This is a genomic window from Cellulophaga geojensis KL-A (assembly GCF_000568425.1).
Lineage (GTDB): Bacteria > Bacteroidota > Bacteroidia > Flavobacteriales > Flavobacteriaceae > Cellulophaga > Cellulophaga lytica.
This window is the reverse complement of sequence record NZ_ARZX01000011.1, coordinates 1-57,671: the sequence shown is the minus strand read 5'-3', so window position 1 is coordinate 57,671 and position 57,671 is coordinate 1. Positions and strand designations below refer to the sequence as shown.

Annotated in this window: 61 protein-coding genes, 1 tRNA gene and 1 pseudogene (1 of these 63 running past the window's edge); 45 read left to right on the top strand and 18 right to left on the bottom strand. The window is 31.2% G+C overall.

What is annotated here, in order from left to right; all coding sequences use genetic code 11:
- Together KLA_RS09745 and KLA_RS09740 are read left to right on the top strand one after the other, a co-directional pair.
- Positions 1-1,149 carry the end of a PIG-L family deacetylase gene (locus KLA_RS09745; RefSeq protein WP_034645432.1) on the top strand. The gene continues 1,350 nt to the left of window position 1, outside the view, so the window shows 1,149 of its 2,499 coding nt (coding positions 1,351-2,499); its start codon lies beyond the left edge, outside the window; its stop codon occupies positions 1,147-1,149.
- A gap of 109 nt (positions 1,150-1,258) precedes the next feature.
- Complete coding sequence (locus KLA_RS09740; protein WP_034645429.1) at positions 1,259-2,968, top strand: sodium:solute symporter; 1,710 nt, start codon at positions 1,259-1,261, stop codon at positions 2,966-2,968.
- Positions 2,969-3,035: 67 nt separating this feature from the next.
- Here KLA_RS09740 and KLA_RS09735 read toward each other — a convergent pair whose 3' ends face one another.
- Positions 3,036-3,881: a DUF2911 domain-containing protein gene (locus KLA_RS09735; RefSeq protein WP_034645427.1), complete on the bottom strand. Its 846-nt coding sequence runs from the start codon at positions 3,879-3,881 to the stop codon at positions 3,036-3,038.
- Between the two features lie 107 nt (positions 3,882-3,988).
- Positions 3,989-4,840 (bottom strand): hypothetical protein, encoded by an 852-nt coding sequence (locus KLA_RS09730; RefSeq protein ID WP_051456082.1) that lies wholly within the window; start codon positions 4,838-4,840, stop codon positions 3,989-3,991.
- A 188-nt stretch (positions 4,841-5,028) separates the two neighbouring features.
- Here KLA_RS09730 and KLA_RS09725 point away from each other — a divergent pair, with 188 nt between their 5' ends.
- The 13 genes from KLA_RS09725 (at position 5,029) to KLA_RS09665 (ending at position 13,267) form a co-directional block, all read left to right on the top strand.
- Complete coding sequence (locus KLA_RS09725) at positions 5,029-5,688, top strand: TetR family transcriptional regulator C-terminal domain-containing protein (RefSeq protein ID WP_034645423.1); 660 nt, start codon at positions 5,029-5,031, stop codon at positions 5,686-5,688.
- Between the two features lie 4 nt (positions 5,689-5,692).
- On the top strand, positions 5,693-7,003 hold the full coding sequence (locus KLA_RS09720) for an ABC1 kinase family protein (RefSeq protein ID WP_034645421.1): 1,311 nt from the start codon (positions 5,693-5,695) through the stop codon (positions 7,001-7,003).
- A gap of 5 nt (positions 7,004-7,008) precedes the next feature.
- Complete coding sequence (locus KLA_RS09715) at positions 7,009-7,623, top strand: flavin reductase family protein (RefSeq protein WP_034645420.1); 615 nt, start codon at positions 7,009-7,011, stop codon at positions 7,621-7,623.
- Positions 7,624-7,626: 3 nt separating this feature from the next.
- Complete coding sequence (locus tag KLA_RS09710; RefSeq protein ID WP_034645417.1) at positions 7,627-9,051, top strand: SDR family oxidoreductase; 1,425 nt, start codon at positions 7,627-7,629, stop codon at positions 9,049-9,051.
- The gene (locus KLA_RS09705; protein ID WP_013622725.1) at positions 9,048-9,323 is read left to right on the top strand and encodes a TIGR03643 family protein; all 276 of its coding nucleotides are present in this window, start codon (positions 9,048-9,050) and stop codon (positions 9,321-9,323) included. Before KLA_RS09710 ends, KLA_RS09705 begins: the two co-directional genes overlap by 4 nt.
- 57 nt (positions 9,324-9,380) lie before the next feature.
- A complete protein-coding gene (gene folE, locus KLA_RS09700; RefSeq protein WP_034645415.1) occupies positions 9,381-10,067 on the top strand; it encodes a GTP cyclohydrolase I FolE in 687 nt (228 codons plus the stop codon).
- Between the two features lie 4 nt (positions 10,068-10,071).
- Positions 10,072-10,293 carry a hypothetical protein gene (locus KLA_RS09695; protein WP_013622727.1) on the top strand — a complete coding sequence of 74 codons (222 nt, stop codon included), beginning with the start codon at positions 10,072-10,074 and terminating at the stop codon, positions 10,291-10,293.
- A gap of 96 nt (positions 10,294-10,389) precedes the next feature.
- Positions 10,390-11,073, top strand: coding sequence for an SDR family NAD(P)-dependent oxidoreductase (locus KLA_RS09690; RefSeq protein WP_013622728.1), 684 nt, complete (start codon positions 10,390-10,392; stop codon positions 11,071-11,073).
- A 16-nt stretch (positions 11,074-11,089) separates the two neighbouring features.
- A complete protein-coding gene (locus KLA_RS09685; RefSeq protein WP_051456081.1) occupies positions 11,090-11,623 on the top strand; it encodes a glutathione peroxidase in 534 nt (177 codons plus the stop codon).
- 2 nt (positions 11,624-11,625) lie between these two features.
- Entirely contained in the window at positions 11,626-11,811 is a 186-nt protein-coding gene (locus KLA_RS09680) for a Lacal_2735 family protein (RefSeq protein WP_013622730.1), read from the top strand.
- On the top strand, positions 11,792-12,259 hold the full coding sequence (locus tag KLA_RS09675) for a TspO/MBR family protein (RefSeq protein ID WP_370511815.1): 468 nt from the start codon (positions 11,792-11,794) through the stop codon (positions 12,257-12,259). Before KLA_RS09680 ends, KLA_RS09675 begins: the two co-directional genes overlap by 20 nt.
- Before the next feature lie 2 nt (positions 12,260-12,261).
- Entirely contained in the window at positions 12,262-12,726 is a 465-nt protein-coding gene (locus KLA_RS09670) for an SRPBCC family protein (RefSeq protein ID WP_013622732.1), read from the top strand.
- A gap of 58 nt (positions 12,727-12,784) precedes the next feature.
- Complete coding sequence (locus tag KLA_RS09665; protein ID WP_152536840.1) at positions 12,785-13,267, top strand: hypothetical protein; 483 nt, start codon at positions 12,785-12,787, stop codon at positions 13,265-13,267.
- On the opposite strand, the gene murA is transcribed toward KLA_RS09665, so the two are convergent.
- From murA to KLA_RS09650, 3 genes are all read right to left on the bottom strand, one after another.
- Positions 13,268-14,575: a UDP-N-acetylglucosamine 1-carboxyvinyltransferase gene (murA, locus tag KLA_RS09660; RefSeq protein ID WP_013622734.1), complete on the bottom strand. Its 1,308-nt coding sequence runs from the start codon at positions 14,573-14,575 to the stop codon at positions 13,268-13,270.
- A gap of 15 nt (positions 14,576-14,590) precedes the next feature.
- Positions 14,591-15,250 (bottom strand): DUF4290 domain-containing protein, encoded by a 660-nt coding sequence (locus tag KLA_RS09655; protein ID WP_034645409.1) that lies wholly within the window; start codon positions 15,248-15,250, stop codon positions 14,591-14,593.
- A 103-nt stretch (positions 15,251-15,353) separates the two neighbouring features.
- The gene (locus KLA_RS09650; protein WP_034645406.1) at positions 15,354-15,641 is read right to left on the bottom strand and encodes a DUF493 family protein; all 288 of its coding nucleotides are present in this window, start codon (positions 15,639-15,641) and stop codon (positions 15,354-15,356) included.
- Positions 15,642-15,736: 95 nt separating this feature from the next.
- On the opposite strand from KLA_RS09650, the gene KLA_RS09645 reads away from it, so the two are divergent.
- The 5 genes from KLA_RS09645 to KLA_RS09625 all read left to right on the top strand — a co-directional run bounded on the left by KLA_RS09645 (position 15,737) and on the right by KLA_RS09625 (position 20,250).
- Positions 15,737-16,279 (top strand): AAA family ATPase, encoded by a 543-nt coding sequence (locus KLA_RS09645; protein ID WP_013622737.1) that lies wholly within the window; start codon positions 15,737-15,739, stop codon positions 16,277-16,279.
- Positions 16,279-18,177: an ATP-dependent DNA helicase RecQ gene (locus tag KLA_RS09640; protein ID WP_034645403.1), complete on the top strand. Its 1,899-nt coding sequence runs from the start codon at positions 16,279-16,281 to the stop codon at positions 18,175-18,177. Before KLA_RS09645 ends, KLA_RS09640 begins: the two co-directional genes overlap by 1 nt.
- 1 nt (position 18,178) lies before the next feature.
- Positions 18,179-19,126 carry a methionyl-tRNA formyltransferase gene (fmt, locus tag KLA_RS09635; protein ID WP_034645401.1) on the top strand — a complete coding sequence of 316 codons (948 nt, stop codon included), beginning with the start codon at positions 18,179-18,181 and terminating at the stop codon, positions 19,124-19,126.
- Between the two features lie 176 nt (positions 19,127-19,302).
- Positions 19,303-19,575 carry an HU family DNA-binding protein gene (locus tag KLA_RS09630; protein WP_013622740.1) on the top strand — a complete coding sequence of 91 codons (273 nt, stop codon included), beginning with the start codon at positions 19,303-19,305 and terminating at the stop codon, positions 19,573-19,575.
- Positions 19,576-19,689: 114 nt separating this feature from the next.
- Positions 19,690-20,250, top strand: coding sequence for a YqgE/AlgH family protein (locus KLA_RS09625; protein WP_013622741.1), 561 nt, complete (start codon positions 19,690-19,692; stop codon positions 20,248-20,250).
- Here the strand turns inward: KLA_RS09625 and KLA_RS09620 are convergent.
- Both KLA_RS09620 and KLA_RS09615 read right to left on the bottom strand, forming a co-directional pair.
- The gene (locus tag KLA_RS09620) at positions 20,247-21,092 is read right to left on the bottom strand and encodes an aminotransferase class IV (RefSeq protein WP_013622742.1); all 846 of its coding nucleotides are present in this window, start codon (positions 21,090-21,092) and stop codon (positions 20,247-20,249) included. The two genes, KLA_RS09625 and KLA_RS09620, sit on opposite strands and share 4 nt — an antisense overlap.
- Positions 21,093-21,146: 54 nt before the next feature.
- Positions 21,147-21,530, bottom strand: coding sequence for an START-like domain-containing protein (locus KLA_RS09615; RefSeq protein WP_013622743.1), 384 nt, complete (start codon positions 21,528-21,530; stop codon positions 21,147-21,149).
- Positions 21,531-21,668: 138 nt separating this feature from the next.
- On the opposite strand from KLA_RS09615, the gene KLA_RS09610 reads away from it, so the two are divergent.
- From KLA_RS09610 to KLA_RS09580, 7 genes are all read left to right on the top strand, one after another.
- Positions 21,669-21,742 (top strand) — tRNA-Met (locus KLA_RS09610).
- A gap of 136 nt (positions 21,743-21,878) precedes the next feature.
- On the top strand, positions 21,879-22,175 hold the full coding sequence (gene trxA, locus KLA_RS09605) for a thioredoxin (RefSeq protein ID WP_013622747.1): 297 nt from the start codon (positions 21,879-21,881) through the stop codon (positions 22,173-22,175).
- Entirely contained in the window at positions 22,175-22,762 is a 588-nt protein-coding gene (locus KLA_RS09600; protein ID WP_034645399.1) for a methyltransferase domain-containing protein, read from the top strand. Before trxA ends, KLA_RS09600 begins: the two co-directional genes overlap by 1 nt.
- A gap of 144 nt (positions 22,763-22,906) precedes the next feature.
- Positions 22,907-24,238 (top strand): cytochrome ubiquinol oxidase subunit I, encoded by a 1,332-nt coding sequence (locus KLA_RS09595; RefSeq protein WP_034645397.1) that lies wholly within the window; start codon positions 22,907-22,909, stop codon positions 24,236-24,238.
- Between the two features lie 2 nt (positions 24,239-24,240).
- Complete coding sequence (gene cydB, locus KLA_RS09590) at positions 24,241-25,317, top strand: cytochrome d ubiquinol oxidase subunit II (RefSeq protein ID WP_034645394.1); 1,077 nt, start codon at positions 24,241-24,243, stop codon at positions 25,315-25,317.
- A 123-nt stretch (positions 25,318-25,440) separates the two neighbouring features.
- Positions 25,441-26,214: an XRE family transcriptional regulator gene (locus KLA_RS09585; protein ID WP_013622751.1), complete on the top strand. Its 774-nt coding sequence runs from the start codon at positions 25,441-25,443 to the stop codon at positions 26,212-26,214.
- Positions 26,211-27,554, top strand: a complete 1,344-nt coding sequence (locus KLA_RS09580) for an exonuclease domain-containing protein (RefSeq protein WP_034645391.1) — start codon at positions 26,211-26,213, stop codon at positions 27,552-27,554. Before KLA_RS09585 ends, KLA_RS09580 begins: the two co-directional genes overlap by 4 nt.
- A gap of 1 nt (position 27,555) precedes the next feature.
- On the opposite strand, the gene KLA_RS09575 is transcribed toward KLA_RS09580, so the two are convergent.
- Positions 27,556-27,942, bottom strand: coding sequence for a YchJ family protein (locus tag KLA_RS09575; protein ID WP_034645389.1), 387 nt, complete (start codon positions 27,940-27,942; stop codon positions 27,556-27,558).
- Positions 27,943-28,213: 271 nt separating this feature from the next.
- On the opposite strand from KLA_RS09575, the gene KLA_RS17585 reads away from it, so the two are divergent.
- Together KLA_RS17585 and KLA_RS09565 are read left to right on the top strand one after the other, a co-directional pair.
- A complete protein-coding gene (locus tag KLA_RS17585; protein WP_051456080.1) occupies positions 28,214-30,508 on the top strand; it encodes a PAS domain S-box protein in 2,295 nt (764 codons plus the stop codon).
- A 6-nt stretch (positions 30,509-30,514) separates the two neighbouring features.
- Positions 30,515-30,919 carry a response regulator gene (locus KLA_RS09565; protein WP_013622755.1) on the top strand — a complete coding sequence of 135 codons (405 nt, stop codon included), beginning with the start codon at positions 30,515-30,517 and terminating at the stop codon, positions 30,917-30,919.
- A 47-nt stretch (positions 30,920-30,966) separates the two neighbouring features.
- Here KLA_RS09565 and KLA_RS09560 read toward each other — a convergent pair whose 3' ends face one another.
- Both KLA_RS09560 and KLA_RS09555 read right to left on the bottom strand, forming a co-directional pair.
- Positions 30,967-31,917 (bottom strand): phosphoribosylaminoimidazolesuccinocarboxamide synthase, encoded by a 951-nt coding sequence (locus tag KLA_RS09560; RefSeq protein ID WP_034645384.1) that lies wholly within the window; start codon positions 31,915-31,917, stop codon positions 30,967-30,969.
- 9 nt (positions 31,918-31,926) lie between these two features.
- Positions 31,927-32,880, bottom strand: coding sequence for a PhoH family protein (locus KLA_RS09555; RefSeq protein ID WP_013622757.1), 954 nt, complete (start codon positions 32,878-32,880; stop codon positions 31,927-31,929).
- A 128-nt stretch (positions 32,881-33,008) separates the two neighbouring features.
- Here KLA_RS09555 and KLA_RS09550 point away from each other — a divergent pair, with 128 nt between their 5' ends.
- From KLA_RS09550 to dnaN, 5 genes are all read left to right on the top strand, one after another.
- Positions 33,009-33,839: an S-adenosyl-l-methionine hydroxide adenosyltransferase family protein gene (locus tag KLA_RS09550; protein WP_034645381.1), complete on the top strand. Its 831-nt coding sequence runs from the start codon at positions 33,009-33,011 to the stop codon at positions 33,837-33,839.
- Positions 33,840-34,136, top strand: coding sequence for a putative quinol monooxygenase (locus KLA_RS09545; protein WP_013622759.1), 297 nt, complete (start codon positions 33,840-33,842; stop codon positions 34,134-34,136).
- 4 nt (positions 34,137-34,140) lie between these two features.
- A complete protein-coding gene (gldF, locus tag KLA_RS09540) occupies positions 34,141-34,872 on the top strand; it encodes a gliding motility-associated ABC transporter permease subunit GldF (protein WP_013622760.1) in 732 nt (243 codons plus the stop codon).
- Positions 34,872-36,539: a gliding motility-associated ABC transporter substrate-binding protein GldG gene (gene gldG, locus KLA_RS09535; protein ID WP_034645378.1), complete on the top strand. Its 1,668-nt coding sequence runs from the start codon at positions 34,872-34,874 to the stop codon at positions 36,537-36,539. The genes gldF and gldG overlap by 1 nt, the downstream gene beginning before the upstream one ends.
- Before the next feature lie 129 nt (positions 36,540-36,668).
- Positions 36,669-37,790 (top strand): DNA polymerase III subunit beta, encoded by a 1,122-nt coding sequence (gene dnaN, locus KLA_RS09530; RefSeq protein WP_013622762.1) that lies wholly within the window; start codon positions 36,669-36,671, stop codon positions 37,788-37,790.
- An 82-nt stretch (positions 37,791-37,872) separates the two neighbouring features.
- Here dnaN and KLA_RS09525 read toward each other — a convergent pair whose 3' ends face one another.
- From KLA_RS09525 to KLA_RS09515, 3 genes are all read right to left on the bottom strand, one after another.
- Positions 37,873-38,361: a hypothetical protein gene (locus tag KLA_RS09525; RefSeq protein WP_013622763.1), complete on the bottom strand. Its 489-nt coding sequence runs from the start codon at positions 38,359-38,361 to the stop codon at positions 37,873-37,875.
- A 127-nt stretch (positions 38,362-38,488) separates the two neighbouring features.
- Positions 38,489-38,857 (bottom strand): DUF4870 domain-containing protein, encoded by a 369-nt coding sequence (locus KLA_RS09520; protein WP_034645375.1) that lies wholly within the window; start codon positions 38,855-38,857, stop codon positions 38,489-38,491.
- A gap of 173 nt (positions 38,858-39,030) precedes the next feature.
- Positions 39,031-41,556, bottom strand: a complete 2,526-nt coding sequence (locus KLA_RS09515) for a S9 family peptidase (protein ID WP_034645373.1) — start codon at positions 41,554-41,556, stop codon at positions 39,031-39,033.
- Between the two features lie 224 nt (positions 41,557-41,780).
- On the opposite strand from KLA_RS09515, the gene mnmE reads away from it, so the two are divergent.
- The 4 genes from mnmE to KLA_RS17575 all read left to right on the top strand — a co-directional run bounded on the left by mnmE (position 41,781) and on the right by KLA_RS17575 (position 44,521).
- Positions 41,781-43,169, top strand: a complete 1,389-nt coding sequence (gene mnmE / locus KLA_RS09510) for a tRNA uridine-5-carboxymethylaminomethyl(34) synthesis GTPase MnmE (RefSeq protein WP_034645492.1) — start codon at positions 41,781-41,783, stop codon at positions 43,167-43,169.
- A 273-nt stretch (positions 43,170-43,442) separates the two neighbouring features.
- Positions 43,443-43,799 (top strand): helix-turn-helix transcriptional regulator, encoded by a 357-nt coding sequence (locus tag KLA_RS09505; protein WP_013622786.1) that lies wholly within the window; start codon positions 43,443-43,445, stop codon positions 43,797-43,799.
- A gap of 25 nt (positions 43,800-43,824) precedes the next feature.
- Positions 43,825-44,145, top strand: a complete 321-nt coding sequence (locus KLA_RS17580; protein WP_161633461.1) for a hypothetical protein — start codon at positions 43,825-43,827, stop codon at positions 44,143-44,145.
- Positions 44,075-44,521, top strand: coding sequence for a phage integrase SAM-like domain-containing protein (locus KLA_RS17575; RefSeq protein ID WP_161633460.1), 447 nt, complete (start codon positions 44,075-44,077; stop codon positions 44,519-44,521). The genes KLA_RS17580 and KLA_RS17575 overlap by 71 nt, the downstream gene beginning before the upstream one ends.
- 153 nt (positions 44,522-44,674) lie before the next feature.
- Here KLA_RS17575 and KLA_RS18610 read toward each other — a convergent pair.
- The 3 genes and pseudogenes from KLA_RS18610 to KLA_RS09485 form a co-directional block, all read right to left on the bottom strand.
- Positions 44,675-45,373, bottom strand: a pseudogene (locus KLA_RS18610) (nucleotidyl transferase AbiEii/AbiGii toxin family protein).
- Positions 45,374-45,413: 40 nt separating this feature from the next.
- Entirely contained in the window at positions 45,414-46,205 is a 792-nt protein-coding gene (locus KLA_RS09490) for a type IV toxin-antitoxin system AbiEi family antitoxin (RefSeq protein ID WP_034645371.1), read from the bottom strand.
- Between the two features lie 86 nt (positions 46,206-46,291).
- Positions 46,292-47,137: an AraC family transcriptional regulator gene (locus KLA_RS09485; RefSeq protein WP_034645369.1), complete on the bottom strand. Its 846-nt coding sequence runs from the start codon at positions 47,135-47,137 to the stop codon at positions 46,292-46,294.
- A 146-nt stretch (positions 47,138-47,283) separates the two neighbouring features.
- Here KLA_RS09485 and KLA_RS09480 point away from each other — a divergent pair, with 146 nt between their 5' ends.
- From KLA_RS09480 to KLA_RS09465, 4 genes are all read left to right on the top strand, one after another.
- Positions 47,284-48,240 (top strand): dihydrodipicolinate synthase family protein, encoded by a 957-nt coding sequence (locus tag KLA_RS09480; RefSeq protein ID WP_034645366.1) that lies wholly within the window; start codon positions 47,284-47,286, stop codon positions 48,238-48,240.
- Positions 48,241-48,397: 157 nt separating this feature from the next.
- Positions 48,398-49,975, top strand: a complete 1,578-nt coding sequence (locus KLA_RS09475) for an aldehyde dehydrogenase (NADP(+)) (protein WP_034645364.1) — start codon at positions 48,398-48,400, stop codon at positions 49,973-49,975.
- 3 nt (positions 49,976-49,978) lie between these two features.
- Positions 49,979-50,989, top strand: coding sequence for a 4-hydroxyproline epimerase (locus KLA_RS09470; RefSeq protein ID WP_034645362.1), 1,011 nt, complete (start codon positions 49,979-49,981; stop codon positions 50,987-50,989).
- Between the two features lies 1 nt (position 50,990).
- Complete coding sequence (locus tag KLA_RS09465) at positions 50,991-52,238, top strand: NAD(P)/FAD-dependent oxidoreductase (RefSeq protein WP_034645360.1); 1,248 nt, start codon at positions 50,991-50,993, stop codon at positions 52,236-52,238.
- A 397-nt stretch (positions 52,239-52,635) separates the two neighbouring features.
- Here KLA_RS09465 and KLA_RS09460 read toward each other — a convergent pair whose 3' ends face one another.
- A complete protein-coding gene (locus KLA_RS09460; RefSeq protein WP_034645358.1) occupies positions 52,636-53,340 on the bottom strand; it encodes a LytR/AlgR family response regulator transcription factor in 705 nt (234 codons plus the stop codon).
- Positions 53,330-54,385 (bottom strand): sensor histidine kinase, encoded by a 1,056-nt coding sequence (locus KLA_RS09455; protein ID WP_235183531.1) that lies wholly within the window; start codon positions 54,383-54,385, stop codon positions 53,330-53,332. Before KLA_RS09455 ends, KLA_RS09460 begins: the two co-directional genes overlap by 11 nt.
- 294 nt (positions 54,386-54,679) lie before the next feature.
- On the opposite strand from KLA_RS09455, the gene KLA_RS09450 reads away from it, so the two are divergent.
- From KLA_RS09450 to KLA_RS09440, 3 genes are all read left to right on the top strand, one after another.
- A complete protein-coding gene (locus KLA_RS09450) occupies positions 54,680-55,432 on the top strand; it encodes a nitroreductase family protein (RefSeq protein ID WP_013622798.1) in 753 nt (250 codons plus the stop codon).
- Positions 55,433-55,576: 144 nt separating this feature from the next.
- Positions 55,577-56,914: a ferric reductase-like transmembrane domain-containing protein gene (locus tag KLA_RS09445; protein WP_034645355.1), complete on the top strand. Its 1,338-nt coding sequence runs from the start codon at positions 55,577-55,579 to the stop codon at positions 56,912-56,914.
- 452 nt (positions 56,915-57,366) lie between these two features.
- Positions 57,367-57,600: a hypothetical protein gene (locus KLA_RS09440; RefSeq protein ID WP_034645353.1), complete on the top strand. Its 234-nt coding sequence runs from the start codon at positions 57,367-57,369 to the stop codon at positions 57,598-57,600.
- The last annotated feature ends 71 nt before the right edge of the window (positions 57,601-57,671 follow it).

Below are 57,671 nucleotides of genomic sequence, written 5' to 3'. Positions count from 1 at the left end.
ATAGGCAAACCAGAGACACCAAGAGCTTTTAATGCAGATTTTGAACTTAGTATTAACAATTACACTTTAACTATTACCAAACCTGTTGTTTATCACTACTCTAAACCAGACAAAGGAGAATTGTACAGACCTTTTGAAGTTTTACCGGAAGCTAGTGTTGGCATAAAAGATAAAGTTATTATTTTTTCTGATGAATCTTCAAAACAAATACCAGTAACAGTTAAGGCTTTAGCAGATGATATTTCTGGTGAAATAGAATTAACTTTTTCTAAAGGATGGAAAGTAGTTAATGCAAAACAAAATTTTAATATTAAAAAACGTGGAGACTCAAAAACAATTACATTTACTGTTACGCCTCCAAATAGCGAATCTGAAGGTTCTATTTTACCAGTTGTAAAAATTAATGGCAAAGAACTTAATAAAGAGCTTGTAGTTATATCTTATGATCATATACCTACACAATCTGTTTTATTACCGTCTGAAGCTAAAGTAGTACGTTTAGACATTAAAAAAACAGGAAAAAACATTGGTTACATTACTGGTGCAGGAGATAAAATCCCTGAGAGTTTAGAGCAAATTGGCTACAATGTTTCTATCATAGACCCTAACAACATCAATACTGCTTCATTAAAAGGTTTTGATGCTATTGTGGTTGGTATTAGAGCTTATAATGTAGTAGACCAATTAAAATTTAAACAACACTTTTTATTAGACTATGTTAAAAACGGAGGTAATTTAGTAATACAATATAATACAGCTGGCCGCAGCAAACTAGGTGTAGATAACCTTGCCCCTTACCCATTAGAACTTTCTAGAGACAGAGTTACTAATGAGTTTGCAGAAGTTACCATTTTAGCAAAAGATCATCCTGTGGTAAACACTCCAAACAAAATTACTCCTAACGACTTTAATAATTGGGTACAAGAACGTGGTTTATACTTTCCTAACAAATGGGGTAAAGAATTTACTCCTATTTTAGCAATGGCAGATAAAGGAGAAGAGGCAAAAAAAGGTAGTATTTTAATTGCTGCTTATGGAAAAGGAAATTACGTATATACAGGAATTAGCTTTTTTAGAGAATTACCTGCTGGTGTACCAGGGGCATATAAATTATTTGCCAATTTATTATCACTTCCTAAAAAAAAATAAAACACTATGAAAGATAAATTTATTTGGAAAAAAGAATATTCTTGGGTGTTACTATTAAACTTAATGTATGCCATTGTTTTTTTTATAATAATGAAAATTTACAATTAGTATGGCAGAAATAGATTGGTATTTACTTATTGGAACGCTACTATTTATTGTTGGTTTTGGCGTGTACAAAACAAAAGGAAGTAAAAATGTAAACGATTATGTTTTAGGTGGCAACCAGTCTAAATGGTGGACAATTGGGTTGTCTGTAATGGCTACACAAGCTAGCGCAATTACATTTTTATCTACTCCAGGACAAGCCTATAACTCAGGAATGGGCTTTGTGCAATTTTACTTTGGTTTACCATTAGCTATGGTAGTAATATGTATGGTTTTTGTACCATTATATCACAAACTAAAGGTATACACTGCTTATGAGTTTTTAGAAAACAGGTTTGATGTTAAAACCAGAACACTTGCTGCGTTTTTATTTCTAATTCAGCGTGGCTTAGCTGCTGGTATAACCATTTACGCTCCTTCTATTATTTTATCTGCAGTACTAGGTTGGGATTTAAGAATTTTGAATATTTTAATTGGTATTCTGGTTATAATTTACACCGTATCTGGCGGTACAAAGGCAGTAAGCGTTACCCAAAAACAGCAAATGTTTATTATTATGCTGGGTATGTTTGTGGCTTTTTATTTTATTTTAGATTATTTACCAGACGATATTACATTTAGCAAAGCCTTAAAGGTTGCTAGTGCAAGTGATAAATTAAATATTTTAGACTTTAGTTTAGACACACAGAGTAGGTACACTGTTTGGAGCGGATTAACTGGTGGATTTTTCCTGTTTATGTCTTATTTTGGTACAGATCAAAGTCAGGTACAGCGTTATTTATCTGGTAAATCAGTAAGAGAGAGTCAGCTTGGTTTAATTTTTAATGGGATTTTAAAAATTCCAATGCAATTTTTTATTTTATTGGTTGGTGTAATGGTATTTGTGTTTTATCAATACAACGTATCTCCTTTAAACTTTAACCCTGCTGCTACTGCTAAAGTAGAAAACTCTATTCACGCAGAAGACTACAAACTTTTACAGGAAGAACACAAGTACATAACAGAGCAAAAAGTAGTTGCTCAAAATAAATTATCTGTAGCAATAGACCAAAACAATATTAGGGCGCAAAAGAAAGCTAAAAATGAAATTATAAGCCTAAATGAGCAAGAAAAGTTAGGTAGAGATGCAGGTAAAAATTTAATTAAGCAAGCAGATGATTCTGTAGAAACAAATGATACAGATTATGTTTTTATTCATTTTATATTAAACTACTTACCACAAGGAATTATAGGTCTTTTACTTGCCGTAATATTGTCTGCTGCTATGTCTTCAACAGCATCAGAACTTAATGCTTTGGGTACTATTAGCGCTTTAGATATCTATAAAAGGAGTATTAAACAAGGAGAAACAGAAGAACACTACGTTAAAGCATCTAAAGTACTAACACTAATTTGGGGTATTTTAGCCATATTAATTGCCTGTGTAGCTAGCTTGTTTGATAATTTAATACAATTGGTTAACATTATAGGTTCTATTTTTTACGGTAACGTGTTGGGCATATTTTTACTAGCGTTCTTTTTTAAATATGTAAAAGGTAATGCCGTATTTGTTGCTGCAATTATTACGCAGGTTATTGTAATATTTGGTTGGGCTTTTGATTGGATGTCTTACCTATGGCTAAATGCCTTTGGCTGTGCTTTAGTAATTTCTATAGCAATAATGTTAGAGGGTTTTGACCGAATGATGAAAACCGAAAACGAAATGAAAATATAAAATTTCATCTACAAAAAAGCCCGTAAAACAATTGTTTTACGGGCTTTTACTATTTTAAAAATAGAGCTTATTTAGCTCCCCACTCTTTTAAAGAGTCTTCGTTCATTTTTATGTAATCTGCATTACCAGCTTCTTTAGAACCAGCTAAAGATTTTTTAGCAGTTTCAATGGCTTTTTTCTTATCACCAGCCTTAGCATAAATTAAAGACAATTGTCTTAATTGGTAAAAAGCAGGTTTCTCCATCATACTCATAGCTTTCTCCATCCAAGTTTTTGCTTGGTTAATATCTTTACCAGCTTCTTTATAATAAACAGCAGCAGCATAGTAGTCTTGTGCACTTGGGCCATTCATTGTTTTAGTAATTGCAGCAGTAACTGTTTTATCTGTTGGTACATCAAACTTAGCACCTACATATACATCTTCCCATAAAATACCTAATACAGCAGAACTAGCTGTTAAATCATCAAAAGTCATTGTAAAAGTTTCAATTTTCATAGGCATTTTTACAACATCTGCTTTAACTGTAGCAGCAACTTTAGCATTGTCCCAAGCTTTAGGTGTTCCCCAATTGTTAGTATCTGCATAAAAAATAATTTCCCAAGAGCTTTCTCCTGGTTTAGTAAACACCGCATAAGAACCAGCTTTTACTTCTTTACCACCTATAGTAACGTTGTTACTAAAAGTAATTGTTGTGTTTTTGTTAGCTCCTGTTCTCCATAATTTAGAAAAAGGTACTAGGTTACCAAAAACTTCTCTTCCTCTCATAGATGGTCTAGAGTATTCTAAAGTAACATCTGTTAAACCTACTTTTTGTTCTATTTTAGTAAACGGACTAGGTTGTGGTGTTTCAATTTGTGCTTGTACTCCTGTTAAGGCAAACACAGCAACTAATACTAATGCAATTTTTTTCATTTGATTTATAGTTTTTTAAGTTTCTTCAAAATTAAGGCACACCTATCCCTTTAAATGTTAACAAAACCTTAAATTTTATTACATAAAATTACTTAAAAAACAACACACTAATTGGCGTTTAACTTATAAATACTTGCGCTAGCACCTAATTTTGTAAAAGACTCAGAAGATAAATAATAAGTGCCATCTGTATAAGTAGTTACCCCTTCCATTTGCACAAAACCCAAGTCTAACTGTGTCTTTTTAACAGTCCCTGTAAACAAATTATTAGCACTACTATTTTCTATTTCAACCACAAACGGCATCATAAACATATTATAACCAACCAAAAGTACGCTGTTATCTTGTTTATTATAAGTTGCACCCGTTACCAAGCCTTTTGTGTTGTATTCACCCACTTTTGTTGCCACACATTTACCTGGTTTTACAGGAATTTTATAAGCGCTAGTTTTCTTCTCTCTCCATTGCTTAGTTAAAATATAAAGCTCGTTATTTTTACAAAACATAGCTTCTGCATCAAAATTACTACTGCTTTTACGCGTGTTATTCTTTTTATCTGGATAGTTAAAATAAATTTTTTCTGCTGTTACTTTACTTAATGTTCTTATATCTTTTTTAGATAATTTATATACCACAAGGTCTTCTCTGTCTCCCCAATAATTTCCAAAATCACCCACATAAATATAATTTTGGTCTTGGGCCAAATCTTCCCAATCAATATTTTTAGCATTTACTACTTCTATCTCTTTCTCTACCTTAAATGTTTTTTTATTAAGTTGATATAAGATTGGTGCATTACCAGAATCGTTGTGAGAAATTAAAGTATCATCAAAATAAAGTAAACCTGATGACTCTGAAACAGCTTCTGGTAAAACGCCTACTAAAGAACTGGTAAATTGACCAAAAAAAGCGCCTAATGCCAAAGCAGAAATATATAACAGTGTTAACTTAACCTTCATTAATAAATACTTAATTTATAATTAGATGCAAAGCTACGTGTAACTTACAAGACTATAAATAGTTTTAAGTAAAAGCTAACATTTTAGAGTTCAAAATAGCAGTAAAACAGACATAAAAACAATTTTGTCTAATCTTTTAGTGAAATAGTTAGACATTTTTGTATCTTTGTTTTAGAAATACAAAAATTATGGCAAAGAAAAAGAAGATTACAGCAGAGGATATTATAAGTTTTTATATGGATTATGTATTAGAAAACGAAAAGCAACCGTCTTCTGTATACAAGTTTTCTAAGTCAAATAATTTTGATGAGGCTATTTTTTATAATTTCTTCAACTCTTTTGAAACATTAGAAAAAGAAGTTTTTAACGCTTTTTACAATTACACTATTAAAGCTTTAGAAGCAGATAAAGCATATTTAGACTTTAATAACAGAACAAAATTATTAAGCTTTTACTATACTTTTTTTGAGATGCTTACCGCAAACAGAAGTTATGTAGTATATGCTTTAAGTAAGCATAAGAACAAATTAAAGTATGTAGGTATTTTGTCTAAACTTAAAGAAAGTTTCACAAATTATATTACACATTTAGAAATTGAAACAATTGATCTTAAGCAAGAAAAATTAGAAAAAATTCAGCAAAAAACACTTAATGAATCTGCTTGGATACAATTGCTAATTACAATAAAGTTTTGGTTAGATGATACTTCATCTTCATTTGAAAAAACAGATATATTTATTGAAAAAAGTGTTAATACCACGTTTGATTTACTAGACACTAAACCCTTACAAAGTATTATAGATCTAGGAAAGTTTATTTATAAAGAAAAAATTAATATGAACTTGTAAGCCTATGAAAACTATAGACACAATACCTACATCTAAAATACAACGTGCCAGTAAGTTGGTTACTACAGGCGCAAAAGTTGGTGTTAATTACTTAAAATACTACGGAGATAAATTAACAAAAACTGAAATAGAAGCTAAAGAGCGTTTAAATAAAAACAATGCAGAAGATATTTATGATAGTTTAAAACAGCTTAAAGGGAGTGCTTTAAAAGTTGCGCAAATGTTAAGTATGGAAAAAAGTATACTGCCACAAGCGTACGTAGAGAAGTTTTCGTTAGCGCAATTTTCTGTTCCACCATTGTCTGCTCCTTTAGTACAAAAAACATTTAAAAAATATTTTGGCAAAACTCCAAATGAAATTTTTGATACGTTTAATATTAACTCTGTAAACGCAGCCAGTATAGGACAAGTACATTATGCAGAAGCTAACGGCAAAAAATTAGCCGTAAAAATTCAGTACCCTGGTGTAGCAGACAGCATTTCTACAGATTTAGCTATGGTTAAACCTATAGCTATAAAAATGTTTAATATAAAAGGAAAAGACTCAGATAAATATTTTGCAGAAGTAGAAAACAAGCTTATTGAAGAAACCAATTACCTTTTAGAGATGAAGCAGAGTAAAGAAATGGCTAGAGCCTGTGAGCATATACCAAACTTAAGATTTCCGGAGTATTATGAACAATTTTCATCGGAACGTATTATTACTATGGATTGGATGACTGGCGAGCACTTAAGCGAGTTTACTGCCCATAATACAAACCAAAATAAAGCTAACATAATTGGCCAAGCACTATGGGACTTTTATATGTACCAAATGCACGTACTACGCAAAGTACATGCAGATCCGCACCCCGGAAATTTTTTAATTTCTAAAGAGGGTAATTTAATTGCTTTAGATTTTGGATGTATTAAAGAGGTCCCTAGCAATTTTTACACTCCTTATTTTGAACTGGCTAAACCAGAGATTATTAACAATCCTGTTTTATTTTCACAAAAAATGCATCAGTTAGAAATATTAAAAAAAGAAGACTCTAAAGAAGAAGTTGCTTTTTTCTCTGATCTTTTTTTTGAAATGTTAAGTTTATTCACAAAACCTTTTCACAATAAAACGTTTGATTTCTCTGACCCTGTTTTCTTTAACCAAATTGCAGAACTTGGCGAAAAATATAGCAAAAGTACAGAGCTACGTAAAATGAACGGAAACAGAGGTTCTAAACACTTTATTTACATAAACAGAACATTTTTTGGACTTTATAACCTAATGTTTGATTTAAAATCTAAAGACATTAAAATAAACAACTATTTATCGCTCTAAAAAAAATGATAAAATACAGTACAAACAATATAAAAGAACTAGAGCACTTGTATAAAATTAATTTAATAAACAGTGCTACAGGTTACAAATCTGCCAACTTAATTGGCACAAAATCTGTAAAAGGCCAAGAAAATATTGCTGTCTTTAGTTCAGTAATTCACCTTGGGTCTAATCCTGCATTATTAGGTTTTATTTGCAGGCCAACGACAGTACCTAGGCATACTTACAAAAATATAATAGAAACTAAAACATACACAATAAACCACATACACCAAGATATTTTAGAAGATGCACACCATACTTCTGCTAAATATCCAGAAGATGTATCTGAGTTTACTAAAACAAAACTAACACCCGAATATAAAGACAATTGCACTGCTCCATTTTTAAAAGATGCTCCTGTACAATTGCAATTAAAATTTATAGAAGAGTTGCCTATTGCTGCTAATGATACCATTTTAGTGATTGGAGAAATTATTAATTTATATGTAAAAGAAAATCTTTTGCAACAAGATGGATTGATAGATTTAGCAAAAGGTAATGTGGCTGCCATTAACGGATTAGATACTTATGCTATACCAAAAACAAATACAAGATTTGAATACCAAAGACCAAAATAACAAATGAAAATACTAGTAACAGGTACAACAGGCTATATAGGCAAAAGATTGGTGCCCCTTTTAATAGAAGAGGGCCACAAAGTTGTATGTGTTGTTAGAGATAAATTAAGAGCAGAAGAATGGTATAAAAACGAACCTTTAATTACTGTTGTTGAAGCTGACTTTTTACAAAAAGATACGCTATCAACAATACCAAAGGATATAGACATAGCTTATTATTTAATTCACTCTATGTCCAATTCCTCAAGTAATTTTAAATCTCTAGAAGAAGAATGTGCTATTAATTTTAAAAATTATATAGAAGAAACAAACACCCAGCAAGTAATTTATTTAAGCGGTATTACCAACGACCCAAAACTATCTATGCACCTATCTTCTAGAAAGTTGGTAGAAGAAACACTTGCATCTAACAAATATGCTCTTACTACATTTAGAGCTGGTATTATTGTGGGATCTGGTAGTTCTTCCTTTGAAATCATTAGAGATTTGGTTGAAAAATTACCCATTATGGTTGCTCCTAAATGGTTAGATACTAAAACACAACCATTAGCTGTTAGAGATGTACTTCTATTTTTATCTAAAGCAATAGTAAAAAAAGAATTATACAATAAAGGCATAGACATTTTTGGCCCAGATGTACTAACTTACAAACAAATGCTATTGCAATTTGCAGAGGTTAGAGGTCTTAAAAGAAGTATAATTACTGTACCTGTAATGACTCCTAAACTATCGTCTTACTGGTTATATTTTGTTACTTCTACATCGTACAAATTAGCAACTACATTGGTAAAAAGTATGGGTGTAGAAATTATTGGGAAACCAAGTGATATTAATTCCATTTTAAATATAAAACCAATTACATACAAAGAAGCTGTACAATTAGCTTTTGAAAAAATAGAACAAAATAGTATTTTATCTAGTTGGAAAGACTCCATTATAAGTAGCGGAAGGCTAAAAGCCAACTTACACAAATATATAAACGTACCAAAATATGGTTGTTTTACAGATTATAAAGAGCGTAAGGTTACTAATAAAACAAAGACTATTAATAAAATTTGGGCTATAGGTGGCCCCACAGGATGGTATTATGGTACTATTTTATGGAAATTTAGAGGCTATTTAGACAAGTTATTTGGCGGCATAGGCTTACGTAGAGGAAGAACTAGCTCTACAGATTTAAGTGCTGGTGATGCTCTTGATTTTTGGCGTGTAATATTTGCAGATAAAGAACAACAAAAATTGTTGTTGTACGCTGAAATGAAGTTACCTGGAGAGGCTTGGTTAGAATTTAAGATTGAAGAAAACATACTTAAACAAACAGCTACATTTAGACCAAGAGGTTTAGCTGGTAGGTTGTACTGGTATAGCGTACTCCCTTTTCATATGTTTATTTTTAATGGAATGATTAACAAATTAGTGGCAAAATGAGCTTAAGCATACAACAAATAGATCGTGTAATAGAAATGGCGTGGGAAGATAGAACCACTTTTGATGCTATTAAATTTCAGTTTGGCTTGTCTGAAAAAGAAGTGATTACATTAATGCGCACAGAAATGAAACCAAGTAGTTTTAAAATGTGGCGCAAACGGGTTCAAGGACGCAAAACAAAGCACGCAAAACTAAGAACATTCGTTAGCGGTCGCTTTAAATGTAGCAGACAAAAGCATATTACCAATAACACTATAAGTAAAAGATATTAAATAAACTGTTTTTTATTAATAATAAGTAGTTTATTGCCATAATTATTATATATTATAATGAGTATAGATACAATAAATTTAGCAAGCATTTCTAACAATATCTCTGTAGAAGATATTGGAGACGATCACTTGTTTACAGGTTTAGAAACACCTTTAAGACCAGATGCTTTTGCATTGTCTGATGAAGAAAAAAAGGAAAAAATAGAAAACCTTTTTGGGCAAATTATGGACGTTATGGGCTTAGATTTAACAGACGATTCTTTGCTAGGAACACCAAAACGTGTTGCAAAAATGTACATTGATGAAATTTTTTGTGGTTTAAACCCTAAAAATAAGCCAAAAATTGCTTTATTTGAAAATAAATACCAATATAACCAAATACTTGTTGAAAAAAACATTACTTTTTACTCTAATTGTGAGCATCATTTTGTTCCAATTATTGGCAAAGCACATGTAGCGTACAAATCTTCTGGCAATGTAATAGGCTTGTCTAAATTAAACAGAATTGTACAATACTACGCTAAAAGACCACAAGTTCAAGAGCGCTTAACCAACCAAATTGGCGTGGAGCTCCAAAAAATATTAAATACAGAAGACGTTGCTGTCATTATAGATGCCAAACATTTATGTGTAGCATCTAGAGGTGTAAAAGATGACACCTCTACAACAGTAACTGCTTTTTATGGTGGTGAGTTTAACAACGCCACAAAAATAACAGAAATACAAAACTATTTAAAACATTAACAATATGGAGATTATAGATAAAGCATTAGAGTTTGAGAAAAGAAAGATGAAGTCATTATCTAACAGCGAAAGAGTTGAAATTTCTCGTGAAGCTAAATCCCTTATTCTTGAGCTTAATACAATTTATAAAGAAAATAAGGACGAAGAAATTATGGATTTAATGAAACGTCTTACTGCAATAAAACGTAAAGTAGAGAAAAGGCTAAATATGCAGCCACTACCATAGTGTAGTTAACAAAAAACACCCTAAAATATTTGTACATAATTGGCAAACTATACTTGTCCAACAGGTATTCCTTTGCTCTAATTTAAAATAATACTAATGAAAACTACTGTTATTGTTGGGGGTAGCAAAGGAATAGGATTTGCTATTACTAAAGAGCTTATTAGCACACAAAAAGTTATTGTTATTAGCAGAACTGCACCAAAGTTAGAGCACCAAAACCTAACACATTTTAGCTGTGATATACTTACAGATAATTTACCAGAAATAGATGCTATAGACAACCTTATTTACTGTCCTGGTAGTATTAATTTAAAACCTATTGGACGTTTAAGTATAGATGACTTTAAGGAAGATTTTGAAATTAATGTTATTGGCGCTGTAAAAACCATTAAACATTATTTAAATATTTTAAAAAATGGTACAAACCCATCTATAGTACTATTTAGTACCGTTGCCACAAAACTTGGTATGCCATACCACGCTAGTATTGCTACCGCAAAATCTGGTGTAGAAGGTTTAGTTAAATCTTTAGGAGCAGAATTAGCACCTACCATACGTGTTAACGCTATTGCACCTACAGTAACTAATACAGATTTAGCTGCTAAATTATTGCGTAATGATAAAATGATTGAAAATATTAAAGAAAGACATCCTTTAAAGCGTTTTTTAGACCCTACAGATGTTGCACATATGGCCAGCTTTTTAATTAGTGAAAAAACACAAAGCATTTCTGGCCAAATACTGGAAGTAGATTGTGGAATTGTAAATTTTAAACTCTAAAATGAAACCATTACTTATGATAACATTACTCACTATATTTTCTTCATGCTCATCTAAACATAAAGCAAAACCCAACACTAGTATTTACAATATTAAAGTAATGGGTTTAGAAGGTAAACCTATTAATTTGGAAGATTACAAAGGTAAAAAGATACTTTTTGTAAACGTTGCCTCTAAATGTGGTTTTACAGGTCAGTATGAAGAATTACAGAAACTTTATGATACCTATAAAAACAATTTAATGATAATTGGTGCACCTTGTAACCAATTTGGCGGTCAAGAATCTGGCACAGAAGAAGAAATTAAAACTTTTTGCCAGAGAAATTATGGTGTTACATTTTTAATGACTGAAAAATTAGAAGTTAAAGGCAGTAACCAACACCCATTATATGCCTGGCTTACTAAAAAAGAGCTTAACGGTAATACAAATACTTCTGTTAAATGGAATTTTCAGAAATATTTAATTGATGAAGACGGGAATTTTGTAGACTACTACTACTCTACTACAAGTCCCTTAAGCAAAAAAATAACAAAACATTTAAAACCATAAATATGTTTGGATTATTTAAAAAGAAATCACCTGTAGAAAAATTACAAGAGCAATACAAAAAACTGATGAAAGAGTACCATGCTCTTTCTGTTAGTAACCGTAGCGCTAGTGATGCTAAATTTGCAGAAGCAGAGGTTATACAAGACAAAATAGCGCTGTTAATGAAAAATGAAAATGAAATTAGCTAAATATATTACTCTATTTTTAATACTAAATTTTAGTGCTTTAGCATTAGGTGTATTGTTAATGGATAACGGAGCGCAATCTAATTGGTACTCACAACTAAATAAAGCTCCTTGGACGCCTCCAGGATGGGTTTTTGGTGCTGCCTGGACCTTCATTATGATTTGTTTTGCAGCTTATTTAGGTTTTTTAGCCAAACAGAGTAAAAACTTTAAGTTTATTTTACTTTTTGCCATACAATGGTTTTTAAATGTTGGATGGAATTTTGCCTTTTTTAATCAACATTACATAAGTATAGGTTTAGTACTAATTACAGCATTAACTTTACTAGTAATTTATATGTTTTACAAGTACAAGTCTATAGTTAAAAATATATCAATATTAATTTTACCATATATTATTTGGTTGTGTATAGCTACATCATTAAATGCATATATTTTAATTTATAACTAAATATGAAAATCTATACATTACATAAAAAACAAAAATTACCTATTACTATAGATCAAGCCTGGGAGTTTTTATCTAAACCAGAAAATTTAAAAACAATTACGCCAGATTATATGGGCTTCTTCATTTTATCTGGTGCAGATAGGCCAATGTATCAAGGACAAATAATACAATACATAGTAACACCTGTACTAGGTATAAAAACCAAATGGGTAACAGAAATTACGCATATGGTAAAAAATAAGTATTTTGTAGACGAGCAAAGATTTGGCCCTTATGCGTTATGGCACCATAAACATTTTATTAAGGAAGTAGAAGGTGGTATAGAAATGGAGGATATTATAGATTATAAAGTACCTTTTGGAATATTAGGACAATTAATACATCCTTTTTTAGTAAAACCCAAACTAGAAGAAATTTTTGAATACAGAAAAGAAAAATTAGAGTCCTTATTCGGTATTTTAAAGTAAAAAAAGTAACACTACTCTAAAAATAGTAGCTCCTTTATTGTTTTTTTTACTATTTTAAATGATAGTACGTAAACTAACCACAACCCTAAATTACAACCAAATGATTGATATTATAAGGCTTATGTTTGAGTTTGGTTCGCTAATTGTTTTTAGTTTACTCCATATTATTATATACCCATCATTTAATTATTTCTCTAAAGAAGAATTAGTAAATTGGTATAGAGATAAGAGAGACCAAATATACTTATTTGCTATACTTTTAGGACCTATACACCTTACTTCTATAATTTTGCAGTTGGTACACAAACAAGACTTATACACCATTGTTAGCTCTATAACTATTTGTGCATTGTGGGTACAACATTATGTAATTATTGAGGCAAACCACGCTATAATAATTAAAGGTGTTGGTTCTTTAGAAAAAGCCAAACGTGCTATAAAAAACAACAACCTAATAAGAATTATTATATTAACATTCTTATTAGGTTGGACTATTTTAAAAACTGTACAGAGTACAAATTTTTGGTTAGTTACAAACTAGTTAAACTCGCGTAATTTTTGCTCCAATAGCTCTTAAACGCTCGTCTATATTTTCATAACCTCGGTCTATTTGTTCTATGTTGTGTATTGTAGAGGTTCCTTTTGCAGATAATGCTGCAATTAACAAAGATACCCCTGCTCTAATATCTGGAGACACCATTGTTGTTGCTTTTAATGTAGATTTAAAATCGTGACCAATAACTGTTGCCCTGTGCGGATCACACAAAATAACTTTTGCTCCCATATCTAGTAATTTATCTACAAAAAATAAACGGCTTTCAAACATTTTTTGGTGTATTAACACTTCACCTCTTGCCTGTGTAGCTACAACTAATATAATACTTAACAAATCTGGTGTTAAGCCTGGCCAAGGTGCATCTGCTATTGTTAAAATAGAACCATCTATATAATTTTGTATTTCATACCCATCTTTATGCTCTGGTATATAAATATCATCACCTTTACGTTCTAGTGTAATACCTAATTTTCTAAATACAGTTGGTATTTGCCCAAGATCATCCCAACTAACATTTTTAATAGTAAGCTCACTTTTTGTCATAGCAGCAAGACCAATCCAGCTACCAATTTCAATCATATCTGGTAACATTCTGTGTTCTGTACCGCCAAGCTCATCTACACCTTCAATAACCAATAAATTAGAGCCTACACCTGTAATTTTTGCCCCCATACGGTTAAGCATTTTACATAGCTGTTGTAAATATGGTTCACAGGCTGCGTTGTATATTGTAGTTGTTCCTTCTGCTAAAACAGCCGCCATTACTATGTTTGCTGTTCCTGTTACAGAGGCTTCATCTAAAAGCATGTAAGTACCTTTTAACTTATCTGCCTCTACTCCGTAAAAATACTCTTCTTTATTGTATCTAAATTTAGCGCCTAGGTTAATAAAACCTTCAAAATGCGTATCTAATCTTCTACGGCCAATTTTATCTCCGCCTGGCTTAGGTATGTATCCTTTTCCAAAACGTGCTAATAACGGCCCAACAAGCATAATAGAACCACGTAAACCACGACCATCTTCCTTAAATTGGTCTGACTGTAAGTAATCTAAATTTACATCATCTGCCTTAAAAGTGTAAGATCCTTTACCTCTTTTCTGGATTTTCACACCCAAATCTTCCAATAAAGCTATAAGTTTATTTACATCTACAATATCTGGTATGTTATTAATTTGCACCTCTTCTGGTGTTAATAATACCGCACATAGTATTTGTAATGCTTCGTTTTTTGCTCCTTGCGGAGTAATTTCTCCTTGCAGACGTTGACCGCCTTCAATTTTAAATGTCCCCATTAAAGACTATATTATTTAGTACCGTTTTTTACCTCGGTTGTTGTTATTTCTCTGATTATTTTTTCCGTTTGTATATCTAGTGTTAGATTTTGCAACCCTATTCTTTAAAAACTGACCACTATCTGTTAGTGTTTCATTTTTTGCTGCTAAATCTATTCTGCCATCACTTAACTCATATAAATGATTAAAAATAGCACTATCATCTACAACATCTTTATTCCAATTTAGGTAGCACTTTTTCATGTGATTAGCAATTGCATACTCTAAACCATCTCTCATATCTCCTTTTTCCCATTCTACAGCAACATCTATCATACGCTTAATGTTATTACCGTAAAATCTGTATTTCGGAAAGTTTTGAGGATATTCTAATGGTTCTGGACGCTCTTGCAACATTTCCTTTGTTGTTATTGGAAAAGGAGATTCTACGTCTAATTTAAAATCTGACATTATAAATAACTGATCCCAAAGCTTATGCTGAAAATCTGGCACATCTCTAAGGTGAGGCTGCAAATTACCCATAACGCTAATTATAGCTTTAGCCACTTTGTTGCGTTCTTCTGCATCTTCTATAGATACTGCGTAGTCTACCATTTTTTGAAAATGACGACCATATTCTGGAATAATGAGCTGGTCTCGCTCAGTATTATACTGTAAGTTTTCTACTAAATTCAAACTAAAAAAGATTTATGCTAATTTATATTCTAAACGTGAAGTTATACGCTTAGGTTCTGCAAAGTACTAAAATAAATAAAACAAACACCATTTATAGGTGGTTTTATAAAGATATTACTCCTTTTATTTTACCAACTTCTGTATATTTTGCTATAACAGCATCCGGATTTTTTAAATTCACAGTTACAGAAACGCTTGTATATTTACCGTTTTTAGACTTTTTAGACTCTATAACTGCTCCTGTATTATTAAAAACTTCTTCTATTTGCTTAAATTTTTCTACATCTGTAGGAATAATAAATTTATACAGGTAATTAGATGGCCAACTGTTGTTTAACTCTAGTTGTTCCTTTAACCTTGCATAAAATTCTTCTGGATTATCCTTGTTCATACTTTATTTTTTACAAATATAATGTAATACTGTATTTTATACTACTTTTTGTGTAGTTCCTATTTTAGTTATCTTTGTAACATTAATTTTGCATATTGAAACCAAAAAAGATAGTTATTACAGGCGGTCCTAGTACAGGAAAAACAACAGTTATTAATAAAATAGATGCTCTTGGGTATACTTGTTTACATGAAATATCTAGAGATGTTACCTTAGCTGCCAGAGAAGAAGGTATTACGCAACTTTTTTTAACTAATCCTTTATTATTTAGTGATAAGTTGTTAGAAGGGCGCATAAAACAATACCAAAATGCCAATGAGCTAAACAAGGATATTGTTTTTCTTGATCGTGGTGTACCAGACGTTGTTGCTTATTTAAACGGAACAGACATTGCTTATGGTGATAATTACAACCAAGCTTGTACAAATACAAAATATGATGTTGTTTTTATTTTTCCGCCTTGGGAAGAAATTCACTCTAACGACAATGAAAGGTATGAGGATTTTGAAGAAGCTAAAAGGCTGCATAATTTGTTAGATAAAACATATAGAGATTTTGGCTACACTCCTATTATTGTACCAACAGGTACTGTAGAAGAGCGTACTAATTTTATTTTAAAAACTCTAAATATTAGCTAGTGCATAAGAGTCCGCAAGATATTTTACAACAATACTGGGGCTATGCCAGCTTTAGGGGCTCGCAACAAAAAATAATTGCTGCTGTTTTAGAGCAAAAAGATGTTTTAGCTTTATTACCTACTGGAGGAGGAAAATCTGTTTGCTACCAAGTACCCGCTCTATTACAAGAGGGCATTTGCATTGTAGTATCTCCCTTAATTGCTTTAATTGAAGACCAAGTAAATAGCTTAAAAGATAAAGGCATAAAGGCATTGGCACTTACCGGAGGTATTTCTTTTGAAGAGGTAAACAACCTTTTAGATAATTGCGTTTTTGGCAACTACAAATTTTTGTACTTATCACCAGAGCGTTTACAACAAGACTTGGTTAAAGAGCGCTTACAACAAATGAATGTAAACCTCATTGCAATTGATGAGGCACATTGTATTTCTCAATGGGGAAACGATTTTAGGCCTGCATACCAAAATTGTAGTACACTAAGAGACATTTTTCCTATTGTACCAGTTATTGCTTTAACTGCTACAGCTACTAAAAAAGTAGCATTAGATATTACAGAAAATCTTCAGTTTAGAAACTCTTTAACTATAAAAGATTCTTTCTCTAGAGATAATATTACATATAAGGTTTTATGGACAGAGGATAAAATGTACCAATTAAAACAACTTTGTGCACAAACCAATAATAGTGCTATTGTTTATGTTAGAACCAGAAGATTAGCAGAACAAATATCTAACTACCTAAACACAAACGGATTTGCTACTACTTTTTTTCACGGTGGTGTTCCTAAAAAAGATAAAAAAACAGTACTAAATAACTGGCTAAATAATACTACCAAAATTATAGTAGCTACCAATGCTTTTGGTATGGGTATAGATAAACCAGATGTTCGTTTGGTTGTACACTACCAAATTCCAGATAGTATAGAAAATTATTACCAAGAAGCTGGTAGAGCTGGTAGAGACCAACAAGAGTCTAGTGCTATTTTACTTTTAAACAAAGAAGATGAAAACCAGGTTAAACAACAATTTTTAAGTGTTTTACCAAATATTGCTTTTTTAAAACACCTATATAATAAGTTAAACAACTATTTTCAGATATCATATGGTGAGGATACACAAGAGACTTTTCAATTAAACTTTAATAATTTTTGCAATACATATAAGTTAAAAGGAATGCTAACTTATAATGCACTAAAAATATTAGATCAACACTCTGTAATATCATTAGTAGAAAACTACAATAAACAAGCCACTGTACAATTTATAGCTAATAAGCCTACACTTAACCAATACCTAAGTACCCACCACAAACTTGTACCAATTATACAAGCGTTATTAAGAACCTATGGTGGTATTTTTGAGTATCCTATTAAAATTAACACCTCTTTACTAGCTAAAAAAATTACAGTTGATGAGAATACAATTCTTCAAGCATTAGAAAAGCTTCAAAAAGATGAAATTGTAAATTACACTGCACAAAATAGCGATTTAGAACTTACATTTTTAGTTCCTAGAGAAGATGACCAAACAATTAATTCATTCTCTAAAAAAGTAAAAGAATTACAACAGGTTAAAATAAATAATATTGATGCTATACTGCAGTACATTAATAATGATAAAATTTGCAGAAATGTACAACTACTAGCCTATTTTGGTGAAAAAAAAGAAAAATGCGGCAAGTGCGATGTGTGTATTAGTAAAGGCCCCAGCACTAGCAATAGTATTTTAGAGCTCATAACATCAGAAATAATAGATAAACTAAAAAATAACAATTTAAGTTCTAGAGAATTAATACAATTATTACCTTACAGACAAGAAACAGTTTTAGAAGCTTTACAACTTTTATTAGAAGATAACAAAATAGATATTAACACAGAAAATAAATATACCCTACAATAATATGAGTAATTTACGTATTGTTTTTATGGGAACGCCAGACTTTGCCGTTACCATTTTAAATAGTTTAATACAACACAAATACAATGTGGTTGGTGTAATTACAGCTCCAGACAAGCCAGCTGGGCGTGGTAGAAAAATACACACTTCTGCAGTAAAACAATATGCAGAGAAAAACAACCTTACTATTTTACAACCTACAAACCTAAAGGCGCCTGCTTTTATAGAAGAATTAAAAGCTCTTGAGGCTAACTTACAAATTGTTGTTGCATTTAGGATGTTACCTAAAGTGGTTTGGCAAATGCCTAAATATGGCACATTTAATTTGCACGCTTCTTTATTACCACAATACCGCGGTGCCGCTCCTATTAATTGGGCTATTATAAACGGGGAGCCAGAAACTGGTGTTACTACTTTTTTTATAGATGATAAAATTGACACAGGAGAAACTATTCTACATAAAAAAACAAACATTTCTGCTACTGAAAATGCTGGCGCATTGCACGACAAGCTTATGCATTTAGGAGCAGAACTTGTTATAGAAACTGTAGAGTTAATAGAAAAAGAAGAAGTAACTACAAAAAAGCAAGAAGAAAATAGCAATTTAAAATTAGCTTACAAGATACATAAAGACACCTGTAAAATAGATTGGACAGCAGATGCCACAAAAACCTACAACTTAATAAGAGGTCTTAGTCCGTATCCTGCAGCTTGGACTACTTTATATAATAATGATAGTAAAATAGATTTAAAAATTTACACTACAGAATTAATAGAAGAAACACATAACCTAAACCCCGGAAAATTAGTTTTTGATAAAAAAACTATAAAAGTAGCCGTACCTAATGGGTACATAAAATTGTTAGAAATACAGCTTTCTGGTAAGCGAAGAATGAAAACTAGCGATGTTTTAAACGGTTTACAATTAAAAGAAACCGCATATTTAGACTAGCTAAGCCCATTTTTAACATAAAAAGACGTAGAAAAAGCCCTACTTTATTAACAAACAGTCTTAGTTATTAACAAAATGATGCATTTCCCTGCAATTTACTTGCGTTAACGTTAAATCCATATAAATTTGTTAGTAGAATATAAGTTATTAAAAACAACAATTAATTTAATTTAATTATGAACAAAACAGAATTAATCGATGCTATGGCAGCTGACGCTGGCATCACTAAAGCAGCAGCAAAAAAAGCATTAGAATCTTTTTTAGGAAACGTAGAAGGATCACTTAAAAAAGGTGACAGAGTTTCTTTAGTTGGTTTTGGATCTTGGTCTGTGACTAGAAGAGAAGCAAGAGACGGTAGAAACCCACAGACTGGTAAAACTATCAAGATTGCAGCTAAAAACGTTGTTAAATTTAAAGCAGGTACTGAGTTAAGCAACTCTGTAAACTAAGCTTTACTTTTGTAAAATATAAAAGCGCTTCTACCTGTAGAAGCGCTTTTTTTTGTGTGGTTACCTTTTATATCTCATAAAAATTATTTAATTTAATTGAATAAACACTATAATATGCCAATAAACCAACCACAAAAAGGAAACCTCCTTATAGCAGAACCATCACTAACTGGTGATGTTTCTTTTAATAGGTCTATAGTATTATTAGCAGAACACAATAATGATGGCTCTGTAGGCTTTATTCTAAACAAGCCTTTAGAATATACCATTAATGACCTTGTAGATGATATAAAACCCTCTTTTAGAGTTTATAACGGCGGCCCCGTAGAACAAGACAACCTTTACTTTATACATAAGGTACCAGACCTTATAGAAGGCAGTATAGAAATATCTAATGGTATTTTTTGGGGTGGTGACTTCCAAAAAATTGTTGGTTTAATCAACAACAACATTATTACCCAAAATGATATTCGTTTTTTCTTAGGATATTCTGGTTGGGATTCTATGCAATTAGACTATGAGTTAACGTCAAAATCTTGGATAATTGCCACAAACGAGCACAAAAGTCTAATTTTAGAAAAATGCACCAATAACCTATGGAAAGAAAAAATGGACCAATTAGGAGGTGATTACCTTTTATGGTCTAATGCTCCAGAAAACCCTGCTTTAAACTAAGACAACCTAGCTATTGCATTTAGTTTTCCTAATAAATCTTTAGCAACAGTATTAGCGTATTCTTTTTTCCTGTATTTTGTAATGGATTGTATGCCTGTAATTGCATTTGTTACAAACAACTCATCTGCTTTTTGCAGTTCAAAAGGAGATATAGATGCTTCTTCAAGCGTATAATTCTCTAATTTCTCTAAACTTGCAATTAATTTTTTACGTGTAATACCATTTAAACAGCCATCTTTTAGTGGTGGTGTTTTTATTGTATTTCCTTTAACTAAAAACAAATTACCATTTAAAGCCTCTACAACTTGTTTTTGGTTATTAAGTAACAAACAGTTGTTATAACCATTTTCCTTAGCGTAAATGCTACCTAAAACGTTTATAAGTTTGTTGTTAGACTTTAATGTAGACAATAAACCTGTATTTACATAATGATCTTTAAAAAGCTCTACCTCATAATGCTCATTAGAGTGCACATAAAAAGCATTTTCTAATACTTTTGCTTCTATAATAAAACTAACATTATTAGAATTTGGCAAGTACAAACCTCCATTGTTTCTAAAAACCGTTAATCGTATACGCAAAGCTTCATTTTGTACATTACTAGCTTCAATAGTATTTAAAATTTGTTCTTCTAAATACTCCATTGTAAAATTCATTGGTATTTCCATACGCAAAATACGCATAGAAGCCATTAAGCGTAAATAATGATCTTCCCAAAAATAAATTTTTCCATTTACAACACGTAAACTTTCAAACAATGAGTCGCCATAACGCAATCCTCTGTTTTCTTCATTTAAAAATAAAGTATTGTTTTCTACTAGTTCTCCGTTAAAATTTATCATAAAAAAAGCCTTGAAAAAAATTCAAGGCCAAAGATATTGTTTATTTCATAATTTCTAGGCAGATCCTAAGACTTGTTTTAAACTAGAAATTTGATTTGTCCATAATAATTTACCTTCCTCTACTTCATCTTCCTCAGCAAAGTCAGAAATAAATAAAGACACGTCTGATGTAATATCATCTACCTTAATACGAAGTTCAAAATAACAATCATCATCGTCATCTTCCCAAGCAAAACGAATAAATTCATCACTTTTTTTCTTTAATAAATTAGCAACTTCTTCAGATCCGTCCCAAATAAATGTAAATTTTTCTCCTCTTGAGTTAACGTTGTCTGCAAACCATTCTGATAAGCCAGATGGTGTAGATATATATTGGTAAAGCATTTGTGGTGAGGATTGTATCACAAACTCTAGTTCATAGTTAATTTTATCGCTCATTCTCGTAATGTTTAGAAAAGGCAATATATATATTTCTGTATGATAAAAAAACTAAAACAGCTATAATATTTTTATCAAAATTAATTTTGATAAACAGAAAAAAGATATATATATTTGCACCCGTTAAAAAAAACACCTGGCGAGGTAGCTCAGTTGGTTAGAGCGTCGGATTCATAACCCGGAGGTCACGAGTTCAACTCTCGTTCTCGCTACAACATTAAAAGCGATTTAGTAAAAACTAAATCGCTTTTTTTTATGCTTCAATTTTTTAAGCTTTACTTCTTAAATCATTTTTAAACATATTCTAATTTCATACCTTTATAGTTATTTAATTATATCTTTATTTAGATGAGTAAATTTTCAGAAATTATAAACAAAGACATTCCTGTTTTAGTAGACTTTTATGCAGAATGGTGCGGGCCTTGCAAAACAATGAGTCCTATTTTAAAACAAGTAAAAGACAATTTACAAGACAAGGTTTCTATTGTTAAAATAGATGTAGATAAAAACCAAAAACTAGCTGCTAAATACCAAGTAAAGGGCGTGCCTACTTTAGTGCTTTTTAAAAACGGCAAACAAGTTTGGAGACAGTCTGGAGTGTTACAAAAAAACGAATTACTATCTATTATTACACAAGCTAACTAATGAACCTTACTGAAGATTATTGGGACAATAGGTATAAAAAAAGCGATATTGGTTGGGATATTGGTGAAATTTCTACACCTTTAAAAAATTATTTTGACCAATTAAAAAATAAAGAAACACGTATTTTAATACCTGGTGGCGGAAATAGTTATGAAGCAGAATACTTGCATAAAAACGGATTTAAAAATATTTATGTAGTTGATGTCTCTAAAACAGCGCTAAATAATTTTAATGCTAGAGTACCTAATTTTCCTAAACAACACCTTCTCCACTCTAACTTTTTTGATTTAGACTTAAATTTTGATTTAATTATAGAACAAACATTTTTCTGTGCTATTAACCCTAAGCTAAGACTAGATTATACTGTAAAAGCACATAGTTTATTACATAAAAACGGAAAAGTAGCCGGTTTACTATTTAATATTCCATTAAATACTAATGAACCACCTTTTGGAGGATCTAAAAATGAATATCTTACGTACTTTAAGCCATATTTTGAAATAAAAACTATGGAAGAAGCATACAACTCTATAAAGCCAAGAGCAGGAAAAGAGTTGTTTTTTATCATTACTAAAAAAGAAAAATAATTGCTTTAAGCAAGAAGTTAATTTTCTTTTAAACTCTAATTTTATAAAATTTCTAAAAGCTTTTAAATAATAAGCTTTTTGTAATAAATGTTACATAGTTTTTAGCATCTGTGTTGTATTTTTATAGTCTAAACTTACAAGCATATGGAGGACATGCTATTTTATGATAGAATGCAGTTTGCGTTTACTATCACATTTCATTATTTATTTCCGCAATTAACAATGGGCTTATCTTTAATGATTGTCTATTTTAAATGGAAATTTCTTAGAACAAATACTCTAAAATATAATGAAGCTGCTAAATTTTGGATGAAAATTTTTGCACTTAACTTTGCTATGGGTGTTGTAACTGGCATACCAATGGAATTTCAGTTTGGCACCAATTGGGCTAAATTTTCTGAGTTAACCGGAGGTATTATTGGTCAGACCTTAGCTATGGAAGGTATGTTTTCTTTCTTTTTAGAATCTTCCTTTTTAGGTCTGTTTTTATTTGGAGAAAAACTTTTAGGACACAAACTACATTTTGTTACTGGGTTTCTTGTTTTTTTAGGTTCTTGGGCAAGCGGATACTTAATTATAGCTACGCACTCTTGGATGCAATATCCTGTAGGATATGAAATATTAGAAAATGGTAAGTTTGTTTTAAACAATTTTGGAGCTCTTTTTTCTAATCCATGGTTGTTACCTTCCTACTTACATAACCAAGCGGCATCTTTGGTAACTTCTTCATTTGTTGTAGCTGCTATAGGAGCTTTTTATCTTTTAAACAATAAACATAATGAGTTTGGCAAACTCTTTTTAAAAACAGGTGTTATTTTTGGTTTAATTTCTAGTTTATTAGTTGCTTTCCCTACAGGAGATTTGGTTGCTAAAAACGTAGCAAAACACCAGCCAGTTACTTTTGCTGCTATGGAAGGTATTTTTGAAACCGAAGATGGAGGTTCTGAAATTGTACTTATTGGTCAACCCAATATGCTTGAAAAAAAATTGGACAATAAAATTGCGGTACCAAACATATTAAGCTTTTTAACATACCAAGATTGGAATGCAGAAATTAAAGGCTTAAATGAGTTTAATAAAGATATACATCCTACAAATGTACCTGGTCTGTATTACGCTTACCACATAATGGTGGGTTTAGGTACAATTTTTATTGGTTTAATGCTTATAGCTGTTGTACAACTATTTCGCAAAAAACTTTACAAAACAAAATGGATTTTATGGTTTCTTATGTTTATGATACCTTTTCCGTATATAGCTAACACTACCGGTTGGTACACAGCAGAGTTAGGAAGACAACCTTGGCTTGTTTATAATTTACTGCGTACTGCAGATGGGGCTTCGCCAACAGTTTCATCTGGTAATACACTATTTACCTTATTGGGCTTTATTGGCCTATACTTGCTACTTGGCTTGCTATTTTTAATGCTTGCAGGAAAAATTATTAATAAAGGGCCACAACTTAACAACCACTAATTATGGAACTATTTTGGTATATCGTTTTAATGACAATGCTTGCTATTTATGTAATTTTAGATGGTTACGATTTTGGAGCAGGAATTATACACTTATTTTTTGCTAAAAAAGAAAAGGATAAAAAAGCAATTACTAATGCTATTGGTCCTTTTTGGGATGCTAATGAAGTATGGTTAATAGCTTCTGGAGGTGTTTTATTTTTTGCTTTTCCAACATTATATGCATCGTCTTTTAGTGGATTTTATTTGCCATTAATTATAATTTTGTGGTTACTCATTTTTAGAGCAATTGGCTTAGAGCTTAGAGGTCAAATACACAATAAAATTTGGGAAGCCATATGGGATAAAGCTTTTGGTATTGCTAGCTTACTTTTAGCCCTATTTTTTGGTGTAGCTTTGGGTAATGTTGTTAGAGGTGTAAATTTAGGTAATGTTGTAGATGGTGTTTCTACACATGAAGCACATTATTTCTTTTTACCTTTATGGAACCCTAGTTTTAGTCCGCACGCAGAAGAATTAGGTATTATAGATTGGTTTACCCTACTATTAGGTATTATTGGTGTAGTTGCGCTTACAATACACGGTGCAAACTGGATTATATTTAAAACTAATTCTGATATCAATGAAAAACTTAAAAAAGTAATTTTTAATTTAAATATTGTTTTAGTAGTACTGGTAATACTATCATTACTGGTTTGGCATATAATAGAGCCACATCCTTTTCACAACTTTATAGATATGCCTTGGTTGTGGATTTTTCCAATAATAACATTTACAGGTTTATTTGGCTTATTTAAAGTAAAATCTTTTAAAAAGCACGGAATGGGCTTTTTATTTTCTACCTTATTTTTATTTGGCGGACTTACATCTACCGTAGCTTCAATTTTTCCTAAAGTTTTGCCATCTACAAACTCTATAAATCCAGACTTAACACTCTACAATGTTGCTGCAGATGAATACGGACTCTCTGTTGGTGTTTATTGGTTTGCTATTGCAGTTGTACTAGTTGCTATTTATATGGTTATACAATACAAGGTTTTTAAAGGAAAAATGGATAATGTAGGCTACGGGGAACATTAAAAAAGACTACAAATAATTAAACCTCTAAAAACCAAACAACTACAATATTTAAATTATAAATAAACTTTTAAGTACGTTTTTTAGCTACAATTAATTGCAATTATTGTTTACATTTGTAGCATTATGATTTTTATTGCTACAAACATTCGCCATTTAAGAAGCTTAAAAGGTGTTACACAACAAAGCTTAGCCATAGACTTAGGTATAACAAGAGCCCGTGTAAGTTCTTATGAAGAAGGTCGTTCTGCTCCTACTATCGAGACTCTTATACAACTGTCTGATTATTTTAAGTTACCCATAGATGTCTTAGTACGTAATGACCTAAGCAAAGCTACAGATGCATCTTTTATAGAAATTGGCAACCAGCGTGTACTTTTTCCTATACAAGTAGATGATAGTAATGACAATTTAATAGAAATTGTACCTGTAGCTGCTTCTGCTGGCTATTTAGCTGGCTATGATGATCCAGAGTATATAGAGCAATTATCTAAAATTAAACTTCCTTTTTTACCAACAGGTAAACACAGAGCTTTTCCTATTAAGGGCGACTCTATGCTGCCTATGAAAAATGGCGCATTTGTAATTGGCAAGTTTATAGAAGACAGAAGAGATATTACCAGTGGTAAAACATATGTTTTAGTTACACTTAATGATGGTATGGTTTACAAAAGAGTTTATAATCAAATTGAAAAAAACAATACTCTAAAATTAGTATCAGACAACAACGCATATGAGCCTTATGAAGTAGCTATTGATGAAGTGTTAGAGATTTGGGAATTTACCTGTAGTATTAACACTCAAGAATATACAGAAGATGAACTTAAAATAAGTAGCATAATTACAATGTTTAATACACTTGGTGTAGAGTTAAAAGCATTAGAAAAATCTTTAAAATGATGTACACAATTATTGATGTAGAAACTACCGGCCAAACTAATAAAATTACCGAAATTTCTATATTTAAGTTTGATGGTGATAAGGTTGTAGATGAGTTTACGTCTTTAGTAAATCCAGAAGATGTAATTCCTTACTACATTACTACACTAACAGGTATAGACAACGCTATGGTTGCAAACGCTCCTACCTTTGCAGAAATTGCCCAACAAGTATTAGATATTACAGAAGATACCATTTTTGTAGCCCATAACGTAAATTTTGATTATAATGTTATACGTAACGAGTTTAAATCTGTAGACAAAGATTTTAGACGTAAAAAATTATGCACAGTAAGACTTTCTCGTAAGCTATTACCTGGACATAACTCCTATAGTTTAGGCAAACTATGCAAAGATTTAGACATTGCTATAGAAGGCAGACACAGAGCCAGAGGTGATGCCGAAGCTACTGTAACTTTATTTAAGATTTTAGTTAATAAAGAAGGTTCTGAAACTGTTTTTAATAGCTTTCTAAAAAAGACATCAAAAGAAGGTACATTGCCATCTCATTTACCAACAGAAGTTTTTAATAAAATACCTAATACACCTGGTATTTATTACTTTAAAAACAAAAAAGGTAAAATTATATACATAGGTAAAGCTGTTGATTTAAAAAAAAGAGTGCTTTCTCATTTTTACAGCAAAACACAGAAGTCTTTAGATATGTGTAGAGAAACAGCTGATATAGATTTTGAACTTTCTGGTAGTGAGCTTGTTGCTTTACTAATGGAGGATGCTGCTATAAAACAACATTACCCAGAGTATAACCAGCTAGCAAAAAGAACCCTTAAAAACTATGCTGTTTTTAGCTATACAGACCGTAAAGGAATAATACATTTAGCTTACAACTCCGTAAAAAACAGTCCTAATCCCTTAAAAATTTTTTCTAATGTAAGGCAATGTAGAGCTTATGTAGAAGAGCTGTGTTTTTTATTTAATTTGTGCCCTAAATACTGTCATCTACAAGAAGGTGTACAAGCCTGCAACCACCATAAAATTAGTGCTTGCAATGGTATTTGTAGACAAAATGAAACTCCAGAAGAGTATAACTTAAGAGTAGACAAAGCCATACAACATATTAAAGATGTAGCTAAAATAAAAGTACTTAAAGAAAAAGGTAGAACCGAAGATGAAGAAGCGTTTGTATTATTAAAAAATGGCAGTTATATGGGATATGGTTTTATAAGTAAAACTGAAATTATTACAAACAATGAACAGTTAGAAAACTACTTAATACCACAAAAAGACAACTTAGATATTCAAAAAATATTACGTGGTTTTACAAATAAAAAATTAGTATAAATTAATTACCGTCTACATATACCCAGTGTCCGTTTTCTTTGCAAAAATTAGACGTTTCATGTAAAATAATGATGCTAGAATCTTCCATATAGTATGCTTTAAACTCTACCATACCTGTATTATCAGTTTTTGTTCCTTTATCTATATCTAACACAGATAATTTTATCCAATGTACAGAGTTTGTCCATTTTTCTATTTCATTACGCTCCCTTTTTTTTGGTCTAGTTTTGCTGTAATGACTTTTGTATAAATAATCCATATTAGCCAATACAAACGCACTGTACCTAGAACGCATTAACTGCTCCGCTGTTTCTACATTTGTAATATCTAAATGGGCCTTTTTACAACAATTTTCATAAAGTTGAGTAGGTGTACAAGGACATTGCATATTTTTTTGGGGTATTTACAGTAAACAACTGATAATTAAGCCCTAAAAGTAATAAATTGTTTTTACAATTATAATATAACTAATATTTTTTTAATTAAACTAAATAATTAAAAAAAGGAAGAATTAAGAAGTATTTTATCGAAAAAAAGTAAAAAGAAAAACATTTATTACCTACTATAATTGTTAATTTCATTAAAATAGTTATTTTTAGAATATTCTATTCCCCCAAGAAATAGCAATAACGCTTAATTAGCTTATAAATTAATTTAGAATGCATAACGCAATTAAAGATAATCCTAAAATTAAAAATACGTTAGACCGTATAAATAACGTGGCACGTATTGGTATTTGGGAGCTTAACCTAGAAACCAAAGATTATACTTTGGATAAAATTACAAGTGACATTTTAGATTTAAAAGATAGAAATAAAATAAACTTAAAAGAGACCATTACTCTTTTTACAGATAAAGTACATAGAAAAAATATTAAAGAAGGTATGACTAACCTCATTACCAATGGTGTTAGTTTTGATAAAGAGGTTGCTTTAGAAACAGTTACAGGAAAAAAAATATGGGCTCGTAAAATTGGGCTTGCAGATAAAAAAAATGGTGTTGTAACTCGTGTTTACGGTATTTTTCAGGAAATTACAGAAGCAAAAAAAACAGAACAACAATTACACTCTGTTAACAGTGAATTAAAATCTATAATAAACTCTAGTGCCGTTTCTATTGTTTCTATTGACAAACAAGGAGGTGTTATGCAGTTTAACTCTGGTGCAGAAAATCTTTTAGGATTTTCTGCTAATGAAGTAATTGGAAACTTACCTCCTACTTCAATTCTTTTAGAAGAAGAGTTAGCCAACTTTAGTAAAGAATTTGCTTCTAAATTTGGAAAAGAACATATAAAAAATTACAATCCTTTTTATGAATTAGGAATACAAGATATTAAAGATACAAGAGAATGGACATTTCGTAAAAAAAATGGAACTCTTTTTCCTGTAGAACTTTCCCTAACTCCACTTAAAAATGATTTAGATGAATACCTGGGTATTTTGGGTATTTTTTACGATATAACAGACCGTAAAAAAGCAGAAGCTGAACTCCTTAAAAAAAATCAGCTTTTAAGCTACGCAGAACAAATTACCATGATGGGTAATTGGAGCTGGAATATGGTAAATAATGACATTACTTGGTCTGCCAATATGTATAATATTTTTGGTAGAGACCCAAATACATTAAAAAATGTAACTTTTGACACGTATTTTAATCATATTCATCCAGAAGACCGCAAAGAGGTTTCTAACTTTATTGATATAACTGTAAAAGAAGGTAAGTTTACAGATGTTTTACACCGTATTGTATTAGAAGATGGTACTACAAAAACGGTACATTTATTAGGAGAACTTATTACCAATGAATTAGGAGAACCCATAGAAATGATGGGAACCTGCCAAGATGTAACGCAGTTACGTATGGCAGAATTAAAGTTTAGAGGACTGTTAGAATCTGCACCAGATGCAATGCTAATTGTAAATGAGGAAGGTTGTATACAAATTAGTAATAAACAGGCCGAAAAGTTGTTTGGCTACTCATCTCTAGAATTAAAAAATAAACCTGTAGAACTTCTTATACCAGAGAAGTTTATGCATACATACAAAACCAATAATAATAACTTTTTTACAACTATTAAAACTAGTGAAGCAGAAAAAAGTGAAGATTTATATGCATTACATAAAAATGGAGAAAAAATACCAATTCAAATAAGTTTATCTCCCTTAGAGACAGAAGAAGGTTTACTTATTTCTGTTGCCATAAGAGATATTACAGAGCAAAAACACGCAGAGTATAAAATATTAAAAGCCAAAGAAAGACTTGAAGTTTTAACCGATAACCTATTAAATAAAAACAGACAGCTAGCAGATTTTGCGCATATAACATCACATAACTTAAGAGCTCCAGTAAGTAATTTAAACTCTCTTTTAGGTTTTTATAATAGCGCTACAGATGAAGAGGATAAAGCAGAGATTTTTAGCAAGTTTGAAATTGTTATTGGCCATTTAACAGAAACATTAGACACACTTGTAGAAGCCTTAAAGACTTCTAATGGAGCACCAACCGAGCTTAAAAAATTAAAATTTGAAGACATTTTAAATAAAACTAAGGAAATTTTAACTGGTGAAATAGAAGCTACAAACGCAACAATAGTTAGCGATTTCTCTTCTGTAAATACAGTACTATATAGCAAGTTATATTTAGAAAGTATTTTTTTAAACCTAATTAGTAACGCAATTAAATATAAATCACCAGATAGAGACCCTGTAATAGAGATAAAAACAACTTTAATAAAAAACAGAATAACCTTAACCATAAAAGATAATGGCTTAGGTATAGACTTAGAAAAACACGGCCACAAATTATTTGGCTTAAACAAAGTTTTTCATAGACATCCAGAAGCAAAAGGTATAGGCTTATTTATGACCAAAGTACAAATAGAATCTCTTGGCGGCTCAATTAGCGCTAAAAGCCACGTTAATAAAGGAACAACCTTTATAGTAACCCTAAACTAAAAAATTATGAAAAACCATTTTAACGTATGTATTATTGATGATGATGATATCTATCAATTTACAATAGTGAAAACAATTAAAGCATTAGGCTTGGCAAAAAAAATTATGGTTTTTTCTGATGGAGAAGAAGCAAAAGATTTTATGCTAGATAATATTAAAAATAATTATGAACTTCCCGATGTTATTTTTTTAGATAACAATATGCCCATAATGGATGGTTTTCAATTTATGGAAGAATACGTAAAATTTAAACCTCAATTAGACAAAAAAATTACGGTTTATATGGTTTCATCTTCTGTAGACCCTGTAGATATAGAACGTGCTAATAATGTATCTGAAATTAATGGTTACATTATTAAACCTATAAAACCAGGACAGTTAAAATCTATTATAGAAAACTTAAATGCTTAAAAAGTAAAAAGACCGTTATATTACGGTCTTTTTACTTTTTAAGTATACTATAGTGTTTGCAAACACTCTAAAACATTAGTTTCTATCCTTTTTTGAATATTTGAGATGTCTGCTTTAACAAAAGTTTCTCCTGTTATATTTTCATATAACTCTATATACCTCTCAGACACAGACGCTATATACTCATCTGTCATTTCTGGCAATGTTTGCCCTTCTAACCCCTGAAAATTATTGCTTATTAGCCATTGGCGTACAAACTCTTTAGACAATTGTTTTTGTGGCTCTCCTTTTTCTTGTCTTTCTTTATAACCATCTGCATAAAAATAACGAGAAGAATCTGGAGTATGTATTTCATCAATCAAAACAATTTTACCGTCTTTAGTTTTACCAAATTCATACTTAGTATCTACTAAAATTAAACCTCGTTTTGCTGCTATTTCTGTTCCTCTTTTAAATAAAGCAAAAGTGTAATCTTCTAACTGCTTATAATCGGTTTCAGAAACTATACCTCTTTTTATAATATCTTCTCTAGAAATATCCTCGTCGTGGTCTCCCATTTCTGCTTTAGTAGCAGGTGTTATAATTGGAGAAGGAAATTTATCATTTTCCTTTAATCCCTCTGGCATAGGCACACCACAAAGCATTCTTTTTCCTGCTTTGTATTCTCTAGCTGCGTGTCCAGACATATACCCACGTATAACCATTTCTACCTTAAAAGGCTCACAAGCGTGACCAATAGCTACATTTGCATCTGGTGTTTTTAATAACCAATTAGGAACAATATCTGCTGTATCATTCATCATTTTTGTAGCTATCTGGTTTAGTATTTGCCCTTTATATGGTATTCCTTTAGGCATAACCACATCAAATGCAGAAAGTCTGTCTGTTGCTACCATTACCATAATATCATCCTCTAAACGATATACTTCTCTAACCTTACCTTTGTAAACGTTTACTTGTTTAGGAAATTTAAAATTGGTATCTGTAATTGTATTCATTAGTGCTTTTTAATTTTGATGCTCTATATTTTTGTATGCTTCTATAACTTTTTTAACCAATTTGTGCCTTACAACGTCTTTATCATCAAGGTAAATAATTTTTATACCATCTACATTACCCAAAACTAGTAAAGCTTCTTTTAAACCAGAAATTACTCTACGTGGCAAATCTATTTGGCCAGGATCTCCTGTTAATAAAAACTTTGCATTTTTACCCATACGTGTTAAAAACATTTTCATTTGGGCATGCGTAGTATTTTGTGCTTCATCTAAAATAACAAAAGCGTTATCTAGTGTTCTACCACGCATAAATGCCATTGGTGCAATTTGTATGGTTCCGTTTTCTATGTAATGTGCTAATTTTTCTGCCGGAATCATATCACGCAAAGCATCATACAACGGTTGCATGTAAGGGTCTAGCTTTTCTTTTAAGTCTCCTGGTAAAAAACCTAAATTTTCTCCTGCTTCTACCGCTGGTCTAGTTAAAATAATACGCCTTACCTGTTTTTCTTTTAAAGCTTTTACTGCCAAAGCAACACCAGTGTATGTTTTACCTGTACCTGCAGGGCCAATAGCAAAAACCATATCATTATTGGTTGCAGCCTCTACTAGTTTACGCTGGTTAGCAGTTTGTGCTTTAATAAGTCTACCACTAACACCGTGTACTAAAACATCTCCACTACTCTGTTTTGTGGCGTAATCTTCTTGGCTATTGCTAGTAAAAACCCTTTCAATTACATTTTCGTCTATTTTATTGTACTTAGCAAAATGGGTCATAAGCATATCTAAACGCTTATCAAATTCTTCTAAATGCTCATCATCTCCGTAAGCCTTTATCTTGCTGCCACGGGCAACAATTTTTAGTTTTGGAAAGTATTTTTTCAATAAATCTATATGCGCATTTTGATGCCCAAAAAATTCTCTGGGACTTATTTCTGTGAGTTCAATTATGATTTCGTTCAAATGAAAAAATGTATTAAAAGGTTAGGACGTAAATATAAATTTTAGTTGGCTATTTTTTTATGTAATTTTGTATAACAAATTTAATCAAAATCACTTCACCACGGCAAAAAACATATCAACAGTCATAAATGACAATACTAACACTAACTACTGATTTTGGATACAAAGACCATTTTGTTGGCGCACTAAAAGGAGCAATCTTCAGCGAAATTGAAAATGCAACTATTGTTGATATATCACACAGCATAAATCCGTTTAACATACAGGAATGTGCCTATATTCTTAAAAACTCGTACAAAACGTTTCCTAAGGGTACAGTGCATATTGTAGGTGTAGATGCCGAGCTTACCAAAGAAAATGAACATATTATTACTTATGTTGATGGGCATTATTTTATAAGTGCTAACAACGGCGTTGTTTGTTTAATAACTTCTGAAATTAAACCAGAAAAAATAGTTTCTATTAACATACCAGACACTAAAGATGGCTCTTTCCCTACTTACGATGTTTTTATAAAAGCTGCTTGCCATTTAGCTCGTGGTGGTAAAATGGAAGTTGTAGGCAAGCCATTTACCAATTTAAAGACTTTTAAAGACTTTGTTCCGCAATTAATAGATGGAGGCAAAACCATAATTGGCAATATTGTTTACATAGATAATTACGGAAACGTTGTTAGCAATATTCAAAAAAACTTATTTGAAGCTTATAAAAATGGTAGAGATTATGAGGTTAGAGTACGTGGTAAAGTATTAAAAACAATACATAATAAGTATAGTGATATTATTAACTTTGATGCAGAAAAAAACCGACGCAATGGTCCTGGAGATTTATTAGCTCTTTTTAACTCGTCTCAGTTTTTAGAACTTGCTATTTATAAAAGCAATTTAACCACTGTTGGTGGCGCATCTACCCTATTAGGATTAGATTATAGAGACACCATAACCATTAATTTTTTATAAATGATAGTACGCATTGTAAAATTGACGTTTAAAACTGAAAATATTGTTAGCTTTGAAAATATATTTAACCAGTCTAAACATTTAATTAGAAATTTTGATGGATGTAACTTTTTAGAGCTATACCAAGACAAAAATAACCCTGCTATATTTTTTACATATAGTTATTGGGATAGTGAAAATGCTTTAGAGGCTTACAGACACTCAGATTTATTTATTGGTGTTTGGGCAAAAACTAAAATACTATTTGCAGATAAACCAGAAGCTTGGACTGTAAATAAAAATGAAACTTTAAATTAATTAGATGTACGCCATTTACAAACGAGAAATACAGTCGTTTTTTACGTCGCCAATTGGCTATATGGTCATTGGCTTATTTTTAATATTTTGCGGCCTGTTTTTATGGGTTTTTAAAGGAGAATACAATGTTTTTGATTATGGTTTTGCAGACCTAAGCAACTTCTTTTTTCTTGTTCCTTGGGTATTTTTATTTTTAATACCTGCCATTACAATGAAAAGTTTTTCTGAAGAACGTAAAACAGGAACTTTAGAACTGTTATTTATTAAACCAATATCTTTATGGCAAACAGTTATTGGTAAATTTTTAGGAACTCTTACCTTAGTAATTATAGCCATTATACCTACATTTTTATATGTATACTCTTTATCTCAGCTAGGGCAAACAATTGGTAATATAGATATGGGAGTTGTGTTTGGTTCTTATTTTGGACTTTTATTTTTAATGGCTAGTTACACAGCTATTGGAATTTTTGCTTCTACCCTTTCTCAAAATCAAATAGTTGCATTTTTACTGGCTTTAATTCTTTGTTTTGCCTGCTTTTACGGTTTTCAAGGTATTAGCACATTGTTTACAGACGGTAGCACATCTGTTGCTATAGCCTCATTAGGAATGAAAGCACATTTTGAGAGTATTGCACGCGGTGTTATAGACACTAGAGATTTAATTTATTTTATTAGCCTTACAGTGTTTTTTTTGTTTTTAACTGTTGTTCAACTTAAAAACTTAAATCAATAATGAAAAAAACTCTTACCTCCATAGCTATTGGTATTATTGCTTTAGTTGTACTTAATATAGCATCTAACTACATATACACAAGAATAGATGTTACAGAAGACAGCAGATACACATTATCTTCTGCTGCTTTACAAACCGTACAAAATTTTACTAATCCTGTAATTATAGATGTTCTTTTAGAAGGGCAATTGCCAGGTGAATTTGTAAAATTACAGTCCGAAACAAAACAAATACTAGAAGAGTTTAAGGCTGAAAATAGCAATATAAAATTTAATTTTATTAACCCTTTAGAAACTACAGGCTCATCTGAAAATGCAATTGCAGAAATGCAAAAACTAGGCCTAACACCTGCTAATGTTACTGTAGAAGAAAACGGAAAAGTGTCTCAGGAATTTGTTTTTCCTTGGGCAATAGTTAACTACAACAATAAAACTGTAAAAGTTGCCCTGCTTAAAAATAAATTAGGAGCTACTACAGAAGAGCGCGTAACCAACTCTATACAACATTTAGAGTATTCTTTTGCAGATGCTTTTAGCAAACTAAATATTAAAGACAAAAAGAGAATAGCCGTTATTAAAGGTAATGGTGAATTACAAGATATTTACCTTGCAGATTACCTGTCTACTATTAAAGAATATTATAATATTGGAGCTTTTACCTTAGACTCTGTTGCTAGTAATCCAGAGAAAACATTAACTCAATTAAAAGAGTACGATCTTGCTTTAATTGCAAAACCTACGGAGCCTTTTACAGATAAAGAAAAATATGTGTTAGACCAATACATTGTAAATGGCGGAAAATCTATGTGGCTTATAGATAACGTTAGTATGGAACTAGATAGTTTATTTAATAATGAAGGTAAATCTTTAGCTTTTCCTAGAGATTTAAACTTAAAAGATTTCTTTTTTAAATATGGCATACGTATAAACCCTGCATTGGTTAAAGATATATACGCTACACAAATTGTTTTAGCACAAGGAGATGGCAATAACTCTCAATACAACCCTGTGCCTTGGCCATTTAACCCAATGGTTTTTTCTAGAAATGACCATCCTATAAATAACAATTTAGAAGCTTTACGTTTACAGTTTGCAAACAGTATAGATGTTTTAAATAATAACGAGTATAATAAACATATTTTATACTATAGTTCTCCCTTATCTACAGTGGTAGGCACACCAAATATTATTAGCTTAGATTTGGTTAATAAAGCCCCTAACAAAGAAGAATACAACAATGGTAATAAACCTTTAGCTGTTTTGGTAGAAGGTAAATTTAAATCTGTTTACAATAACCGCGTAAAACCATTTGCGCTAAAAAACAACAAAGAAGTTGGTACAAACAATAAAATGTTGGTTATTGCAGATGGTGATGTTATAAAAAACCAAATAAGCAAAGGAAAGCCTTTACAACTTGGTTATGACAAATGGACAAATAACGCTTACGGGAACAAAGATTTTATGGTAAATAGCATAAATTACCTGTTAGATGATAGCGGACTTATAAACATCCGAACAAAAAAAGTTGCAATTCCGTTCTTAGATAAAGAAAAAATTGTAGCTCAAAAAACCAAGTGGCAACTTATAAACATAGCATTACCAGTGGTTTTAACGCTACTATTTGGTTTAATATTTAATTATTATAGAAAACATAAATACGGTAAATAAGTGTTAATAAGTTTGTTTTCGTTAAAAGGACAATTAAAATATCTTTGTTTCAAGGATTTTTTAAACTTTTTGAAAAATACTTAAAGGCATTTGAGAGCCTAACCATAAATGAAGAAAATTATATAGCTGATGAAATTTATAGTATCTAGTACTTATTTGTTAAAGCAATTACAAGTTTTAGGCGGTGTTATTAATAACAGTAACACATTGCCAATTTTAGATAATTTTTTGTTTGAATTAAAGCAAAACAGTCTTACTGTTTCTGCCTCAGATTTAGAAACCACAATGAGTTCTGTTTTAGAGGTAGATTCTGATAATGAAGGTACAATTGCTTTGCCAGCAAAATTATTATTAGAAACACTAAAAACTTTTCCAGAGCAACCATTAACTTTTGTTGTAGAGGAAAACAACACAGTTGAAATTAGTAGTAACCACGGTAAATATGCTTTAGCATACGTAGATGGTGCAGAATTTCCTAACGCTGTAGAATTATCTAACCCAAGTACTACAACTATTTTAGGTGATATTTTAGCAACTGCAATTAACAAAACAATTTTTGCTGCTGGTAATGATGACCTAAGACCAGTTATGAGTGGTGTATTTTTTCAGTTTTCTCCAGAAAATTTAACGTTTGTAGCTACAGATGCTCACAAACTTGTAAAATACCAACGTACAGATGTTACTGCATCTCAGGTAGCAGAATTTATTATGCCTAAAAAACCTTTAACTTTATTAAAAGGGATATTAGGTGGTAGTGAAAATGATGTAACCATAGAATACAATGAAAGTAATGCTAAATTTACTTTTGACAATACAGAACTAATTTGTAGACTAATAGATGGTAAATACCCTAACTATGAAGCGGTTATACCAAAAGAGAATCCAAATGTATTAAGTATTTCTAGAACTCAGCTTTTAAGTTCTGTTAGACGTGTATCTATTTTCTCTAACAAAACTACTCACCAAATACGTTTAAAAGTAGCTGGTGCAGAGTTAAATATATCTGCTGAAGATATAGACTACAGCAATAAAGCAGAAGAACGCTTAACTTGTTCTTACCAAGGAGATGATATGCAAATAGGATTTAACTCTAGATTTTTAGTAGAAATGCTAGGTAATTTAAGTTCTGATGATGTTTCTTTAGAAATGAGTTTACCAAACAGAGCAGGTATTTTAACACCTATAGATGGTGTAGATGAAGGCGAGCACGTAACTATGCTTGTAATGCCAGTTATGCTTAACAACGCATAAATTAAAATACCCAACATAAAAAACCAAAAAAGAGGACATAATGTCCTCTTTTTTTATTCTTAATTGTATTACTAATATCTTATTACTTGCGTTCTAATTTATTAAGCTTTACATTTTCTTTTACCAATTTAAGCTTTTGCTTTGCTATAGAAGATTTTAGTTTTTCTATAGCTACAGGAGATAATTTGCCTGCTGCAGTATCCTGAGATAATTTATTCTCTAATTTTGTAATTTTTCTTTCTACTTTAGATACATTTCTCTTTTGCTTGGCAATTGCGCTTTTTAGTTTTGCTTCTTTTTTGGCCTCTTTTTCTTTCTTTTTAACCTCTTTGGCTTCTTTTTTAGCTTTCTTTTCTGCAGCCTTTTGCTCTTTTTCTAATTTTTTAGCTTCTTTTTCTGCTAATTTAGCTGCCTCTTCAGTCTTGGCTTTTGCTTCCTCTTCTGCTTTTAATACTTCTTCTGTAGTTTTAGTGTTTTCTACTTTTTCTACGCTTTCTGTTTTTTGCTCTTGTGCTGTTAAACTTGTTGCACTAAGTGCTAATAGCATTACTGCTAATACAATCTTCTTCATAATTTTAATTATAGTTAATGTGTGTGTGGTGCAAAATTAGACTATAATTTTGATATAAAATCAAAAAAAAATCTGTCTCTAAATAAATTTTAGAAACAGATTTTGTAAAACACTTATTATTAGTGCATTAAGATATAAATGAGATTGTCATAAATTTGCTTGGCGACTCTCCGTTTGCAGCTCTTACAGCATTTACTATTGGCATTACAAAACCTATAATACCAACAAATAAAAAGCCTAATAAGCCCAAACCAAACAATAAAATTCCGGGAACACTAATTATGATATAAAGCAGTAAGCTTAACTGAAAATTTACTATTGATTTTCCGTGCTCGTTCATACCTTCTACGCTATCTTTAGTAGTTAACCAAAGTACTAAAGGCACTATAAAGCCTCCTACACCTGTACAATAATGTAGTAATTGTGTTAAATGTGTAACTGCTAATAATCCGTTATCAGACCTTGATGTTGTTTTTTGTTGATTGATGATTTCCATTTTTTGATTGATTTTGATGTTATTACTATATCAGTAGTTATATTTTATAAAATGTTACACTAAAAAGCATAAAATTTTCTTTTAAATCTAAAAAGTCATCAACATAAAAACTAAAAAAACGCTCGTATATAATACAATACGAGCGTTTTATACATTTATATTACCAACTAGAGTTAGTGTTTTGGTTTAGCTCTATTCATTTCTAACATATCTACATTTGTAGCCTCTACACCTAAAAAGTGTTTGCTAAAATAATCTGCTTTTAACCAAAAGAAATACTCCGTCATACTACCAAAACCGTGTCTTTGGCCAGGCATTATCATAAAATCGAATCTCTTATTTGCTTTAATTAGTGCGTTTGCCATTCTAATTGTAGCACCAGGATGCACATTGTTATCTACATCACCAGTTACCAGCATTAATTTACCTTTTAAGTTAGCTGCTAGAGTCTGGTTTTTATCAATATCGTATTTATATGTAATAACACCATTAGCATCTTTTACCTCTTCTACTCCGTGGTGCGTTTCACTCCACCAACTATTGTACATAGAGTTATCATGATTACCTGCAGAAGATACTGCTACTTTAAAAAAGTCTGGGTATACTAGCATTGCTGCGGTAGACATAAATCCACCTCCAGAGTGGCCAAAAATTCCTACTTTAGAAATATCTATAAAGTTATGCTTATCTGCTAATTGCTCTGCAACGTATTTTTTATCTGCTAAACCATAATCTCTTAAATTTCCATAACCGTAGTTGTGGTACCATTTAGATCTATTTGGGTGTCCGCCTCTGTTACCTAAAGTAACTACTACAAAACCAACTTGCGCTAACCTGTCTAACCTATTCATAGAAACAGAAAAAGATTTATTTACAGCCTCTGTTTGTGGTCCTGGGTATACATATTCTATAAGCGGGTAACTCTTAGTTTCATCAAAATCAAAAGGCTTATACATTACTCCGTAAAGATCTGTAATACCATCGTCTGCCTTTACTTTAAACGGTTCTGGAAATTTGTAACCTGTTGCCATAAGTGCAGATAAATCTGCCTCTTCTAACTTTAATACTACATTACCATTACTAGATCTTAGTTCAGATTTTGGAACTGTATTTACCCTAGAGTAATTGTTTACAAAAAACCTATTAGAGTCTGCCATACTAGTAATAGTATTATAGTCTCCTTTATTTAAGTTTTTTAATCCTGTACCATTTAGGTTAATTTTAAAAAGATGCTCGTAATACGGGTCTTGCTCTTTAGTAACACCATTAGCAGTAAAAAATAATGTGCGCTCTTTTTCATTAACACCCACAAAACTATTAGAGTGGTAACTACCTTTGGTAATCTGGTTTTTTAAATTACCGTTTGCATCATACAAATAAAAATGTGCCCAACCGTCTCTCTCTGACCATTGAATAATTTCTTGCTCATTATTAAATAACACAATGTCCTTAGTCTCTACATAGGTATTAAGTTCCTCTTTAATAAGCGTTTTAACCTCCCCTGTGTTTATATCTGCAACATTAATATGTACTTTTTTACGATCTCTACTAGTACTACTAAAATAAATTTTACCTTTTTTAGAAAGTAATAATGAAGGTCTAAAATCATCACTAAAATTCATTTTTTTAGTAGGTGCACTATAAATATCAATACTTTGCTGTATTGTAGTGTCTAACTTTACAGCAAGCTTTTCTTTAGAAGGTATATCAAAAACCAAAATTTCTGGTTTAGAGAACTCTTTTTCTCCCGGCATATGGTATTTATACGTTTCTAAAGTTGGTCTTTTTTTAGCAACCGAATTTATAACCCATAAATCTTTTAAATCTCTAGAATCAGATCGTTGGTACACAAACTTTTTAGAGTCGTGAGACCAATACCCTCTTATCCCCTTACGTTTGTCTTTATTCTCTTCTTTAGTCTCGTTGTTCTCTCCCCATGAGCCACCACCATAGCCATAGTTTTCTACACCATCTTTAGTCCATTGGTGTTCTACAATGGTAGAATCTTTTTCATCTTTTACAGCTTTTAAATAGTTGGCTTTATCCATCCAATATAAATTGTGCTGCTTAGAAAACAATACAATGCTACTATCTGGAGCTATATTAGCCCATCGTTTTTTGTTTTCGTCTTCTTTTTTATTATTAATAACAGTTAAACCATTACCTCCTAATTTGTATTCTAAATAATATACTTTGTTCTCTTTTTTAGGTGCTTTTTTAGCTCTCTTGGCTTTAGTAGAGTCTTTAGAAATGGTATCATTCTTTTTATCGTCTTTTTTATCATCAACAACATCTACTTTTTCTTTAGATGTTACTCTAAAGCGTATGGCTGTTTCATTTTTAACAAACTTAAAATTAAAGCGTGGTAAGTGCTTAGCATCATACGGCTCTTTGGTAATTAAAGTTAACCACTGTGCCATTTTTGCATTATCAAACAGTTTTGTTTTGGTTCCACGGTCGGCATCAACTAAGTAAAAATTAGCACCTTCTGTAGTTTTGTACTGGTACCAAAAACGATTTCCTTTTTTTAACCAATTAGGTCTAACTGTGGTAGAATGTACAATTTTTTTTAAATTATCTGGGGAAAATTTTGCCGCTTGCCTGTAATTAGGTGTTGGCACATTGCTAGTTTCTTCTTGTGCAAATGTTACCGTAGTACATACGGCAAACAATAGCAACAAGGCCATTTTTTTAATCATTTTTTAGATTTTTGAGTTTGTTAGGTTTCTGTTAGTTGTTAACAAAAATATAATTACACATCTTAACCTAGTGAGATTTAACTTTTTGTTATGATGCATAGTTGCTTTTTTATTGCGCCATTCTCTATTTAACAAGTTACACCTTACGTTCTCTTGCTATTTACAGTATTTATTTAATGAAAAATGAATACACATCAACTTTAATAATTTGTATTTTTGCATTTATGTTTTCACAAGATACTATAGTTGCATTAGCAACACCATCTGGCGCTGGTGCCATAGCAGTTATTAGGCTTTCTGGGCCAGACGCAATTACATTGGCAAATGCTAAGTTTAAATCTGTACGTAATAAAGATTTAACCAAGCAAAAAACGCATACCATACACTTAGGGCATATAGTAGATGGTACAAAGGTATATGATGAAGTTTTGGTATCACTTTTTAAAGGTCCTAACTCATACACAGGTGAAAATGTTATTGAAATATCTTGTCACGGATCACAATACATACAGCAGCAAATTATACAACTGTTTTTGCGTAATGGTTGCCGTATGGCAGATGCTGGTGAATTTACATTACGTGCTTTTTTAAATGGCAAGTTAGATTTGAGTCAGGCTGAAGCTGTAGCAGACTTAATAGCGTCTGACAATGAGGCTAGTCACCAAATTGCAATGCAGCAAATGCGAGGCGGATTTTCATCAGAAATTAAAAAACTACGAGAAGAACTTTTAAATTTTGCGTCTTTAATAGAGTTAGAATTAGACTTTGCGGAGGAAGATGTAGAATTTGCAGACCGCACACAGTTTATAACGCTACTGTCTAGAATACAAGAGGTTTTAAAACGATTAATAGATTCCTTTGCTGTTGGTAACGTACTAAAAAACGGAATTCCTGTAGCTATTGTTGGTGAACCAAATGTGGGTAAATCTACCTTATTAAATGCTTTTTTAAATGAAGACCGCGCAATTGTAAGTGATATTGCTGGTACCACAAGAGATACAATAGAAGATGAAATAGCTATTGGTGGTGTTGGTTTTAGATTTATAGATACAGCTGGTATACGAGAAACTGCAGATGTTGTAGAAAGTATTGGAATTAAAAAAACGTTTGAAAAAATAGAACAAGCCCAAGTGGTATTGTATTTAAGTCCGCTTACACCTGCTATAGAAAACTTAGAAAGTATTAAAGTAGAAATTGAGCGAATAAAAAATCAGTTTCCGTTAAAAACACTTGTTGTAATTACCAATAAAAAAGATTTATACACGCCAGAACAAATAGAAACTATAGAGGCCGAAATACCTTCTACGCTATTTATATCTGCCAAAACTGGCGATGGCGTAGAAACCTTAAAAAACAAACTTTTAGAGTTTGTAAATACAGGTGCGTTGCGCAATAACGAAACTATTGTTACCAATACTAGGCATTTTGATGCTTTATTAAAGTCTCTAGAAGGTATAGAAAGAGTACAACTTGGTATGGATGGTGGTATCTCTGGAGATTTACTAGCTATAGACTTAAAAGATGCCCTGTACCACTTAGGTGAAATTACCGGACAGGTTTCTAATGATGAACTACTTGGTAATATTTTTGCTAATTTCTGTATTGGAAAGTAAATAAGTATTTTATTTGATATCATTTAATTTCATTTAACGCCAAACACCTAAAAATCAAATGATTACAAAAACACCTATATTCCTTCTCTTTCTTTTTTACGTTTATATTTTCAATATTTTCACACCATTTTTACACCTTTTTTTACTAAATTCTTAAAAGGTGTAAAATTTACACCTCATTATAGGTTATTTCGCCAAAATGTCCTCTTATGTCTTTTTATGTCCTCATAGGACTTCTTAGGACCTCTTATAACTTTATATAGTTAGTTTATAATGAGTAGTAAAATTCAAGTACAAAGAATTTGTGAATACTGTAAAGAAGAATTTACGGCTAAAAAAACTACAACCAAATATTGCTCACACAAATGCAATAGCAGGCATTATAAAGAAAAAGTAAAACAAGCTAAAATCTCAAAAAGCAATGAAGAAACTACCCATAAAATAACGTTAGAAGTAGAAAAATTAAATGTTTTGGAATTTTTAACTCCAAAGCAGGTTTCAGTGCTCTTGAGTTGTTCCATAAAAACTGTATATCGTAATATAAAAAAAGGTAATATCAAAGCGATTAATTTTGGAGAAAGAACTATTAGAGTTAAACGTTCTGACATAGATGATCTTTTTAAAATGTAGTTTAACAATAGGTAAATTTCAAATTATGAAAATAAGTCTTAGAAAAAAGAAACTTGCAACTGGACGCATTAGTCTATACTTGGAGTATTATAATGGCTATTCTATAGATGAGAATGGAAAGACGATTCACGATAGGGCTTTTGAATATTTAAAACTTTATTTACACGGCAACCCAATCACGGCAAATGAAAAGAATGAGAACAAACAAACATTAAATCTTGCTGAAAATATATTAACGCTTAAAAAAGCGGAGTTAATAAAAGGCAAATTCAATATTGAAGATAATCAGAAGGGAAAAAACGTTGCTTTTAGATTATTACAAAAAAATTCAGGAGGAGCGATATGAAAGCAAAGGTAATTATGATAATTGGGAAGCTGCATTTAAGCACCTAAAACGTTTTAGCAAATTCAATATAGCCATTAAAGATATTGATGAAGACTTTTTAAAGGGGTTTAAAAAATACCTTCATAAAGAGGCTAGAACAAATGGGGAGACACCATTATCTCAAAACACAAAATACACTTACTTCAATAAATTGCGTGCTGTATTAAGAGAAGCTTACGCTGAAGGATATTTGAATGTAGATGTTGTTAAATCGGTCAAAGGATTTAGCCAAGGGGAATCTAAAAGAGAATACCTTACACATTCTGAACTGCAAGCACTTAGTGAAACGAAATGTAAATACTCTGTTTTTTCACGCGTATCTTTAGTTTCCACATAAGAACTTACCGATAGGTTATAATCGTTTTCAGCTATTTTAGAATTATCAAATGTTTAAAATCCCATCCATCTACAGAACCACGCACTTCGTTGGCTATTTTCCATATTTGACTTTGTAATTCGGCTCTTTGATTGTTACTTGTCATTTATTGTTTTATATCTTATTTATTAATTCGTTCTTTAACCATTCAAAAGCAGCCTCTTGATTATATTCTATTTCAGGTCGTAATAAAGCTTCCATATCTCCAGTGAAATTGGAATCATTCTCTTTTTCTTCTATGTTTAACAAAAATTCTTTTTGACTCGGTGGTTTATTTCCTGTTGAAAAAATAGTGTACTCCTTAAAACATTTTATAATTTGTTCTATATCTAATTTTATATTGAGTCTAGAATAATCTAAATCGAATAAATCTCGTCCTTTGCTTCGTTGATATTAAGCTCTTAATTTAGTGCCTAGTAATTCATTTATGCTATAAGTTCTAATTTTGCAACTTCCCACAAACCATTCGCTTTTTACTTCAAAAGGAAAATCAACCCAGTCTAAGACGTTAAAATGCTCTTTACAGTTAATTTCTAGTTTAAGGCGTAATCGAATATTCTCATACTCCGAATTAAAACGATACATCGCTTTAGCTCCATGACCTCCAATTTTTGTATTTCTAGGTTCTTCAAAAAAGGTTACTACCTCCCCTATTCTTTTCATAATTGGTTTTATTGGCCCTTCTTTAATTTGTACTAAATCGATATCCTCAGAATATCTTGGTGCGGGATTTAGGTATAATTTATGTAAAGCCGTACCTCCCCTAAAGGCAAGATTTTCTCTTAAAAAATCATCTGAGAAAATGATTTCCAAGGTGCTTGTTCTTGCCATTTGGCTATATATGGTCTTGGTATCATAAATCACTTTCTAGTTTAATATTAACATCAACTTTCCATTTATTGTCTACTGCTCCAGGTTTCTGGTTTGATTTTGGGCTTAGTAATACAGGATAAAATTTATTAGAATCTATATACTCAAAAAGAATGCTTGTTAATTTTTCATCTGCTTGAAGTTCTTCTAATAAAAAGCCAAACCTTTGCAAAGCACTTTTATGTGGATACCATTTAAGCAAATCTCTTAAATCAGAAACTTGAATTTCTTCTATTAGCTCCTCTAATACAGACAACATCCTATTAATGCCCCCAAGTTTTGTTTGATGGTAAATTAAATCTACTGCTGTAAGAACTGGGTCAGATATTTTGAAATACCCTGCATCTGATTTTTTAGTGGTTATATTTTTCCTTGGCCATTTTGAAATTGTAAAAAAACGTAAATTAATAGCTCCTTTATCAATATCTAATAAAGTTGGTGTGGATGTAATGATATAGTCACGTTGAATTTGCTGATGACTTGCCCCATGGAATTTAGCTGCAGAATACAACCCTATGTAATAAGGCCTGTCTATACTTTTAAATAAATTATCACTATATAATTCAATCGGTAATTTTGCTTGCTTTGAATACCTTGGCGGAATAATTAAATAAAAACCTTTTCTTAAAGGGATTATATCCCCTTTTTTCGTTAAATACGATAAATCAGATTTAACATATTTTTTATCTTTTTCAATAGCGGTATAAAGTTCTTCTGTAGAGAAAGAGTATTTCTCTAATGAAAGCCGTTCTTTTATAAATTCAGATAACTGCAATTATAGTAATTTTGCGAGAAAGGTAGTAAAAAATACTACTTATCTCGTATTTTTACTAAAAAAAATTTAATGTAGTATAGGTTCCATTAAAGGTTAGTCTTCCTAAATGAATTGGGAGTCATATGTTTTATAATCTTAAATTGTCTATTAAAGTTAGAAATGTTATTAAATCCGGATTTAAAAGCAATTTCATTAATAGATAAATCCTTGTCAGCTATTAATAATTTACAAGCATTTTCAATCCGTAATTCAATTAAAAAACTAATAAACGTTTTATTTGTTCGTTTTTTAAAATATTTACAAAAGGCATTTTTTGTCATATTAGCAACGTTTGCAACATCATCCAAAGTTATATTTTGATACGCGTTTTCAAATGTGAAATCAAATACATTACGCATTCTTTTTCCTTCAATATCAGTGTATTTTTTATTGTAAATAAACGTTGAAAGAGGAGCTGATTTTGCATTAGAAATTTTTTTTAGTATTTCTAAAAATAAAATAAAACGTTCAAATTTAGAAGCATCTTTTAGTTTTATAAAGTTTTTTATAATATCGTTTTTATGTGTTTTAACCTCTAAACCTTGTAAAGTTTTAGATAAGAAATGATTTATTTCAGCTAGTTCATTCAATTCAAAAAAAGAATCTCCAAAAGAAGATGCTGTAAAAAACAGACTCAACATTTTAGAGTGAATTACTGCGTTTTTATCACTTTTAAAAGCATGAGGTAAATTGCTTCCAATAACAAAAAGATCATTTTCAGAATAGCTAGAAATACGATCACCAACCAATAAAGAACCACTACCTTTTTCGATAAAACTTATTTGAATTTCATCATGTTGGTGCAATTTATCATAAAACACCAATTCAATATCTTCTTGATAAATTAAGGAGTTATTATCTGGTTTAGGAATTTTAAATGGTAAAACTTTCATTTAAAAACAATTAAATTTTAATCTAAAATTATTCAATATTACAAAATTATATAGCATTAAGGATAATATAGTATCAAAATTGAATAATTTAATCTTATTTTAAAATTTGTTAACTCTTTAATTTTACTAGCATTAAAAATAGAATTATGAGTATACAATGGAATGGCGTTATGCCAGCTGTGTTTACCTGGTTGAAAGAGTCAAAGTCTGGAGCTCTTGAAATTGACCTTGATGCAACACAAAAACAGGCTGCAGACATTTTAAAGGTTCAAGGAAAAAGCGGAAGCAGAATGAGTGGAGTTGTCGGTTCTGGAACCCTGGGTGAGAATAGTTACCTGAGCAATAACCAGCGTCTTTCTTTACTTAAATCCCTTTCTGAGGTTGCTAAAAAATATAACGTCCCGTTAATTAGCGGAGCAGCAGCAGAAACTAAGGAAGAACTTGCCAAAATTATTGAGGGACTTGCTACAGTTGGAGTTGATACAGTTATGGTTATGCCTCCAAAAACGAAAGCGGTTCCTTCTGAAAAAGAAATGTATGAGTACTATGCACTTTCTGAAGCAACTGCAAAAGATGTAGGCGTAACAATTATGCCTTATAACAATCCTGATGCAGCCGGTTACCATTCGCTCTCAACAGAACTTCTTAAAAGACTTTCTGTTCTTCCTATGGTAACAGCCCTTAAAATATCAACTATAGATGTTTCAATTATAGAAACCTTGATGTTAGAGAATAAAGATTTAAAAGTTTTGGCTGGAGTAGACACAGTTACTATATATGCCGGACTTGCTGGAGCAAGTGGTGGCATTACAGGTGTAGGTACTATCTTCCCAAAAGCAAGTGTAACTATGCAGGAGTATGTTTCAAATGGACAATGGACTAAAGCATACGAAATTTCTCAGGCTTTAAATTCATTATCGTATCTGGATGCTCAGCCACTGCTTATGGAATATCTTAAGCTTGCTATGGGAATTCATCATAATGATGTTGCTGGGGGGCTACGTACTTTTGGTAAGAAATTAACACAACAGCAAATTGATGATGTCCGTGCAAGATATATTCTTGCAAAAGAAAGACTTGAAGTTCTCGACTTACTAGGTTAAGCCTTTCAAATATTTAAAAGAAAAAGCTTCTTTATTCTAGCTATGATTTTGAAAAAAAACTTTTTAATCTCAAGCTATTATTGAAAAAATTTTTAGAATCAATAAGAAGTAGCTACAAACCAATAAAATTGAAAAAACATTTAAAAAATAAGTATAGATGATATCAGGAAAAAACTTTATTGGCAATCAATTATCTGCCAACGGAACCAAAACATACAAAACCTTTAATCCGGAATTAAATACAGAGAATGCTATTGTTTTTACAGAAGCAACAGCTCAAGAAATTGATGATGCAGCAAATTTAGCAGCATCAGCTTTTAAAGAATTTAGAGCAGTTCCTGGAATCAAAAAAGCAGCATTTTTAAACGCAATTGCCAATGAAATTTTAGCACTAGACGATGTATTGGTCAAAACATATTGCTCAGAAACAGGTCTACCAGAAGGAAGAGCAAAAGGAGAAAGAGGAAGAACAATTGGACAATTACAGAACTTTGCAAATTTAGTAGCAGAAGGGTCTTGGGTTGAGGCAACAATAGATACAGCACAACCTAATAGAGAGCCAATGCCAAGATCAGATATCAGAAAAATGTTAATTCCTTTAGGTCCAGTAGTCGTTTTTGGCGCAAGTAATTTTCCTTTAGCCTATTCTACAGCCGGTGGAGACACAGCAGCAGCTTTAGCTTCAGGTTGCCCAGTAATTGTAAAATCCCATCCAATGCATTCTGGAACAGGAGCACTAGTAGCATCTGCAATTATTAAAGCAGCTGAAAAAACAGGAATGCCAAATGGTGTGTTTTCTAATCTAAATTCTAGTGGAATAGAAGTTGGACAACAATTAGTGGCACACCCAAAAGTAAAAGCAGTTGGTTTTACTGGAAGCATAAAGGGCGGAAGAGCCTTATTCGAATTAGCTTCAAAAAGAGCAGAACCAATTCCTGTTTTTGCTGAAATGGGAAGTATAAATCCAGTTATAATTTTACCCAAAGCATTAGAAAATAGACAAGCAGAAATTGCTAAAACGTATGCAAGTTCTATTACTTTAGGAACGGGTCAATTTTGTACAAATCCAGGATTATTATTAGGTATTAAAAGTGACGCTTTAACAAGTTTTATAAACAACGTATCAGAAGAAATTATTAAAATAAATCCGTCGTGTATGTTGCATCCAAATATTAAAAAAGGATACGTCAGAAATAAAGAAAAAGTAGTGTCTCAAGATAACGTTACAGTAACAGCAAACTATAGATCCGACGTTCAAAACAATTATGCAACACAAGCTATTGTTTCTGTTGATGGAAAAACATTTTTAGAAAATTCGACATTACATTTAGAAGTTTTTGGACCTTTTTCTATGATTGTCCAATGTGAAAACATATCAGAACTAGAAACCGTTATTGCCAGTTTAGAAGGGCAATTAACAGGAACTGTAATTTCTGATTCTAACGAAGTTGCTAACTATCCAGCAGTAATTACAGCGCTACAAAACAGAGTGGGACGTATTATTTTTAATGGCGTTCCAACAGGCGTAGAAGTTTGCGAATCTATGGTACATGGAGGTCCATATCCTGCGTCTACAGATAGCAGATTTACAGCAGTTGGAATAGGTTCTATAAAGCGTTGGGTACGTCCGTTTAGTTATCAAGATTGGCCAAATGATTTGTTGCCAAATGAATTAAAAAACAATAATCCTTCCAATATTTTTAGAGTTATAAATGGAATCAGATCAAAAAATTAAGAAATGAGTAAGCACACGTTTGTTTGTATAGATGCACATACTTGCGGAAACCCTGTTAGGGTTATAAAAAGTGGAGGTCCAAAATTGATTGGAAATACCATGAGCGAAAAACGACTTCATTTTTTAAAAGAATTCGATTGGGTAAGAAAAGGGTTAATGTTTGAGCCTCGAGGGCATGATATGATGAGTGGCAGCATCTTGTATCCACCACATAATCCAGAAAATGACTTTGCTATTTTATTTGTTGAAACGTCAGGTTGCTTACCAATGTGTGGACATGGTACAATTGGTACCATTACAATTGCAATTGAAGAGGGTTTAATACAACCTAAAATTCCAGGGAAAATTAAAATGGAAGCGCCTGCTGGTTTAGTAGAAATTGAATACAAGCAAATAAACAATAAGGTAGAATGGGTAAAAATTACTAATGTAAAAAGTTATTTAGCCGCTCAAGATTTAACAATAGATTGTCCTGAATTAGGAGAGATTATTTTTGATGTTGCTTATGGTGGAAATTATTATGCCATAGTAGACCCTCAGAAAAACTTCTCTGGTATTCATAATTTTACAGCGTCAAAGGTTATTCAATTTTCTCAAATAGTACGAGACAGAATTAACGAAAAATATCCTAATCAATTTGTTCATCCAGAAAATGAAGCCATAAAACATATAACACATATGTTGTGGACAGGTAATCCTTTAGACCCAACATCATCAGGAAGAAATGCTGTATTTTATGGAGACAAAGCTATAGATAGAAGTCCCTGTGGAACTGGCACCTCTGCTAGATTAGCACAATTGTATACCAAAGGAAAATTAAAAGCCGGAGAAGCGTTTATACACGAAAGTTTTATTGGAAGTAAATTTATAGGACGTGTTGAAAAAGAAACCGTTTTAGATGGTAAACTAGCCATAATACCAAGCATACAGGGCTGGGCAAAAATTTTTGGATACAATACAATTACTATTGATGATCAAGATGATCCTTATGCACATGGTTTCCAAGTAATTTAATATGAATAAAAACGTAATAATCATTGGTGGAGGAATAATAGGTTTAAGTACAGCTTATTATCTTGTAGAAGAAGGCCATCAAGTATCAATAATCGATAAGTCTAATTTCTCAAGCGGGGCATCTTATGTTAATGCTGGTTATATAACACCTAGTCATTTTATTCCGTTAGCAGCTCCAGGAATGATTAATAAAGGGATTAAGTGGATGTTTAATCCAACTAGTCCTTTTTATATAAAACCCCGTTTAAATGCTGATTTTTTAAATTGGACTTGGGCGTTTAAAAAATCTGCTACTGCCTCTAAAGTGGAAAAAGCAATTCCCGTAATTAAAGCTATTAATCTTTTAAGTAGAGATTTATATGAAGATATTAAAGAATCTAACACTTTTAATTTTCATTATGAACGTAAAGGTTTATTAATGTGCTATCAATCTGATAAAGTTGGTGAAGCAGAATGGAAGATCGGTAAACGTGGAATTGAAGAAGGTTTAGGTGTTAAAAATTTAACTAAAAAAGAAGTGGATGTTCTAGAACCAAATGCAAACCTGAATATTAAAGGTGCTATTTATTTTGATTCAGATGCACATATGACTCCAACAGATTTTATGCCAGAAATGGTAAAGTTTTTAAAGACAAAAGGAGTTATTTTTTATGCTAATGAAGATGTAAAAGATATTGAGGTAACAAACCGAACAGTTTCAAAAATAATAACAAACAAACAAAAATTAAAAGCTGATGAAGTTGTTTTAGCAGCTGGAAGTTGGAGCCCATTATTGACTAAAAAACTAGGCTTACAAATTCCAATACAAGCAGGGAAAGGATACAGAATTAATGTAAACAGAGAAACAGGAATTACAATTCCCGCAATACTATGCGAAGCAAAAGTAGCTGTTACTCCAATGCAAGGATTTACACGTTTTGCTGGCACAATGGAAATGGCTGGCATTAATCATAATATTAATCCAATGAGAGTACAGACTATTGCCAATGCAGCAAAAAATTATTATACTAATTTGAATATTTCTGTAGCAGAAAAACGGTCTGCAGACTGCGGCTTGAGACCTTGCTCTCCAGATGGTTTACCTTACATTGGTAAATCTTCTAAATGTAATAATTTAACAATTGCAACTGGACACGCGATGATGGGTTGGAGTTTAGGACCAGCAACAGGAAAGTTAGTTTCCGAAATAATTTCAGAAAAAAAGACTACTTTAGATTTAAGTTCATTTAATCCCGACAGAAGATTTTAAATGAGACTCGACTCAATTCCTAATATTTCATTACAAAACAATTGATGCTTGAACAATAGTTTTTTAGCACTAATTCTTTATTTAAAAGTAATTTTGTGATGCTATGGCATTTTTATGATTGAGAAATAAGTGTGTTTTAAAAAGTAATTCTTTAAATAAGTTAATATGCCATAAAGAATATGACTGAAAAGGGATGAATAATTTCTACAAACTTTATTTAAAATAGAAATTATAATAAGTTTAATCAATTGAATTCATTAATCCAATTATTATTTTAAAGCGTAATATTAAAAATATTATACAACAATAAGAAAACATAGTATTACACCTTATTTACACCTTAACAGCTCTAAGGCACTGTATTTAAAGGATTGCTAATTTCTGTATTGGGAAGTAATTAATTACACTTAATAATCTCCATAATTTCACGTTTATAGGTAATACCTATAGGAATAGATTTTTGCTGTATTATCAAACAATCTTTATCTATTGTTTTTATTTTATTTATTGCTACAATATAAGATTTATGAGAGCGAACAAATAAACTTGAAGGCAATTGCTTTTCAAGTTCTGTTGTAGTAATTGTTGCTACATAGGTGCGCTTCATAGTGTACACTTTTACGTAGTTTCCATAGCTTTGTGTAAAAAGAATATCATCTAACAATATAGTAACCATATCGCTACCTATTTTAAGAGAGATATCTTTTGCTTCTTCTTTTGGTTCTGGACTATTCTCAATAGCATTTTTATCCTCAAAATGTGCTATTGCTTTTAAAAACCTTGGATAAAAAATGGGTTTTAATAAATAGTCTATCACTCCATATTCATAACTTTCTAATGCAAACTCGCTATACGCCGTGGTTAAAATTGTTTTTGGCTTATTAGGTAGTGTTTTTAGCAACTCCATACCTGTAACTTCTGGCATATCAATATCTAAAAACATTAAATCTACAGGATTATTTGTAAGATATTGCATAGCTTCTAACCCATTATACAGCTGATGTTCTAACGACAAAAAAGGATTTTTGTTAATGTAGTCCGAAAGCACATAATGCGCTGCTGGTTCATCATCAACAATTATACATTTAATTTTAGTTGTCATTCTGCTTTGTTGTTAGGTTGATATGTAAATTCACCAAAAACTCATCTTCTTCTGTTATTTTTATGGTATGATGGTTATGATAAATTAACGACAAACGTTTTAAGGTATTTTTAAGTCCAATTTTAGTAGAATCTATTTTTCGTTTCTTTTTCGGAATACTATTTTTCACCACAAATGATAATTGACCCTCTTTTACATCTATAGTAATGTTTACGAAACATTTTTCTGCTGATGCGGTTCCGTGTTTAAATGCATTTTCTACGAACACAATTAACATCATTGGTGCAATTTTATATGCATTTGGATGGTCTATAGAACTCGTAAAACTAATATCGCATCGGTAACCAACACGTTCTTTTTCTAACTCTACGTAGCTTTTTAAAAACTCAATTTCTTGCTCTAAAACCACAGTAGATGTATCGCTACATTCTAACTGGTAACGCATTAATTGCGATGTATGCATTATTAAATCTGGAACACGCTCTGGGTATTTTAAACTAATACCGTACAACGTATTAAAGGTATTGAATAAAAAATGCGGATTTAATTGCTCTTTTAAAGAGGATAATTGTGCGTTTTTACTCAGCAGCTTTTTATTATCTTCTCGCTTACTATTTCGATAAAACTTGAATATTAAACTAATAGAAACAATACAGATTAAACTTACCATTAAAGTTCCTGCTTGGTACGTATAGCTTTTTTGTGCTATAGATTTATATAAAAAACAGTTTTTATAAATCCAAAGCGTAACAGAATGGTACGTTATTATTGTAAAAACACCTAATAAACCTATACTTGCTAAAATATAAAGTAAAGGTTGCTGCTTTTTTAACAGAATAGGTAATAAAAATGCGCGGTTAATTTGTGCGTGAATGTAAAGCAATAAAAAATAGCAAAAACCTGTAAGTAAGCTTCGCCAATTATGAATCAATATCCAATCGTTGAGGGTAAAAAGCACAAACGAAATAAGTAAAATAAACAGCTCTTGCGACCATTTGTTTTCTACTATTTTACTTACATATTTATTCATAACCCACTTTTTCATACAAAAAAACCAATTTTAATTAAGAAAAAGCTAAAAAATATGACGAGTTCAATTCGTCATTTGATGACTTTAGTTGGTCATAAAATTCCAACATTAACAAATCTTGCTTTCTACTTTTGCAACATAAAATCAAAGTGTTTTGTGTGTTATTAAACACTTTAAAACTCTTGTCACTTTTATAATTAGGCTTGCAGCGCAGCAAAGTTAAGGACTAGTAGTTGGTATACACAAGAATGTTTAACCATTCTTTTAAAATGTAATCTTAAAACTAATATTAATATTTAAAAAAAATAAATGATGAAAAAAACTATTTTAATCTTGACAGTTGGTGTAGGACTTTTAGCAGCCTGTACTTCAAAAGAAAAAGAAGAAACAACAAAAAATGCTGTTGGAACTCAAATTATTGAAGATTTGAGTAATCGCTATACATCAAAAGCATACGATAAAACAAAACGCGTTTCAGCCGAAGATCTAGCAACAATAGAAGAAGTATTACGCTTATCGCCTTCCTCTATAAACTCACAACCATGGAAATTTATCGTTATTAAGAGTGATGAAGCAAAACAGCGTCTGGCAAAAACTTTTGAGAAGTATAAATTTAATCAACCACACGCTACCAGTGCTTCAGAAATTATTCTTTTTGCGAATAAAGTACATTATAGCAAAGAGGATTTCAAAAAACGATTAGACGCTAGTATGGCTGCTGGGCGTATGAATCAAAAAGGGTATGACAAAATGCTAACAAATGCATTTAAATTTGCTGAAATGACAGCCGATGAAAACGGAAACAATAGTCATTGGACAAAAGCGCAATCTTACATTGCTTTGGGTAACGTACTGCACACATTGGCACGCTTAAAAATCGATTCTACACCAATGGAAGGTGTAGATGCGGATGAAATTAAGAAAGAATTTGCCAAAGAGTTAGGAGATGATTACGAATGTACTTTTGCTTTAGCAATTGGTTATCACAACGATGGAAAAGATTACAACCGTAAATTGCCTAAAGCACGATTGGCAAAAGAAGATGTAATTCTTGAACTTTAATTAAAAGTATTTTTTATTAGATGTAGAGGTTATTTATGAATTTCCTCTACATTTTTTTTAATAAAAATTTCATTGCCAAAAGTAAATTCCCAAAATAAAAATAATCCTAATACCAGAGAGTTCTAATCAAATTGGAAAACTTGTATGAATAAAATAAAACTATCACTCGCCATATCAATTACGCTTATCACAATAATTTGGTTTTTGACAAATACACTGCTGTATATTCCGTTTGATTCTAACTTGTTTACTAAAAGTTTGGATCAATATACCGGAATTATTGCCTTTTCTGCTATGACTTTTTCAATGCTATTGGCAACGCGTCCCTTATGGATTGAGAAACACTTAGGCGGACTTGATAAAATTTACCGTCTGCATAAATGGCTTGGTATTCTTGCATTCTCATTTTCTATTCTGCACTGGTTAGTATCAAAATTGCCAGAATGGTGGTTGTATTTAGATAGGTTAATAATTTTAGATGCTACCTCTGGTGCCACTGTGTCCTCAGCTGAACCTGGCGCATTTGAAGAGTTTCTGGAATCTATTGAATCTCTGGGGCTTCAAGTAGGTGAATATGCTTTTTATTTAACGGTTCTGTTTCTAATTATGGCCTTACTAAAAAAGATACCTTATCGTTTTTTTGCAAAAACACACATTGCAATGGCAGTAATATATTTAGCCTTAGTTTTTCATGCTTTTGCACTAATGTATATTGATTATTGGACGGAGCCCATTGGTATAACAATGGCAATTATGATGCTAGTAGGAACAGTTTCTTCGTTTATTGTTCTTTTAGGGCAAGTGGGAAAAAAACAAAAGTCTCAAGGTACTATTCAGTCTATTAACACATATCCCGATATGAATATGTTTGAATTAATAGTAAAAAGCGATACATGGAAAGGACATAACGAAGGCCAATTTGCGTTTTTAAAATTTGAAAAAAAAGAGCCATACCATCCTTTTACAATTAGTTCGTCTTGGGATTCAAAAACTAAAAATATTAGCTTTACAATTAAGGCTCTTGGAAGATACACTAATAATTTGTCTAATAAATTAAAAATAGGCGATTTGATAGTGCTTGAAGGTGCTTATGGCAATTTTACTTTTAACGACAAAAAAGAAAGTCAAATTTGGATAGCTGGAGGTGTAGGTATCACACCATTTTTAGCCCGAATGGAGCGTTTAGCAAAACTGGATAATAAGCAAAAAATTGATTTTTTCTACTCCGCTATGAAATTAGATGCTAATTTTAAGAAAAAGTTAGAGCAAGTCTCAGCAGAAGCCAACATCAATTTACATGTATTTGAAACCTCTAAATCAGCTCTAATATCTGGAGAACATATTCGAAATTCTGTTTTAAACTGGAAATCTGCAAGTGTTTGGTTTTGTGGTCCTTCAAAAATGGGAAAATCAATAAAGAAAGACTTTAAACAAAATGATTTTAATTCAAAATTTCATCAAGAATTATTTGAGATGCGCTAATGTTTAGAAGGGCTAACGAATGATATTTTGTTTAATCATTAACAAAAAAGAAAAAGATAAAGACGAACAAACTTGTAGTTATATGCTTCTAAAAAAACCGCCTTATATAATGAGGTGGTTTTATAATATTATTTTCATCTACTTACCAACTTTACTTATGCAAAATAGGAATTAAATGTTTCAATAAAGTTTAAAACAACCCATAAAATTATAGCTATTTAGTAGTAAAAAAGAATAACAAAATCTTATAAAAATTATTTTTTTAATTGAATGAATAATATTTATTATACAATCTAAAACTGATTTATTAGCTTATTTTTGGTTATTGTAAGTTGTTACAACTAACATTAGTATCAACTTATAATAGCAACTCATTTTTTTATTGAAAACAATTGAATCTTTGATTAATTAAAAACTACAACTAGTTTTATTTACTACTGAACAACAACAAGATGATTATACAACAAGAAGAAAAATTTAAAGAAGTACTCGCTAAAATAGAAGGTAAAATTAACGAACAGAGTTTTTTTAATAAGTTCTTAGAGTTGTATCCTGAGGTTTGGAAAAAACATAAAATAACCTATTCTAAATTTACTAGAAGTAAAAAATTTGGACAAACAATACCCTTGCCAAAGCCAGAAATATCCTTACGTAAAGAAATTAGATTGTTTTTACAAAAACAATAAAAAAAACCGAGCAAAAGACTCGGTTTTTCTTTTATAAAATATGTCCCGTCCTAACATAGCGATACACTAAA

What these genes read in the sequence shown, in the direction of transcription:
- fmt (WP_034645401.1), top strand. Translation starts at nt 18,179, where the DNA reads ATGAGTAATTTACGTATTGTTTTTATGGGAACGCCAGACTTTGCCGTT.
- KLA_RS09505 (WP_013622786.1), top strand. Translation starts at nt 43,443, where the DNA reads ATGAGTAGTAAAATTCAAGTACAAAGAATTTGTGAATACTGTAAAGAA.
- KLA_RS09730 (WP_051456082.1), bottom strand. Translation starts at nt 4,840, where the DNA reads ATGAAGGTTAAGTTAACACTGTTATATATTTCTGCTTTGGCATTAGGC.
- KLA_RS09565 (WP_013622755.1), top strand. Translation starts at nt 30,515, where the DNA reads ATGAAAAACCATTTTAACGTATGTATTATTGATGATGATGATATCTAT.
- trxA (WP_013622747.1), top strand. Translation starts at nt 21,879, where the DNA reads ATGAGTAAATTTTCAGAAATTATAAACAAAGACATTCCTGTTTTAGTA.
- KLA_RS09560 (WP_034645384.1), bottom strand. Translation starts at nt 31,917, where the DNA reads ATGAATACAATTACAGATACCAATTTTAAATTTCCTAAACAAGTAAAC.
- KLA_RS09630 (WP_013622740.1), top strand. Translation starts at nt 19,303, where the DNA reads ATGAACAAAACAGAATTAATCGATGCTATGGCAGCTGACGCTGGCATC.
- KLA_RS09665 (WP_152536840.1), top strand. Translation starts at nt 12,785, where the DNA reads ATGATAGTACGTAAACTAACCACAACCCTAAATTACAACCAAATGATT.
- KLA_RS09465 (WP_034645360.1), top strand. Translation starts at nt 50,991, where the DNA reads ATGAATAAAAACGTAATAATCATTGGTGGAGGAATAATAGGTTTAAGT.
- KLA_RS09515 (WP_034645373.1), bottom strand. Translation starts at nt 41,556, where the DNA reads ATGATTAAAAAAATGGCCTTGTTGCTATTGTTTGCCGTATGTACTACG.
- mnmE (WP_034645492.1), top strand. Translation starts at nt 41,781, where the DNA reads ATGTTTTCACAAGATACTATAGTTGCATTAGCAACACCATCTGGCGCT.
- KLA_RS17580 (WP_161633461.1), top strand. Translation starts at nt 43,825, where the DNA reads ATGAAAATAAGTCTTAGAAAAAAGAAACTTGCAACTGGACGCATTAGT.
- gldG (WP_034645378.1), top strand. Translation starts at nt 34,872, where the DNA reads ATGAAAAAAACTCTTACCTCCATAGCTATTGGTATTATTGCTTTAGTT.
- KLA_RS09740 (WP_034645429.1), top strand. Translation starts at nt 1,259, where the DNA reads ATGGCAGAAATAGATTGGTATTTACTTATTGGAACGCTACTATTTATT.
- KLA_RS09705 (WP_013622725.1), top strand. Translation starts at nt 9,048, where the DNA reads ATGAGCTTAAGCATACAACAAATAGATCGTGTAATAGAAATGGCGTGG.
- KLA_RS09525 (WP_013622763.1), bottom strand. Translation starts at nt 38,361, where the DNA reads ATGAAGAAGATTGTATTAGCAGTAATGCTATTAGCACTTAGTGCAACA.
- KLA_RS09485 (WP_034645369.1), bottom strand. Translation starts at nt 47,137, where the DNA reads ATGAAAGTTTTACCATTTAAAATTCCTAAACCAGATAATAACTCCTTA.
- KLA_RS09685 (WP_051456081.1), top strand. Translation starts at nt 11,090, where the DNA reads ATGATAACATTACTCACTATATTTTCTTCATGCTCATCTAAACATAAA.
- KLA_RS09460 (WP_034645358.1), bottom strand. Translation starts at nt 53,340, where the DNA reads ATGACAACTAAAATTAAATGTATAATTGTTGATGATGAACCAGCAGCG.
- gldF (WP_013622760.1), top strand. Translation starts at nt 34,141, where the DNA reads ATGTACGCCATTTACAAACGAGAAATACAGTCGTTTTTTACGTCGCCA.
- KLA_RS09585 (WP_013622751.1), top strand. Translation starts at nt 25,441, where the DNA reads ATGATTTTTATTGCTACAAACATTCGCCATTTAAGAAGCTTAAAAGGT.
- KLA_RS09720 (WP_034645421.1), top strand. Translation starts at nt 5,693, where the DNA reads ATGAAAACTATAGACACAATACCTACATCTAAAATACAACGTGCCAGT.
- murA (WP_013622734.1), bottom strand. Translation starts at nt 14,575, where the DNA reads ATGGGGACATTTAAAATTGAAGGCGGTCAACGTCTGCAAGGAGAAATT.
- KLA_RS09710 (WP_034645417.1), top strand. Translation starts at nt 7,627, where the DNA reads ATGAAAATACTAGTAACAGGTACAACAGGCTATATAGGCAAAAGATTG.
- KLA_RS09480 (WP_034645366.1), top strand. Translation starts at nt 47,284, where the DNA reads ATGAGTATACAATGGAATGGCGTTATGCCAGCTGTGTTTACCTGGTTG.
- KLA_RS09600 (WP_034645399.1), top strand. Translation starts at nt 22,175, where the DNA reads ATGAACCTTACTGAAGATTATTGGGACAATAGGTATAAAAAAAGCGAT.
- KLA_RS09545 (WP_013622759.1), top strand. Translation starts at nt 33,840, where the DNA reads ATGATAGTACGCATTGTAAAATTGACGTTTAAAACTGAAAATATTGTT.
- KLA_RS09670 (WP_013622732.1), top strand. Translation starts at nt 12,262, where the DNA reads ATGAAAATCTATACATTACATAAAAAACAAAAATTACCTATTACTATA.
- KLA_RS09575 (WP_034645389.1), bottom strand. Translation starts at nt 27,942, where the DNA reads ATGCAATGTCCTTGTACACCTACTCAACTTTATGAAAATTGTTGTAAA.
- KLA_RS09455 (WP_235183531.1), bottom strand. Translation starts at nt 54,385, where the DNA reads ATGAAAAAGTGGGTTATGAATAAATATGTAAGTAAAATAGTAGAAAAC.
- KLA_RS09725 (WP_034645423.1), top strand. Translation starts at nt 5,029, where the DNA reads ATGGCAAAGAAAAAGAAGATTACAGCAGAGGATATTATAAGTTTTTAT.
- KLA_RS09440 (WP_034645353.1), top strand. Translation starts at nt 57,367, where the DNA reads ATGATTATACAACAAGAAGAAAAATTTAAAGAAGTACTCGCTAAAATA.
- KLA_RS17585 (WP_051456080.1), top strand. Translation starts at nt 28,214, where the DNA reads ATGCATAACGCAATTAAAGATAATCCTAAAATTAAAAATACGTTAGAC.
- KLA_RS09735 (WP_034645427.1), bottom strand. Translation starts at nt 3,881, where the DNA reads ATGAAAAAAATTGCATTAGTATTAGTTGCTGTGTTTGCCTTAACAGGA.
- KLA_RS09650 (WP_034645406.1), bottom strand. Translation starts at nt 15,641, where the DNA reads ATGAACAAGGATAATCCAGAAGAATTTTATGCAAGGTTAAAGGAACAA.
- KLA_RS09520 (WP_034645375.1), bottom strand. Translation starts at nt 38,857, where the DNA reads ATGGAAATCATCAATCAACAAAAAACAACATCAAGGTCTGATAACGGA.
- KLA_RS09625 (WP_013622741.1), top strand. Translation starts at nt 19,690, where the DNA reads ATGCCAATAAACCAACCACAAAAAGGAAACCTCCTTATAGCAGAACCA.
- KLA_RS09675 (WP_370511815.1), top strand. Translation starts at nt 11,792, where the DNA reads ATGAAAATGAAATTAGCTAAATATATTACTCTATTTTTAATACTAAAT.
- KLA_RS09695 (WP_013622727.1), top strand. Translation starts at nt 10,072, where the DNA reads ATGGAGATTATAGATAAAGCATTAGAGTTTGAGAAAAGAAAGATGAAG.
- KLA_RS09475 (WP_034645364.1), top strand. Translation starts at nt 48,398, where the DNA reads ATGATATCAGGAAAAAACTTTATTGGCAATCAATTATCTGCCAACGGA.
- KLA_RS09715 (WP_034645420.1), top strand. Translation starts at nt 7,009, where the DNA reads ATGATAAAATACAGTACAAACAATATAAAAGAACTAGAGCACTTGTAT.
- KLA_RS09580 (WP_034645391.1), top strand. Translation starts at nt 26,211, where the DNA reads ATGATGTACACAATTATTGATGTAGAAACTACCGGCCAAACTAATAAA.
- KLA_RS09450 (WP_013622798.1), top strand. Translation starts at nt 54,680, where the DNA reads ATGATGAAAAAAACTATTTTAATCTTGACAGTTGGTGTAGGACTTTTA.
- KLA_RS09615 (WP_013622743.1), bottom strand. Translation starts at nt 21,530, where the DNA reads ATGAGCGATAAAATTAACTATGAACTAGAGTTTGTGATACAATCCTCA.
- folE (WP_034645415.1), top strand. Translation starts at nt 9,381, where the DNA reads ATGAGTATAGATACAATAAATTTAGCAAGCATTTCTAACAATATCTCT.
- KLA_RS09680 (WP_013622730.1), top strand. Translation starts at nt 11,626, where the DNA reads ATGTTTGGATTATTTAAAAAGAAATCACCTGTAGAAAAATTACAAGAG.
- KLA_RS09620 (WP_013622742.1), bottom strand. Translation starts at nt 21,092, where the DNA reads ATGATAAATTTTAACGGAGAACTAGTAGAAAACAATACTTTATTTTTA.
- cydB (WP_034645394.1), top strand. Translation starts at nt 24,241, where the DNA reads ATGGAACTATTTTGGTATATCGTTTTAATGACAATGCTTGCTATTTAT.
- dnaN (WP_013622762.1), top strand. Translation starts at nt 36,669, where the DNA reads ATGAAATTTATAGTATCTAGTACTTATTTGTTAAAGCAATTACAAGTT.
- KLA_RS09470 (WP_034645362.1), top strand. Translation starts at nt 49,979, where the DNA reads ATGAGTAAGCACACGTTTGTTTGTATAGATGCACATACTTGCGGAAAC.
- KLA_RS09445 (WP_034645355.1), top strand. Translation starts at nt 55,577, where the DNA reads ATGAATAAAATAAAACTATCACTCGCCATATCAATTACGCTTATCACA.
- KLA_RS09550 (WP_034645381.1), top strand. Translation starts at nt 33,009, where the DNA reads ATGACAATACTAACACTAACTACTGATTTTGGATACAAAGACCATTTT.
- KLA_RS09595 (WP_034645397.1), top strand. Translation starts at nt 22,907, where the DNA reads ATGGAGGACATGCTATTTTATGATAGAATGCAGTTTGCGTTTACTATC.
- KLA_RS09690 (WP_013622728.1), top strand. Translation starts at nt 10,390, where the DNA reads ATGAAAACTACTGTTATTGTTGGGGGTAGCAAAGGAATAGGATTTGCT.